Genomic DNA, 54,802 nt, shown 5'->3' with positions numbered 1-54,802 from the left:
CTGGACGGCACGATCGCGGAACGCACTGCCGGACTGCGCGGCACACAGGAACGAATCGAAGGACTCGAACAGAAGCTGACCGCCACCCGGTTCGGGCGTCCGGTGCTGCGCGGGGACCAGCGTGCTGCGGTCGAGGCAGATCGTGAGGAACTGCTTCGTACGTGCGAGGAGACCGGGCGGGAACTGGAGCAGATGAACAAACGGCTCCACGAGGCTGCCGAACTGGCCGGACCCGTCAGCGAACACGAAGCCGTGCTCACCGAAGCGGACATGCCGCAGCAGGAGAAGGCCGCGCTCCTGCGACGTGCCAAGGACAAGGACAACCAGGCAGCCAAGCAACTCCGGACCGAGGCAGCCAAGGCACGCAGCACTGCTCGCGGCGCCGACCACCGAGTGTCCGGCCTCCAGGAGGAGATGACCCTGCGAACTCAACGTGGGCGTCAGCGCGCCGACGTAGAGGAGTCCGCAGCATCGTCCGCCCCGAAGCGCGAGTACCCGTACGCCAACCGAACCGCGATGGACTTCGTACAGCCCAGTCCGGCGCCAGACAACGCACACGACGCACCGCCCGTATAGAAGGTGCCGGAGACTGCTTAGGTCGGCCCTTCCTTTCGGCCACCCACCCAGAATGGTCACATGAAGTGACGGTGCGGGTGCGCAATGTCGTCTCGTTGTGTGGGGGAGTAGCTTGCCAAGGACCTCTGACACGTGGCCGGTCTGCAGTTAGGTGACCTGGTGGCCGCCGGTTCCGTGGGAGGCGTCGAGTACGCCGAACATCCAGCCGAGGGCGATCAGGTGAGGGTCGTGCTCGGCGCTCCAGCGCGCCCGCAGCGCCCGGATCCGCTTCTTCATCGCGTCGTGGGAGAGTCCGCAGTGCTCCGCGATCTCGGCGTACGTGCCGTCCAGGGCGAGCGACCAGAGAATCTTGGTCTCGATGTTGCCGACGCCGCCGGGCGGGGGTGTTGTCGGCTCCGGCCGGGCCAGCTGCTCGGTGACGTAACACGCGTGGACCAGGGCATGACGGTGGCGTACTCCGGCCCGCCGGTTCCCGTGCGACATCTGGACCGCGACGGTGCCCTCGGACAGGCCCAGTTCGGCTGCCGCCTTGGCGGTGCTCATGCACCTGGGCGAGCGTTCCGGCGATCTTGACCTGTGCGGGGGTCGGATGCGAGGTGGTCGTGGCGGGCCGTGCGGGCATGAGCGGGGTCCTTTCGTTTCGGCGACGGCATGGTGGTGCAGGTTGGGCAGACCCCGGCCGAGGGGGGGGAACTCGCCCGGCCGGAGTCTGGTCTTGGTGCGGCGGAGATCAGGCGCGGGTGAACCAGCGGGCCTGATCCGCGTCGGTGACGATGCCGCGGTGGTACTCGAGTTCGAGCTGCGCGAGGTGGGCGTAGTGCTCGACCACGCCCTTCCCGAACGCCTCCTGGGCGACGGGGCTGTGCCGGAACACGGAGCGGGCCTGATCGAGGGTGAGGGGCAGGAGGGCCGCTTCGGTGGCCTCGTAGGCGTTGGAGGTGCAGGGCGCCGGCGGGGTGAGCTGCCGCTCGATGCCATGGATCATCGAAGCGAGTGCCGCGGAGAGAGCGAGGTACGGGTTCGCGTCCGCCCCCGGAACGCGGATCTCCAGGTGCACGCCCGCCCCGTGGCCGGTGACCCGCACGGCGCAGGTGCGGTTGTCCCAACCCCACGTCATGCGAGTGGGGGCGAAGGAGCCGGGCACATACCGCTTATAGGAGTTGACGTTAGGCGCGTACAGCGGGGCGAGCCCCGGCAGCGCCGTCAGCAACCCAGCGATTGCCTGCTCGCCGATCTCGGACAGCCGTCCGGTCGGATCGGTGATCATCGGGTTGCCGCTGCGGGTGAGAGAGACGTGCAGGTGGAGACCGCTGGCCAGCCCGGTCTGGGGTGAGGCCATGAAGGTGGCCGTCATACCGGACCGGCCCGCCAGGGTACGCACGGCGTGCTTGAAGACCAGGTGGCTATCGCACGCGGGCAGCGCGGCACCATAGGGGAAGGTGACCTCCACCTGACCCGGCGAGCCTTCAGTCTTGATCGCCTCCACGGGCATCCCCGCCTTGGACAGCGAGCCCTGGAGGCGCCGGAAGAACCGGTCACTGTCCGGCGTGTGGTCGAGGGCGTAGTCCAGGTTCTCCTCGGATACCGGCACGAGTCCGCCCGAGCCGATGCCGGCGGTCGGGGTGTAGGTGCCGCGGTAGAGCATGAACTCGGTCTCCAGGCCGGCCTGGGCGTGCAGCCCGTGGGCGGCAAGCCGGGTCAGCTGGTGCCGCAGAATCTCGCGCGGCGCAACCTCGATGGGCTCCTCGTCCAGTCCGATCGCGTTGCCGAGGACGAGCGCGGTGCGCGGCATCCACGGCAGGGTGCGCAACGTCGAGGGGTCCGGCACGACCGTCATGTCCTCGTACCCGCTCGCCCAGGACGTGAGCGCGAACCCGTCGGCGGGCGTCATGTCGACGTCCGTGGCCAGGATGTAGGCGCACATCTCCGCACCGCCGTCGAGGACGCGGTCGAGGAAGTGCCGCGCCCCATAGCGTTTGCCCTTGAGGCGGCCCTGTAGGTCCGGCACGGCGAGGAGGACGGTGTCGATCACGCCGGCTCCGACGGCCTTGCGCAGCTCGTCGACGCTGAACGCCCGGGCCGGCCGCTGAGGGGCGGTCGAGGCGGTATCGGCATCACGCTGCGACGGGCCGCCCGGGCGCGGAGTTGCTCCGGTCTGGGTGGACAGTGCGGTCATCAGATGACTTCCTCCTGGATGCGGGCCATGCCCGAGCCTGCGTCAGCCGCCGCGGTCGGCACCTTGTAGTCCCGTCCCGCAACGCGCCACCACACGGTGGCCAAGGCGAGGACGACCAGCAGGGCGATGGGTGCGTAGTTGAACGTGGTCACCGAGACGAGACCGGACTCGGGTCGGGTCTGGGGGAGGCAGAACAGCACGGTCACGAAGACCACCCAGGCCACGGCAATCGCGCCGACGGGCACGCCCCAGCGGCCTAGGTTCCAGGGGCCGGGCTGGAAGCGGTGGCGGTTGCGGATCCGCAGATAGATCGGGATGGCGTACGCGGGGGTGATCCCGATGACGTTGATCGCCGTGACGGCGGCGTACGCGGTCGGGCTGTACAGCGACGGCAGCGCCAGGACCGCCGCCACGCAGACCGACAGCCACACGGCGCGGGTCGGAGTGCCGGTACGGGCATCGACGTGACGCCACAGCCTCGACCCGGGCAGCGCGCCGTCCCGGGAGAAGGCGAACACCATCCGGCTGGCGGCGGCCGTCTCGGCGTTGCCGCAGAACAGCTGCGCGACGATCACCACCAGCAGCAGGGCCTTCGCGCCGGCGACACCGAGGGCGTCGAGGAAGATCTGCGCCGGCGGCACCCCGGTCGCGGTGGCCTGGGTGTCGGCGTAGTCCTGGATGGCGAAGGTCAGCCCGGCCAGCAGCACGAATCCAGCCAGCCACGACCAGCCGATCGCCCGCATGATTCCGCGGGACGCGGAGACTTGCGCGTTGGTGGTCTCCTCCGACAGGTGCGCGGAGGCGTCGTACCCGCTGAAGGTGTACTGGGCGAGCAGCAGTCCGATCAGCACCACGTACAACGAGCTGGACCAGCCGGTGTTGTGGACGAACTCGCCGAAGACGAAGGACGGCGACTGGTGGTGCGACGGCACGATCGCCAGCGCCCCGACGATCACGGCGACCCCGCCCAGGTGCCACCACACACTGATCGAGTTCAGGATGCTGACTAGTCGGACACCGAAGAGGTTGAGGGCGGCATGGAGCGCGAGGATGCAGAAGTAGATCGCCATGATCTTGCCCGGCGTGGGGACGAAGCCGAACTGCAGGTTCAGGAAGGCGCCGGTGAACAGCGCGGCGCCGTAGTCGATGCCGGCGATCGCACCGAGCAGGCCCAGCAGGTTGAGCCAGCCGGTGTACCAGCCCCACTTGCGCCCGCCGAGCTGTTCGGCCTGGTAGTAGAGGGCGCCGGAGGTGGGGTACGCGGAGGTGACCTCAGCGAGGCCGGCTCCCACGAGCATCACCATGGCGCCGACGCCGACCCAGCCCCACATCATCACGGCGGGACCCCCGGTCGCGAGACCGAAGCCGTACAGGGTCATGCAGCCGCTCAGTACGGAGATCACCGAGAAGCTGATGGCGAAGTTGCCGAACGGCCCCATGCGGCGGGCCAGCACCGGCTCGTAGCCCAGTTCCCGAAGGAACGCGTCATCTGACTGGGCCCCCGCCGCGCGGCGAGTCGGGCGTGTTCGTAACACAGGACATCCTCCATGGAATGGGTGGAACAAGTAAGAAAAAGTCAGGTGCATGCCAAGTGCGGCTTTGCTGTGCGCGACGGTCAGCGCACCGGTCCCGCGCGAGGAGCGTGGGTGCGGGCGAAGGACAGGGACTCCCGGCGGGCCCGCAGCAGCAGAACCTCGCCGCCGTCGGGATGGTTCGGGTCCTCATGGACGGACGCCCACGGCTCCCGCGAGGCATAGGTGCCCACGGCTGTGAACACCTCGGCCGCCTCCACGAACCGGTGGCCGGCCCACAAGGCGTACGCCAGGTGGTGCAGGTCGGTCACCGAGCGCGGCGCGGTGTCCGGCTGCTTGAACCAGTGGTGGAACGCCTTGACCGTGTACGTGATCGTCGGCTCCTGCGCCCACTGCCGTCGCCACAGCGGATCGGCACGGTGCTGGAGGGACTGCTGCCGGCACTGCTCAACGAGCGCGTACAGCGGCAACAGCAGCAACGGGGAACCCGACGGCGACCATGAGGCCACCCATCGGCCGAAGTCGAAGACAGCGGCGAGTGAGGCCGCCGGCGGGACGGGGCGGGCCAGTATGAACTGCAGTATTCGGTGGTACGCCTCCCGGTTGTACGGGTCGCGCTGGTTGATCCCGTGCAGCAGTCCCCACGGCCCGCTCGGCAGCATCGGCTCTGCCGATACCTCACGATGCTCCCGCCGCACCTGGCGTCCATCGACCTGTGCGAGGGCGAGCAAGCAGATCCAGGGCACCGGATCCCGCGGCTCCCGGTGCGCCATCATCAGCGAGGCATGCCGTGCAGCCTCCTCCAATGCCGCAGCGCCGGCGTGCTGCTGGTGATGGGCGCGCAGGGCTCGCTCCACCGAGACGCGGGCACGCATCAGCTGGGCGTCGTAACTGTGCGGCTCCTCCGCCAGCCACACGCCCATCACATCGGAGTGGGCAGCGGTGACCGCCAGCACCTGCGTACGCGACGTCCGAAGCCCCCACTGCCCACCAGTTGCCGCCAGCAAGTCGCGCGCCGGCCTCCAGCGGCCGGCTTGCAACTCGACCATGGCCATGCCAAGGGCTTCGTCGGTGCCGGCCGGGTGGTAAACGGGGCGCATCAGTGCGCCTCGCGACCGGGGTCGTCGACGGTCGCAGTCAAGGGCCGGGAAAGCTGAAACCTCGTGCTCTCGATCGCGACACAAGGGTGCGTCATGCATTTCTCGGTCATCGAATGCTTCCTCGGCAGAGAGGGACGTTGGTGCCGGACAGGATCGCTGCGCAGCCGGAGAGGGCCACCGAACTGCCAGTGCTTGGTCTAGAACTTGATCCCACTGATTAGGCGCGCGACGTTCGTCGCGACCTCGGAGATCGCGGGGGCCATCGAAGAGCTGGCCAGGTAGAACCCCAGGAGGACGCACACGACGGCGTGCCCAGCTTTCAGTCCGCCCTTCTTGACGAGGAGGATGACGAGGACCGCGAGCAGCACGACAGCGGAGATGCTGACCGCCACGGATGTGTCCCCCTTCCGAACCGTCGGTGATGTGGCTCGTTCCCGGCCAAGTCCCCCCGCAGCGGAGCCCAAGCCCATTCCCGACGGCATTGCCGACGAACCGGTGCGAGAGGCACACAGGAGCGGCCGCGTTCGGGCTGCGAGTGGTAATCGGCCCTGAACAGAGGCTGATTGAGGCACAAGGCTGACCGGGAAACGCCCGGCGCGCACATTCCGCGGGTGATATCACTGGGGCGATCTCGGTTCCCGGCCGCCTACGCTGGCGGCTGGCGCACTTCGTTTGGGGAGGTACGGGTGGCCCAGCAGGCGCTGCGACAGTGCGACGACTGCGGTTGCCGGCTCAGCCAGTACAACCCAGACGGCCTCTGCTCCGCTTGCGCGCGATCTCGCATCCCGACCGCCCCCGCGTTACCCGGCGTACCGGAGCGGGTATGGCAAGACGTCGATGTCCGGCAGGCCCTTGCAGCCCTGGACTTCGGCAAGGCCAGCCGTTTGATCAGACAACGAGGCTCGCTGCGCCAGGAGGACATGGCCCAGCTCACGGGACTGAGCCAGGCGTTCTTGTCCATGCTGGAGTCGGGCAGCCGCCGCCTCACCAACATCGACAAGATCATCGAATTCGTCGCAGGCATTGGCGCCCCCGCCGAGCTCGTACAGCTCCCGCTCCCACGGTCAGCGGGCAGACCGCTTCAACAGCCCACGGACCAGTCGGCCGGAGATCTCGACCCAACCCTGCCCTGGACCGCGGCCCGTATGGTGGCGGCCTTGGACAATGCGGTTGGAGGCGACGTGATTGACCGCCGGCAGTTCCTCACGGTGAGCGGCATCGTGCTCACCGCCTTCGTCCACCACTGGGGCACCGCGGAGGCAGAGCCCCTTCAACGCGCCGCGGACGGCAGCCAGCTCACCTCAGACTTATTGGACAACCTGCAGGCGACCACCGACCACCTGCGCATCATGGACGCCAGCGCCGGCAGCGGCACCCTCACCGAGCTCGGCGACGCGCACCTCGAACTCCTCAAACGCCTTCTGCAGAAGGCGTCGTACACCGAGGACATCGGCCGCCGCCTGGCCGCCATCGTCGCCGACACCGCCACCCAGACTGGCTGGTTCGCCTTCGACTCCAGGTGCCACGACCACGCCCAGAGCTACCTGCTCGCCGCACTCCGTGCGGCCAAGGCCTCCGGCGACGACCGCCTGGGTGCCGGCGCCCTGTCCTATCTGGCCATCCACGGCTACTCCACCGGACAGCCACGCAACGCAGTTACCGCGGCGCGAGCCGCCCGCGAGCAGATCAGGACCCTGGACACTCCCGCCCTGGAGGCGATGCTGCTGACCAGGCAGGCACGCGGGCACGCCAAGCTCGGCGAACGGCAGGCAGCCCTCATCGCACTTGGCGAGGCAGCCGAACTCTGCGCCCGAGGGCGTTCCGAGTTCGACCCCCACTGGCTGTACTGGATCAATGAAGGCGAGATCCACGGCCAGTCCGGCAGCGCCTATCTCGACCTGGATGATGCGCCCCAGGCCGCCGTCAGCTTCACTGAGGCGCGGAAGGCCCTCAATCCAGCAGACCAGCGCACCAACGCCCTGTTCCTCTCCCGCGCGGCCTCGGCTTACCTCAGGCAGGGCGAGCTCGAAGCAGGCTGCGCCATGGCACACCACGCGCTCGACCTTGCCGAACAGCTCCAATCGGCCCGCCTCAACGAGCACATCGAGGACATGATCGGCGAGCTCGCCCCGGCCCGCCGGAGCCCGTACGCTCGGGAGCTGACGGACCGTGCCGCCCTCGTGACGGGTGCAAGGAGCTGAACGTGACCCAGGACCAGCAGGTCCTCGTGCTGTGGGACATCGACCGCACGCTGCTGTACGTCGGCGACATCGACCGGCAGGTCTATCGCGAGACCTTCGCCGAGGTCGTCGGCCGTCCCGCGGAACACCTGCCGGCCCGCGGCACTGGAGTCACCATGCCGCTGGCGATCCGATCGCTCCTTATCGACAACGGAGTGCCGGAAGGTGAAGTGGTCGGTCTGCTGCCGCGCATGGTGGCTCTCCTGCCGGTCCACCTCGCTGCACATGCTGAGGATCTGTGTGCACAGGGTGTCCTCATGCCAGGAGCCGCAGCCGCGCTGCGTGCAGTGCACGATCACCCCGGCTTGATTCCGACCGCCGTGACCGGGAACCTCAAGCCGAACGCCGTGCTCAAGCTCGCGGCCTTCGACCTCGACGGCCTCCTCGACACCGAGATCGGCGGCTTCGCCTCCGACGACCACCACCGCCCGGCGCTCGTCGCCATCGCGCAGAAGCGCGCCCAGGCCAAGTACGGCATGGTCTTCACCCGCTCGAACACCGTGATCATCGGGGACTCGCTAGAGGATGTCCGAACCGGCCTCGAGGGCGGCGCCCCCGTCATCGGTATCGCATCGGGCAAGACCACAGCCGCCGAACTTACCGAGGCCGGTGCTGACCTCGTACTCGACTCCCTCGCGGACGTGGCACGGGTTCTGGAGGGCATCGCCGCGCTGACGACGACGAGCCGTGCCAATGTCGGCAGCTCTGACGAGCCTCGCCCATATTCGTCATTGTGACGTGAATTTGCCTGAACCTGGCCGTCGTACAGGCCTATTCTGCGATGCTAGAGGCCGATCGAGAGGGGCCGCAGCGATGCAGTGGAAGATCCACGGGGAACGTCCGATCTACGAAAACAAGTGGGTGAACCTGTGGCTCACCGACGTCGAGACGCCGGACGGGAACCGCTGGGAACACCACGTCGTCAAGCTCCGCCACCTGGCCGTGGCCGCTGTGATCAACGACCGCCAAGAGGTCCTGATGATGTGGCGTCACCGCTTCATCACGGACGCGTGGGCCTGGGAGCTGCCCATGGGCCTGGTCGAGGCGGACGAGACCCCCGGCGAGGCTGCCGCCCGCGAAGTCCTCGAAGAGACCGGCTGGCGTCCGGGCCCGATGAAGCCGCTGATCTACGCCGAACCGGCGAACGGCATCACGGACTCCCAGCACCACCTGTTCCGCGCCGACGGCGCCACGTACGACGGGCCGCCGACCGAGAAGAACGAGTCGGACCGGATCGAGTGGATCCCCCTGGCGGGCATCCGGGGCATGATCGACCGCCGCGAGATCGTCAGCAGCGGCTCCCTCGTCGGCCTCCTCTACGTCCTGATGGAAGAAGGGGTCCGCTGACCCTGCGGGGGAAGCATCGCTCGTAGGCGTGCCTCGAAGGCGACTGCGGCCGGCACTTCGCGATAGGGGGCAAGCTGCTCGTAGAACTCGCGAAGGTGCCCGGTCACCCGCTCGGATGACACGGCTGCTGCGGGTACCAGTGCCTCGATCGCCGTGTGGCACGCCTGGTCGAGCTTGCCGCGCTGGAGCTGTGTACGGGCCAACCAGAAGGCGTGGAACGCCCTACCTCGCTGGTTCGCGGGGTCCTCCCGCTCCAGCGCGTCCGCGATCAGCGGTTCGGCAATCGCCGCCTCACCGAGACGGCCGTGCGCGATGCCCGTGTCCACGATGAGCTTCGGCTCGTCGAAGTACGTCACCCATACCGGGTCCGGGTCGTCCGCCTTGATCCGCCCGTACTGACCGTGCGCCTCGGAGATGGCAGTGTGGGTCGCTGTCCGGTCGCCCAGGGCCGCGTGGGCGAAGGCCTCACGCATGGCCAGCATGGCCCGGACTCTCGGCGTCGTGCCGATGGCCGCTCGGGCCTGGTCTTGGGCAGCAGATGCCAGTGCAAGCGCGTCCGCCGGCTTGTCCTGGTAGGTCGCTTGCAGGCTCATGCACGCCAGCACGTTGGCCATGAATGGGTGGTCGTCAATCTCCCTGGCCAGTTGCAGAGCCTCCGAGAAGTACGCGCGAGCCTGCTGGTACTGCCGGGCATCGAAGTACGTCCACCCGGTCAACCGCGCCAGCTCCGCCGCAATGCCGTACAGGCCGTGTTGGATCGGCGTCGGCCGCTGGTCCTTCAGCAGCCCCTCGACGTATCGCAGCTGGCCGACGACAGCAGGCCGGAGCGTCTCGCCCCCGTGCTCGTCGTCACGACGCCAGTAGTCCTCGATCGAAGAACGCAGGGCGTGCAGTGTGGATGGGCTCGGGTCGGTCCCGGCGGCCAGAGCCAGGATGCTGTCCACCTCCACGCCCGGTAAGGCGCTGAGGGGCTTCGACTCAACGGGCAGGTGACTGCCCTCCGGCCGCTCCCGCTCGGTCACGGCCAAGACGGCCGGCGTCTCCCACGTGCGGCGGGCAAGCCCGAGCATGTCCCCCGGGATGCGCAACCCATCGGCAATCCGCTCGATCACTTCCATGTGGAGCAGCTGCCGCTGGCCTGCGATCACCTCACCCACCCGGCTCGGCGTCAGCTCACACTGCCGCGCGATCATCGACGGATAGATACCTGCCCGAGCCTTGACCAGGCGAAAGACCCTCGCGAAGTCGCGCACGCGGCACGCGTCGATCATCTCGGGCTCGGTGAGCAGACTTACTGGTAGTTCCTTCGTACGACGTGTCTCGGGCATCGGGCACGCTCCGGAGGAAGACTACGGATCGCTTCAAGTTCTCAACCGACCGTAATGTTACCCAAGTTGGGTAATCCGCTGGGCCTTTCTGGCTCGTCGTCCTGATCGCGATCCTTCTGGACATGGCGAAGCGACCGAGGACGACCGCCTTGAACGATTCGGCGGGCACTCCTGATACAGAGCGAACGGCCCTCAGGGCAACCCCTGAGCTGGGCATAGAGCCCCGCGTCCTGATGAGCATCCGGGTATCGCGGGACTCGGGCCGGACGTGGTCGCCGAGTACACGGGTCCTGGAAGGCGACTCGTTCGACATCCTCTCCAACCCGGGCCGCTACCCGCCGTGCGAGTGCCCCCGCTGTGGCGGTATCTCGTCGTCGGTCAGTGCCCTTCAGCCGGCATCCATCGCGCCGGGGTTGGCGTAGTGGCCGCCTTCCGACGTTGAAAGCTCCCTTAGAACGGGATTCCCGGGTACGTGGTCGAGCTCCGCGGGGCTGGCGCCAACAGCTCGCCGTGCTCCTCTACGCCGCTGTCGTCATCGTCCTGGTGGTCACCCTGGCCATCGCCGGTGATCCCGGCCGCTGACCGGCAACCCGCTTCCGGCACGCATCCCGCGTTCGCTCGATCCGTGGCCTCACGCCACCTCCGTCTCCCCACCGGCCCGGAATCAACGGAGCTGGTGAGGCAAGCCCCATCGGGGCTGGGCCGGCATCCGTCGGCCCTGGACTTCCAGGAAATGGAGACACACATGGCAGCGCAGAAGGAAGACCTGCTGATCGGCGTGGAAAGCCTGATCAAGGTCCAGGACCGCTTCACCGCTGCGGCGGCGGAGTCCGACTCCACCGGCACCTCCGCGGGCGACGACGGCGAGAACCGTGACGGCCTGAACCTCCCGCAGGAGTAGCACCACCAGCACGCCACAGCACCAACCGGGGGCTCGTCAACCACGGCGGGCCCCCGGCCTCACGCCCATGACTCAGACCGGAGGAACACGTGGACCACCACTTCGTCACCGCGATGGAGAAAGCCCTCGGCTGGGACGGCCCCAGGGAACTCGGAGCCGCCTTCGCCCGGGGAACGATCGAGGACCTCGATCTGCTCGATCGCCTGCTCAACCCCAGGAAGCTGCTGGACCTGGTGATGCGCCGCAGCGTCACCACCCCCCAGTTCCGCATCTTCCAGGACGGGGCCGAACTGCACCCCGGCCGCTACATCCAGCCCTCCGTCACCCGGCGGGGACAGGCCATCCCCATGGCCGACATGAACCGTGTCGGCGCGCTGATGCGCGAGGGCTGCACCATGGTCCTGGATGAGGTCGACTTCTTCGATCCGGCCATGGAGGCCACTTGCCGTGCGCTCCAGTGGTGGGCCCGCGAGCTGGTGCAGGTGAACGCCTACCTGACCACCCAGGACGCCAGTGGCTTCAAGCTCCACTGGGACGACCACGACACCGTGATCGTCCAGCTCGCCGGCCGCAAGAGCTGGGAAGTCCGCGGGACCTCGCGCAAGGTTCCGATGTACCGCGACTCTGCCCCCAACGCCGAGCCCAGCGAGGAAATCGTGTGGCAGGGCGTCATGGAGCCTGGCGACGTGATGCACATCCCGCGCGGCTTCTGGCACCAGGCCACCCGCGACGACCAGGGCGACGGCTACAGCCTGCACGCCACCTTCGGCATCGTGAAGCGCGTCGGCGTGAACTGGCTGGCCTGGCTCGCCGACCAGGCCCGCACGCAGGACCTGTTCCGGTACGACCTGGACCGCTGGAACTCCCCCGGCCAGTGGGAGGGACAGCAGCAGCTCCTGGCCGACGCCGTCGCCGAGATGGCTACGAAGCTGACTCCGCAGGACTTTTTCAATGCTCGCGAGCGGGAACGCCTGGCCGCCCGGCATGTCCCGGCCACCGGCCTGTTCGGCAAGCCCGCGGCCGTCGTGTGCGTCACCGACTTCGAGCCCGTGATCGAACAGCACGGCGACACCGTGGACGTTCTCGCCGCGGGCAAGAAGCTCACCTTCGCCGGCAAGGCGTACCCCGCTCTCGCCCTGCTGCTGAGCGGCCACCCCGTCGACATCGCCGACGCCGCCGAGAAGACCGGCCTGGACGTGGAACAGCTCGCCGACATCCTGCTGAAGGAGGAACTGTGCACGGAGCTGACCCCCGCCTTGTCCTCGGCCTACACCGGTCTCGTCACCACCGCGACATCCTGACGGCCGCACTCGACCTCGGCGTCACCGCCCTGGATACTGCGGCTCCCTACCTCGGCTTCCGCTCGCACACGGTGCTGGCCGAGACGGCGGCCGATCTGCTGCCGAAGTTCACTCTCTCCACGAAGGTGGGCTTCTTCCCGAGCGCTGTAGGTGCGGAGCACTCCCTTGATCCGGTCCGGCTGCGGTTGGCCGTCGAGCGAGCGGCCCGGGAACTCGGCAGGGAACCTGACACCGTGTTCCTCCACAACCCCGAACGGACCCTCGCGGGCCTGTCCATTGCCGATGGCCACACCCTCCTCGGCAATGCCTGCACCGTCCTGGCCGACGCCGCCCGCGACGGTCTGTGCGGCGCCTGGGGTGCGGCCTCCTGGGATACCCGGTCGCTCGGCATGGTCCAGGTGGACGACCTGCCGTCTCCGGACGTCTTGATGGTCCGGGCCGGGTTCCTCGTGGGCATCGACCTACTCGACGCCACCACCGTCCTGCGCACCGCCTGGCAGGCGGGCGAGACCTGGGGCATGAGCCCCTTCGGTGGCGGCCACAGGAAGGTGTGGGAGGACTTCGACCCCCGGCCGTTCTTGCGACCGCGTCACGGGGATCTGTCCCGCATACAGGCGGCGTTCCGGACCGCGTTCCACCTGCCCAGCGCCTCCGCGATGGCAGTCGGCACCGACGACCCCGGGCACCTGGCCCAGTTGGTCCGGGCCCTGAGCGCCGAGGTGGACACCGCCGCCGTCAGCCAGTACCTCCGCGCCCTCCACTCACACCGTCAGCGCTGAAGCTCGGCCACCAGGCGCTCGACTTCCTTCCGGGCCGGTGCCAGCAGCGGATCCTCCTCGTATGCATAGGGTCCGACGATCTTCGACAGGAAGAACAGCGACATCAGCTTGCCGTCCCGGCTCTCCAAGTCCGTCCGCCGCTCCTGGTGGACACGGTCCGCGAGCCCCGGGACGGCAAGCGCGTTTCCCCACAGCGTTGCGGAGTCCAGGCCCCGGGGCGCCATGCCCCAGTCCTCCCAGTCGATGAGGGAGAACTCCGGTCCCATCACGTTGGCCCACGTCAGATCCGCATGAGCCGGCGCCCACCGCTCGATCCGCGTATCGGCCACCCCAGGGAAGACCGCCCCGAGGGTCTGGGTCACCTGCTCCTGCGTGATCGTCACCGTGTCCGGCGTCGCGATCCGCGGCGTCTGCTGTGAGGCAAGCGCGTCCAGCGAAGCGTTCAGCGCCGCCCACCACTCGTCCGGCAGGCCCGGGTCTTCGAGCACCAGGGCGCCCTTGCCGACAGACGGCGATGGAATCAGCTCCAGCTCATCCGCGCGCCACATCACCGGCTCGCCCGGCTCGCGCCACGCCACGCCCTGGTACCACTCGGGCATCGCGACCTCTTGCAGCACGGCTGCGGCCTCGGTCCCGTTCCAGCCCTGCGGGCCGATCCGCTCGAATCCCCGCCGCTCGATACGCACCCACGTCCCCTGCTCCGTACGGCCTGCCAAGGAACGGCGCTTGCGCACCAGGGCCTCCCGAACCAGTCGCACCTGTAGGGCCTCCTCCACGCGCTCCAGCACGTCTTCCACAGGCTGACGGCGCAGGTCCACCTGGGCAGCAACGGGCAGGGATCCAGTCATCACGACCTCCTCGGCGAACGGACGACCGTATCAGGAAGAGCCCCGCCGACACGATCCGTCCGTCAACACGGAGCACCACGACTTCCCCTGTCGTCGGCCGATGCAAAAATGGTGCCCGCCTCGCCCACGCCGTTCGCGGAGGACGAGTCTTCCTTGACCGAGGCAGTGGCCGCGCTCAAGGCGATCAGGATCGGCATCCCTCGGTCGAGGAGACCGACGCGGCCGGGCTCGAGAGCAACGGCCTGCTTCTTGGAACTGGTGAGGAGCAGACCGGTCAGCTCGGCGGTGGTGGACTGCTTAAACCACCACGCGGCGTAGTCCTCACTGGCCACTCGCTCCCACGAAGCGGCATCGTACTCGTGAGCGGAGCCGGGTAGCTGGACGCTGGGGAAGCGAGCGTCGAGCAGACGTAGCTGCGTGGTCTTGCCGTCGGTGTCCGGGCCGTTGAGGCTGAGGAACATGACGACGGTCAGGTGGCGCGGATCTGGGCGTCGAGCACGGCCGTGATGGCCTCGGCGTTGCTGGCCATGAACTTGGCCAGCGCCGGCGGCATCAGGTCGAGCTGCCGGATCGCCTCTGCTGTGAACGGTACGCGCACGACCTCGTAGCCGCCCCGCTCGGGCTTGTCGAACTCGGTGCCCGTACGGGCCGCGATGTCAATCTGCTCCAGGCGCGCGGCGAAGATGTGTTGGACACCCAGGCCGTCCTCCAGCGAGTCGGTGATCAGGTACACGAGCTCAGCCTTGCTCAGTTTGCCTCCGAGCTCCTCGAACACCTCGCGGTGCAGGGCGTCCTCAATGCTCGCGTCCTCGGCCTCGACGCCGCCACCGACGGTTACCCAGTACGCGTCCCGGCCGGGCTTGGTCCGCTTGATGAGAACAAGCTCGTCGCCGTCCAGAAGGATGGCCCTGGCATTTCGCTTGGTAATTGTCATCTCAGGCACCGCTCCCGGCCGTTCACAGTGGTTACTGATCTCGCCGATTGATGCGTCGATAAACGCGCCCGCCAGGCCGCTGTCGACACGTGTCGTCTGGGGTCCCCGTACCGACACCGAGGATTCCCGCCGCCACCGGCCTGGATGCCTGGGCCGCCGCCTGCCTGGCCCGAATACATTGGCCAGGTCACGACGAGGTAGGAAGGGAAGCTCATGACACATCGGATCTGGCGGGACAGGTACCAGTCCATGGATGAGTCGCTGGTCGGCTGGGCGACGAGGGTTGCAAACGCGGAACTCAGCCTTGCACTTCCGAGGCGGTGGGCGCACTCGCAAGGGGTGGCAACTCGAGCGGCCGAGCTTGCGCAGATCTTGGGAAGCGACGGCAGCCTTCTGTTGGCTTCGGCGGTGCTGCATGACGTGGGGTACGCACCCCGGCTGGCGGTGACGGGCTTCCATCCGCTCGACGGGGCACGGTTCCTACGCGATGAGCATGGTGCTGATGGACGGCTCGTGCGGTTGGTAGCGAACCATTCCTTCGCACGGCTGGAAGCCGAAGAACGCGGGCTTCGGGATTGTCTGGATGCTGAGTTCCCGTTGCTTGACGAGCCGCTGTTGGTGGACGCGCTCGTGTATTGCGACATGACGACGACGCCCGACGGGGAGCGGACAACCGCCGAGGAGCGGGTGGCGGAGATCGTCGGCCGCTATGGGGCTGACAGCCTGGTGGGGCGCTTCATCCGTCGGGCGTCGCCGCAGATCCTGGCGGCTGTTGAGCGGGTGGAGGCGGTACTGGCGACTCAGCCGAGGTAGGGGAAGGAACCAGCGAGGTAGTCGCCGATCTGCTGGCGCATGCTGGCGTGGATGTCGTACTGGTCGAGGTCGGCGGGCTGGATGAAGCGGACGCCGTCGGCCTCGTCGTTGATGGTGGGCTCGCCGCCGATCGGGCGGCCGATGTAGGTGTTCTCGTACTGCTGGCGGATCTCGCCGTCGGTGTAGGCGACGATGTGGTGGGGGTTGGTGTAGACCCCGAGGAAGCCGGTGATCTCGGCTTCGATACCGGTCTCCTCCAGGCATTCCCGCACAGCGCACTGGGCCGCGGTCTCGCCAATGTCCTGCGCGCCGCCGGGCAAAGCCCACTGGCCGGTGTCGCGGCGACGCTGTAGCAGGATGGCACCGCTCTCGTCGACAACGAGCAGGTTGCTGGCGGGGATGAGGGTATTTGCCTTGGGTGCGGCGGGGTCGTTGTAGTACTCAGTCCTGCCCATGTGCGGCGGTCCCCTCTTGGTTGGGAGTCCAGAGCCGTGCGGCGGCCCAGACGGCTTCGAAGCTTTCAGCGTAGTTGTCGAACCACCCTGTGCTGTCACCTTTCTTGAGGTGCAGGAGGGGATTGGCGCTGGCGGGCTGGCCCCAGACGTGCGGGTTGACCAGCAGGTTGTCGTCGTAGCGGAACAATGACGTGTAGAGCGTGGTGTCGTGCAGCCGCACTTCGCAGCTGGCCTCGGGAAGTAGCGGGCGGTAGTAGGTCAGGGAGGCGCGGATCTTGGCTGCGAGAGCGTCGCCGATGCCTTCCTCGCGGCCCCGGATGGCGACTGCCTGGCCCCCCGGGTCGCCGAAGCACAGACGAACACGCACGCCATTGGCGGCCCGCTCGGCGAGCATTTTGGCAACGTGCGGATTGGACTGTGCGAAAAAGGTGCCGGAGAAGACGAGCACGCCGATCTCCTTTCGGGCCTCTTGGAGGAGGGCCAGCCACATGTCCCGGGGAACGGAGGCCCGGTTCGGGTACGTGCCGACCAGGTCGCCGCCCCCGGCGGTGTTGGGCGCGCTGGTACGTGGTTGCGGGGCCGGCCAGAGGAAGGACTCCTCCACCCGAAGGTGTTGGGCGGCGCGGAACCGATGACGCGCGTGGGGGACGCGTCCGCCAAGCCAGCGTCCAACGGTCTTGGGATCAACCTCGCAGACTTCGGCGAGCGACTCGGGTGAGACACCACGCTGGGCAAGTACGGAGTGCAGTCGCTCGTTCACAGACGTCATGCAAGCGGAGCGAGGAGCGATCGGGCAAGGACGTTTTGGGACGTTCATACGGGATGAGGCCGGGACGGCTCCCTACGCTTGCGCCATGCAGCTCATCGTCCTGTGGGACATCGACCACACGCTCATCGAGAACGCGGGGGTGAGCAAGGAGATCTACGCCGATGCCTTTTCGGCGCTCGCAGGTCGTCCTGCCACGAGGCCGGCGCCGACGGAAGGCCGGACGGACCGCATGATCATGCGCGAGATGCTCCGGCAGCACGGAGTGGCAGTACCGGGTTGGTCCACTGTCGAGGCTGCCCTGACCAGGGCTGGCGAAGGGCGCGAGGAGGATCTCCGCCGTCGTGGGGCCGCGTTGCCGGGGGTACGAGAGGCACTGACCGCAGTGGCCCAACGTTCCGGCTGGGTGTCGTCGGTTCTGACGGGCAACATCGCGGCCAATGCCCGCGTGAAACTGTCGGCTTTCGATCTTGATCTGCTGCTGGATCTCAGCGTCGGGGCGTACGGCGCTGATGCCGATCAGCGCCCCGACCTTGTGGCCATTGCGCGTGAGCGGGTTCAGCGCCTTCGCGGTGTCCGAGGCGATGTGCCCGTGGTGTTGGTCGGAGATACACCCAGGGACGTCGAAGCGAGCCTCACGACGGGCTCCGGAATCATCGCCGTCGCCTCGGGGATTCACGGCCAGGCGGAGCTGTCTGCCGCCGGCGCGGCCGTCGTGCTACCAGATCTGTCGGACACCACGCATGTACTCGCGCTGCTTGAGGACTTCGCGCGGGAGTGAAAACGTCCCAGGACGTCCTTCGTGGCGTCCGAATACGCGGTGATGAGGTCCCAGAGGCTCAGGAAGTATCAGGGCCTCGACGAGGTGACCGGCCGAAGCAGGCCCGCAGGTAATCGGGGCCCGCCGTGTGGGGGAGCCCCAGAACTCTTGCGCGGTGTGCGGCCCTGCTCTGGGCGGCCCGTCCACGGCCCCACCGCTATGGGAAGAGGATCTGATGAAGCGCGAGTACGGGGCGAAGTTCCTGGACATTGACGTCGCCCACCTCAGGGTAAGGCTGACCAAGCTTGGTGCCGTCCAAGTGCTCCCTCAGACCCTCGTGACCTGCAGGATCTTCGAGCACGATGCTCTCGGCGGCGCCTGGCTCCGCCTGCGGGACGAGCACACCCGGTCCATCCTCACGCTCAAGCACGTCGCTGGCGCCGCCAAGACCAGCACCACCGAGACCGAGGTTGCAGACCTGCACGCCATGGCCGACATCCTTCGCAGACTCGGCCTGCGCGAAGCCCGCTATCAGGAGCACTACCGGGAGCAGTGGCGCCTGGGCGAAGCCGACTACAGCTTCGACACGTGGCCCGATCTTTCCGCATTCCTCAAAATCGAGGCCCCGGACGAGGCATCCGTTCGTCAGGCTGCCGCGCTCGTCGAACTCGACTTCGCAGAGGCCTGCTTCGGCAGCGTGGAGGAGATTTACGAAAGCGAGGCCGGCCGCAGCATCCTCGGCGAGCCCACGCTGCTCTTCTCCAACGCCGTCCGAGTCCAGGCCCCCTGACCCAGAAGACCAGGTGGCGCATCCGAGTCATTCCACAAGCTCTGGTTACTCGGGAGCCGGAGGCGATTCGGATCGACCAGGGCAAAGTCTGCCCAGCATCGAAACGCGATCGGCCTGCCAAGACGCGCCGACGCCGGTGCGCGCATCTACATTCCCCCGGCTTCGAGGACACCATGCATCAGGCATCAATTCAGCGCTGTGAACGATCGCGTAATGAACTCAGCTCGGAATCCGGCTACGTCGTGGTGCTGCTCCACGAAGGATTCTATGGAGCTGTGTCGGGCAGCGGCTTCAGCAACCGGGCCTTCCTGACCGCCCTCGCACAAGATCTGCCGCATGGGCTCCTGGTGGTCGTACCGGTCGTCCTGCCCCCCGCCCGCCCCGGCCGCGACCCGCAGTGGGAGGTCGACGTCGAAAGGATGTTGGCGAAGGCCGGAGCGAGGGTGCTGCCGCTTCAGGGTGAGGCCATGCTCACGTCGCCTGTCGGCTGTGAGGCGTTATCTGCCATGGCCGTGCGCCGAGCCGCGCCTTACCTTCAGGGCCGGTCGCTGCTCGTCGGCTGCGATGTGCCTTTCCTGGCCGTTGGCTCGTACGCTCCGAAGAGCGCGGATGTACTCCTCGTGCCCCGGTCCACGGCCGCAATGGTCCGCCCGGAGGACAGCTCACAGATCGCCTGGGAGCGGCGCGGGCTGACCGCGACCGTCGCCGGTGGCGGCCTCGTGGCGGCTATCTCCGACCATATGAGGGATCACCTGACTGGCACCTACGGGCTGCCCGACGGCGTGGTGCTGGACCTCCCCAACGGGCTTATGCCCGCGGATCAAGCCGTGGTGCACGGCCCCGTGCTACCGCTGCCGGCTGGCGCCACCGACGGATTCGTCTTGGCGATGGGGCGTGCTGTGGAGTCCAAGGGATTCGCGGATCTCCTCCATGCCGTGGGCCTCCTCGGAGACCAGGGCGTTGCGGTCCCGCACCTGGTGCTCGTGGCCGCGAGCACGGGTGAGCGGAATTCGCACCAGGTGCAGTTGCGCGGCCTCATCGACCGACTCGGTATCGAAGCCACGCTGCTCACCCGGTTCGATCCGCGTGTGCGCGGTTGGCTGGGCGACCCCAGCCTGCGGGCGGTGGTGGTGCCCTCAAGGGCTGAGCCGTTCGGCCGGATACCGCTGGAGGCGTTCGCCGCTGGGGCCGGCCCCGTGGTGGCCACCACCGCAGGGGGGTTGGCGCAGACCGTCCTCGACGGCGTCACTGGCTACTCCGCGCCGCCGGCCTCGCCCCAGGCGTTGGCAGTGGCGCTCCATCGTGCTCTGGACGCTTCTCCCGCCGACCGCGCCCGGCTCGCCGAGGCTGGGGCGCGACTCCTGGCCGAGCGCCATGACTACGCCGTTTCGGTCCGTTCCGTCCTCGAACGGTGCGCGCCGTGGGCGTTGTCCGCCCGGGCGGGGGTCAGCCAGTGATCCGGCCGGTCGTAATCGCCTTGAACTCGCCGCACTCGTTCTGGGCGATCGGGCCCGGTCATATGGCCTGGCTCCGGGACGAGTTTCCCGCGCTGGAGTTCCGCACGGCTGCTGATGAGGAGCTACCGACCGCCCTCGCGGCTGCGGAAACCTATTTCGGGTGGCGGTTCGAGGAACGGTGGCTGGCCCTGGCGCCCCACTTGAAGTGGATCGCGACCCCGGCTGCCGGAACCGATCACCTTCCCGCCCGGCAGATCGCAGCCTTCGGCGCCGTGCTGACTCGCTCGTACGGTTTCCACGCCCAGCCGGTGGCCGAGCACGCCATGGGCATGATCCTCGCGTTCTCCCGCGGCCTTCTCACCAGTTCCCGGCTTCAGCGCACTCATCGGTGGTGGAAGGATGACCTGGCCGGTGAGTTCTTCGACCTCGCCGGGGCGACGATGATGATCGTCGGCTGCGGCAGCATCGGCACCCACCTCGCCGGGATGGGACGAGCTTTCGGCATGCAGGTCCTCGGCGTCCGCCGCACCCTGCCCCGCGCGCCCCAGAACGGCATCGAATGGATACCCGCCTCCTACTGGCGGCAGGCCCTGCCCGCCGTGGACGTGGTCGTGAACCTGCTGCCTGCGACACCAGACACGGTCGGCGCCTTCGACGCTTCGACATTCGCTGCGTTCAAGCCCGGCTCGGTGTTCGTGAACCTTGGCCGGGGGGCAACCGTCGACCACGTGGCGCTGCTGGGAGCCCTCGAAACCCGCAGGCTGCGCGGCGCCGGCCTCGACGTCACCGACCCTCGTCCGCTGCCCCGGAGTGACCTGCTCCGCCGCCACCCGCGGGTGCTGCTGACCCCGAAGACCGCCGTGTTCTCCCACGCCTACATGGATAGGGCCGTTCGGTTCTTCGCGGACAACCTGCACAGCTACCTCTCCGGCCACCCGCTGCGCGGCGCGGTCGACGAACCGATCCCCGACCGGATGAAAGGAATCCACTGATGACGCTCGCCACCGAATACAACGACCTCTTGGCCGCGTTCGCGGAGACGGGGCGCAACCACCCCTACTTGGCGTTCACGCTGAACGGAATCTGCGACCGCGACTGCGTGTTCTGCAAGCCGCGCTGCATGCCGGACTACGGACACAAGGACACCGTCCTCTCGGTACCCGAGTACGCGGCCATCGCCCGCACCGCCGGGCAGTGGGGGGTCCGCAAAGCACACTGTTCCGGCGGGGAGCCGACCCTCCGCAAGGACATCCTCGACATCATCCGGGTCCTGGCAGAAGGGCTGGGCGAAGGCGCGCAAATCGGCATGACCAGCCACGGAAACTTCCGCAAGGGACTCTCGGTGGAAGGGTTCGCGGAGGCGGGGCTGACGTACCTGAACGTAAGCCTCCACAGCACCGACCCCGGCCGGTCCGCGGAGATCATGGGTGGCGGTGACCCGGGCATATCGCTCGCCACCATCACGGAGGCGCTGGACCTCGGCCTCAAGGTAAAGATCAACTGCGTGCTGATGCGTTCCTACATCGAGGACGCCTTCGCCGTCGCGTCGCTGGCCCGGAGCCTGCCGGTGGCAGTGAGGCTGATCGAGTTGCAGAACATCGGCCCCGCCAAGGAGATGTTCGAGACCGAGTTCATCCCCGAGGCGGAGGTCCGGGATTTGCTCGGGGACTGGTTCACCGGGGCTGGCGAAGTTTCCCGTACTGACCTCGGTGTCCGCAGCCCCGGCCGATACCTCCAGCCCGACGGTTGGAAAGGCTCCATCGGCTTCATCTCCAACTCCTCGTGCGCTACGTGCTCGGACGCCAACCGCATCAAGGTCACGCCGAGCGGGGTAGCGCGCCCCTGCATCCTCCACAACCAGGACATCCAGCTCCGCGAATACCTTGCCCCCGGCACGCTGGACACGGCGTTCGCCCACCTGTTCAACGCCATGCTCGAACGCAACACCAACCCGGCCTGGGGCGGATATCACTACGTCGACTACGACCTGCGGTGGGACCGCATGGAACGCCCCCAGGGAGCTGCCGTCTTCCTCCCGGTCCTCGCCACCAACAGCGGAGCCGGATGCTCCGTCCGCCGGCTGCCGACCGGGGTCGAGGAGTGAACACCATCTACGAGGCAACCACCGCCCTGTACGCCCGTCACCTTCGCGCTGCTGGGCTGCACCCGGTGATGGTTACGCACAAGTGGCAACAGCCCGATCTCATCGCCCCGCATTCCGACCTGGACCTGCGGCTCGTCCTCGATGCCGCCCCGCCCTCCTGGGGGGACTTCAACACGCGCGTGGCTGCCGCCCACACGGCGGCCGTCGCCGCCGACCCGGCGCACGGCCGCTTGCTGGAACACCCGCCCGGGTACGCGTTCACCACCGCTGAGTTGGACGCCGGCCTGGTCCAGCCCGCCGAGGTCGCAACCTGGTCGCCGGTCCATGGTTCGCAGCAGATCCTCGGACAGTGGATCAAGGCCGCCGACGCCGAACCATGGACGGCCTCCGACGCCCGGTTCTACTGGGCACTCCTGGACGCGCGGGTGGCTGGCCGCTACCGCCTGGCTGCCGACGCCACGGACAACGTGCACCGTGATCTGAGCGGCTACCTGCGGCACTGCGTAGCCTGGCACTACGTCGCCCCATGCTGGTTCGCTGCCGCGTGCCTGGCCACCCACAGCCGCTTGTCGGGCAAGCTCGACGCGCTCACCCGTTGGAGGCCTGGCGACACCAGTCACCATGCTGAACTGTTCGCCTCGCACGCGGGGCCCGTTGGGTCCCGGCCCACCCTTACCCCCCGATTGCTGATGCGGCACGCGCACAGCGCGGTGGAGGCCGCCTTGCACTACACCCCAGCTTCCTTCGGCGAGCCGGGTAGCCGGCCGGGGCTCGGGCTGCGCCGGGAGTGGGCGATGACTGCAGGCATGCTGCGGGTCAAGCCAGCCCGCTGGCGGTACTACCTGGACCCCCCGCCCGGGATCGCCACCGGCTACCTCATCGCCCGCGAGGCCAAGGAACTGACCGCTGCACAAGCCGCGCTGGAACGGCTGGCCAGCCACGGAACGGCCGAGGAGCGGTCAATGGCCGCCCGGGTGGCCGCCGTACTGCCCCCGCCGGGTACACCGACCAGCGCTGGGCTGCTGCGGGACCTGCTGCGGTCCTGGTCGAGGGCCGGTGCGGCCCTCGAAGACTTCCTGACCGGCCCGACCCAGACTATGGAAGGCGCCCCACTATGACGCGCCCGCTCACACCCCCACGGGTGCTGAAGACTGCCAAAGTCAAGATCACCACAAAGTGCAACCGGTCGTGCGACTTCTGCATCTTCGCCGACGGCGCCCACGGCGAGAACATGAGCCTGGAGCTGTTCGCAAGGATCCTGGACCGGCTCGGGACCGTACCGTTCCGGCAACTCCACATCAACGGCGGCGAGCCGACCGTCCACCGAGACTTCCCCGCCCTCTCCCGGCTGGCCCACACCCGCCTGCCGGACACGGTGATGGTGCTGGGCACCAACGCCATTACCCTCGCCCGCAACCAGCGGCTCCTCGACGTGACCCTCGAGGTCTACGACCAGATCCTCATCGGCTGCGACGACGAGCACGGGAACTACGACGAGGTCGCCCACGTCGTGCCGCTGCTCCGGCAGGCGGGCAAGACCGTCGTGATCAACAGCGTGCTCGAGGCCATCTCCTCCAGCCACCTCGACCAAGTCGCCGCCCTGTGCGAGCGGACTGGCGCGATCCACGTCACCAACCACGTCCACCACATCGACGTCGGCCAGCCGGACAACCGGCTCGGCGGGCTGTGCGCCCGCTATCTCGACCAGCACCTCATGGTCGAGATCGACGGCTCCTGCTACCGGTGCTTCAACGCAATGGCCAAGGAGGACAGCGAGTTCACCGTCTGGGACGAGGATTTCGCGACGAAGCTGTTCGCCCCCCGCACCCAGCACTACCGGTTCTGTCTCAAGTGCCACGAGTACACCGACTCCGGGCGCCAGACTGTGCCCGCGACTGCTGGAGGTACCTGATGCCCGTCGCCCTGGGCTTGAACTTCCACCACGACACATCCGCCGCGCTCATCGTCGATGGCCGCCTCTACGCCGCCGAGGAGGAACGCTGGTCCGGCCTCAAGCACCACCGCGAGCACGGGCAGCACAAGGCCGTCCTGACCGCCCCCGCCCGCTCCCTCGCCTGGTGCCTGGAAGCCGCCGGGATCGAGCTTGGTCAGGTGGACGCCGTCTGGGCCGCGGGGATGCGCCCCCACCCGCCCGGCGGGCAGTACCTGGCCACCGAACGTGAAGAACTCGCTGCTCTCCTGCCTCAGCCGCTCGGCGACATGCTCCGGTTGATGTCCCACCACACCGCGCACATGCTCTCCGGCTATCTCATATCAGGACTCGGCCACGCCGCCGGCCTGGTCATCGACGCCGGGGGCTCACCCCTCGGCGTGGACTTCGGGCCCGGCAGGGAGAGAACCACCGGCTATGACCTGCGCCCCGGCCACATCGACCGCGTCCACCAATCCATTCCCAGCCTGTCCGCAGGACCGTTAGGCGTTGAGCGCGTCCACCACTCCCTCGGGCACTTCTACCGCAACATGGCTCACCGAGTGATCCCCCCGGGAGATGAACCCGAGGGCAGCATGATGGCGCTGGCGGCCTATGGCGACCCTGCCCGCTACCGGCAGCTGATCAGCGAGCTGATCCACCTCGGCGACGACGGTGCTGTCCGCATCGCCGCCCCCTATGGTTCCGCGGACAGCTGCACCCCGCTCAAGGCCGGCGGCCGGGCCTGGACGCAGGCTGGCGCCGCCGACGTGCCGCTGGCTGAACGCGCTGACTTCGCGGCGGCCGTCCAGGAGGCGTTCGCCGCCGCCGTGCTCCACACCGCCCGGCACCTGCGCCAGCTGACTCGCGCAACTGACCTGGTGTTCTCGGGAGGGTGTGCCCTCAACTCTCACCTCAATGGCACTCTCGCCCAGGACTCGGGGTTCGACCGGCTGTTCATCGCTCCCGCGCCGCACGACGCGGGGACCGCCGTCGGCGCTGCCCTCTACGGATGGCACCACCACCTCGGGAACGACCCGCTGCCAGCCCCGGTCGACGCGGGATGGGGCCCCGTGCCAGGCGCCCTGTCCCTGCGGGATATCCCCGACGGTTGGCACAACCTCGGTGACCTCGGTGACCACCTCGGGCCTACAGTCGCAGGGCTCCTCGCGGGCGGCAGCATCATCGGATGGGTACAGGGCCCCATGGAGTTCGGCCCCCGGGCACTGGGGCACCGGTCGATCCTCGCCCACCCCGGTCACGCCGGCAGCCGCGACCGCCTCAACACGATCAAGCGGCGCGCTGGGTACCGACCGTTCGCCCCAGCGGTCCTCGACACCCACCTCCGTGATTGGTTCACGGGCGACGCAGACCCGTTCATGAACCGCGTCGCCTGTATCCGGCCTGAGCAGGCTGCACACGTCCCGGCCGTCGTCCACCACGACGGAACCGCGCGCGTCCAGACCGTCGCCGCGGGGCACGCCGGCCTGGGCCGCCTCTTGGAGGAATTCCGGCAGCAGACGGGCCTGCCGATGCTGCTGAACACCAGCTTCAATCTCAAGGGCACGCCGATCCTGCGGACCGCCGCGCAGGCAGCCCAGGGCGCCGCCGGGCTTGGCCTCGACGCGCTCGCTGTCGGCACGACCCTCCTGGCCGCCGATCACGGTCAGCACGCCGCGCCGGCCCGGGGGTGGGCGGCGTGACCGATCTGGAGAGGGCGGCCTGGTCTGCTCTTGACGCTGCCAGCTGGGAGCCGGGCCAGCAGACGACGGCTCGCACCTGCGCAGCAATCGCGGTGACTTTGTACGGGGGGCACACCCGCGACCAGGGCACCCCGTACATCGAACACCCCATGGCAGTGGTGAAGCTCCTCCGCGAAGAGCTCGGCGTTGTCTGCCCCACGGCCCTCATGACCGGGCTTCTTCACGACGTGCTGGAAATCAGCCCCGGTGCCCGCGATCTGATCGGCCGACGGCTCGGGGTGAAGTTCGCCAACCGACTCGCTGACATCACTCCCGACCACAGGCTCGAGCAGCGAGCCAAGGGGCCTGGAGACCGTCAGGCGTGGCGGGAGAAGACCGCAGCCCTGGAGCCGGTGCCGCTGCTGATCAGGCTGGCAGACCGCATCCACAACACCCGCGACCTGGCCAAATCTCCCGACCTGGCGCGCCGCGCCCGGTTCCTGGACGATCTGGCCGCCTTCTACCTCCCGCTCGCCGAGGCACGCCGGGCGGCCAGCCCTCAACTTGCCGCGGCATACCGGGTGCTGCGGCGTGAGTACGACAACCACCAGGAGGAGGGGCACCATGGTGCAGACCGTGTACTGCATGGAACCGACGGGCAGGACCGGCGGCAGGGTCTACCTCCGAATGATCCACAACGTCACAGCTGAACACGTGCGCTGGGGCAAGGTGCCCGACTACAAGCGGGCCGACCGCATCCGGCGCTGGCGCAAAGTCCGGCATCTCCAGCGCCTGGCCCCTGTCATCGCCGCCCTCGACCGGCCCGACGCCTCGTTCGTGTGGGACGACCTGAGCCTGCTGCTGTTCACCCCAGGCATGCGGGCGCGCACCGTGTTCGTCTTCCACCACTACGAGCCTCTTCAGCATGACTCCGCACCGTTGGAAGCCGTCCTGTGGCAGCAGCTGTTCGCCGTACTACCCGAGTGCGCGGCCGTGGTGTGCGTTGCCCCGTACTGGGCGGAGTTCCTTCACCACCGTGGAGTAGAGAACGTTCACGTCATCTACAACGCTTTCGACCTGACTGAGATCGACACCGTACGCGGTCTCGACCGGGTGGCGTGTCGGGCCGAGTTCGGGCTCGCGGCGGACACTATCGCCGTCTACGCGGGCAAGGCTGTCCACTGGAAAGGAACCGAACACGTCGCCGGCCAGCTCGACGGCGCCTCGGGCATGAGGGTCCTCGCCACCGGCAGCAATACGATCGGGTTCGCCGGCAGCCACCATGATCTGCCACGGGACCGGTACCTGAGGCTGCTGCGGGCGTGCGACGTCGGGGTCTTCATGCCCGAGATGCAGGAAGGGTGGAGCCGCTGCGCCGCCGAAGCGGTCCTGCTCGGTATGCCGTGTCTCATCCGGCCTCTCGCTGGCCTTAGCGACCTTGCTGCCCTCAGCAGTCAGCCCGCCCCTGACCTGGACCGGCTGCTGCAGCAGGTCCGAGACAGGGCTGCGGCACCACAGGAAGAGGCCAGGGCCGCGTACGCGGCCCTGGCCCAGTTCGACACCGGCTACTTCGCCGACGCCTGGAGCACAGTCCTCGCCAAGATCAGCTGACCGAAGCGGCTGCTTCTTCCTGGCCCGTCAGACGCGCCGATGCGGCGTCCAGGCGGGCCAGGACCCGGTCACGTCCCAGCACCTCGACGGACTCGAACAACGGCAGGCCGACTGTACGACCGGTGACAGCCACCCGCACCGGCGCTTGAGCCTTGCCCAGCTTCAGCCCCTGCCCAGCCGCGACGTCCTCCAGGCCCGCGTGCAGCGCCGCCGCGGTCCAGTCGTCCAGAGCCGCCCACCGCTCCCGGGCTGCGGCCAGGATGCTCTCCGCGCCCGGCTTCATGGCCTTCGACCAGGACGCCTCATCATGCGGGGGAGTGTCGAGGAACAGCCAATCCACGTAGTTCGTGATCTCCGACAGCACGGTGATGCGGGTCTGGGCGTATGGGGCCACGGCCTGCCAGACTGCCTCATCGAACGAGGCCTCCTGCCACGGTGCCGCCTCACCGGACAGCCAGGGCCGGCAGGCGTCGGCAAACTCCTGCGGGGACAGCGCCCGCATGTAGTCCCCGTTGAACGCCGACAGCTTCTTTACGTCGAAGAACGCGGAGGCCTTGTTGACGTCTTCCAGCCGGAACAGCTTCTCCAGCTCCGTGAACGGGCGGACCTCCACGTTGTCGCTGGGGCCCCAGCCCAGCAGCATCAGGTAGTTCACCATTGCGTCCGGGAGGTAGCCCTCGGCGAGGTAGTCCTCCAGAGCTACCTTGTCGCGGCGCTTCGACAGCTTCTGCCGCTTCTCGTTCACGATCACAGGCAGGTGTGCCCAGACGGGGACCGAGGCCCCGAGCGCGTCCCACAACAGCTGCTGCTTGGGGGTGTTCGACAGGTGCTCCTCGCCTCGGATGACGTGCGTGATGCCCTGCTGGATGTCGTCCACTGCGTTGGCGAGGATGAACACGGGGCTACCGTTACCCCGGGCGATCACGAAGTCCTCCAGCGCCTTATTGGGGAACTCGGTTCGCCCGCGCACGACGTCGTCCACGACGGTCGCGCCGTCGTCGGGGGTACGGAAGCGCAGGGCCCGGCCGTCTGCGTGCTCGAGGCCACGGTCACGACAAAACCCGTCGTAGCCGAGCTGCTGGGAGCCGGTGCGGGCGGTCAGCTCATCACGGGTGCAATCGCAGTAGTACGCCTTGCCCTCGGTGTGGAGCCGGAGAGCCGCGGCCCGCTGTTCCTCGGTGTTGTGGGACTGGAAGTACGGTCCCTCGAAAGTGGGCTCGTCGGTGTTGATGCCAATGGAGGACAGGGCGCTGATGATGCCGTCCACCCACTCGGGCCGGTTGCGGGCTTCGTCGGTGTCCTCGATCCGCAGGACGAACTTGCCTTGCTGCTGTCGGGCGATGACCCAGTTGAAGAGAGCGGAGCGGGCTCCGCCGACGTGGAACATGCCCGTAGGCGAGGGGGCGAATCGGACGCGGATCGAGTTCATCGGGCCAGGGTATCGGCCCCGACGGCACGTCAGCAGCAATGATTTCAGACCGCCGCCCGGGTGATTTACCGCCCGTCTGGGACCTGACGGCGACGTTCCAGGTCACCGCGCGGGTAGAGATCCACATGACCACTTTTGCTTCCGCGGCCCCCTACTACGCCCGCTTCCGGCCGGCCTACCCCGAGGCCGTCTACGCCCACATCCGCAAGTGTTTCCGGCTGGACGGAACTCAACACGTGCTGGACCTGGGGTGCGGGCCGGGGACGCTGGCCATCCCCCTCGCGCAGTACGCGGCGGTCGTCCACGCGGTGGACCCGGAGCCCGCGATGGTCGCTGAAGGCCTGAAGCTTGCCGAAGCTAGGAGCGCCGTCAATATCGCGTGGCAGGTTGCGGACGCATCCCGACTACTCGATCTCGGTCTCCCCAAGATCATGGTGTGCACCATGGGCCGTGCCTTCGGCTGGATGGACCGGTCCCAGGTTCTGGCCGATCTGGACAGGGTGATCACCCCGGACGGCGGCCTTGCCTTCGTCTCCAGCGTCGCCCCGGCGGAGCCGCCACCGTGGCTGAAGGTGATCGAAAAGGTCGGAGCGGATTACCTCGGGCCCGACTACCGGACCCGGTATGGGCCCGCCGCTGGCCCGGCTGAGGGCCCCGACGGCCTACTCGCAGCTTCGGCGTTCTCCCACCTGGAGGCTGCCGTCTTCGAGCAGGCACTGGAGTTCACCCTGGAGGAGCTGGTGGGACTGCAATTCTCCTTCTCGTACACCAGCCCTGACGTTCTAGGTGACCGGCAGGCCGCGTACGAGGCTGACCTGCGTAGCGAACTCGCCCGCTTCGATCCCGCTGGCCGGTTCTACGAGACCCGGCAAACGGTATGCACGATTGCTACCCGTCGCTAGGTTCCTTCACGGCCATCTTGGGCAACCAGCCTCGGTTCCTTCTGGCCACCGCTCTCATACGGCGCGTTGTCCGACGCAGGCACGGCGCGGTCATCCCCATCGGCCAGGCCTGCAGTGGCGGCCGCGCGGGATATCTGGATGACGCCAGCAACTGCTGGGCCCTACTCTCGGCAGGCATGACGAGCATCGACCCCCGTATCACGGGTTTCTACAGCGAGTACGACGAGGCGGCACGACTCCACTCCACAGCGACGGGCCGCCTCGAATTCGAGCGCACCCGGGAGCTGTTACGGCGCTACCTGCCTCCACCGCCGGCCCGCGTGCTGGACGTGGGTGGGGGCCCAGGTGCCCATGCCCAGTGGCTGGCCGAAGACGGCTACGAGGTACACCTGGTGGACCCCGTGCCGAAACACGTCGAGCAGGCACGCGAGCGGGCGCCCGGATGCGTGGCCACGCAAGGGGACGCACGTGACCTGGCCTTCGCGGGACGCACATTCGATGCGGTGCTGCTCCTTGGGCCGCTGTACCACCTGGCGGAGCGCGAGGACCGACTGAAGGCGCTGAGGGAGGCCCGACGGGTTGCGGTGCAGGGTGGTGTGGTGGCAGCTGCAGGGATCTCCCGGTACTCCCTGATGCAGGACTACACCGTCAGTGCAGGCCTGTCCCCGGAGCTGCTGGCCGGTGAGGTCTCTCAGGTGGTACGTACGGGTTCCTACGACGGCAGCAGGGGGTTCACGGTTGTGCACTTCCACACGGCTGCCGAGCTGACGCAGGAGGCCGACGAAGCGGGGCTGAGCGACGTGCGCGTCCACGGGATCGAGGGCCCGGGATGGGGGTACGTCGTCGCGGCCAGCCGATGCGCGGGCCAGGAAGAGGCGGGAGCGCTCGTCGCGGATGCGATAGCGACGGCCCGCCTCGCCGACGAGCACGCCGAGTTCCACGATGCATCGGCGCACATTCTTGTCGTTGGCTCAGTCTGAGCTGTCCCGTTTCTCCGTGGCAGGTGAGCAGGGACAGGCGGTGGTACAAGGCCGACGGGATCTCGTGCTCCGCGTCTGGGGAGGAGTCGGCACTGGCATCGCCGCACAGAGGGGCCCCGACGGCTTAGGTGGCGGCACGCCAGGCGTTGACGAGAGAGCACACAGAGTGGAACCGGCGCTCCGGTTCGGCGGCCGTTGCCTTCTTGATGACGGCCAGCTGGCCGGGGGTGCCACGCCACTGCTCCTCCTCGTCGCCGGCGTCGAGGAGGAGGCGGAGTGCCCTGCCGAGGGTGAACACGGTTGTCCGGATGTCGATGACCGCACCCCGCACGAACTCCTCCGGGGCCATGTAGCGCCTGGATCCGGGCAGCCGGTCCGCCTCCAGGGTGAACGGACCGGGTCGGTACTCGTCCAGGTCACACAGAACCATCTCGTGATCTTCGAAGTCGTAGAGCATGCAGCCGTCATAGAAGTCGACGGCTACGAGACCGGCCTGCTCCACGGCGAGGTGGGCACTCAAGATGGAACGCAGGGCGGCGTGAACCCGGTGAAGTGGCAGCTGCCGGAACCGCGCCATCGGACTGCCGGGGGCAGCCCTTCCCCCGTGGTGGGACCTTGTTGGGTGATAGAGGACGTCGCCCCCCAACCAGGGGTAGACGAGCGCCAGGCCGTCGTCAGTCGTGAAGGAGTGCGACAGGGGCACGATGGCCGGGTGAGCTACGGCTTGGTGGACCAAGACGGCCCGGCGCAGGGATGAGACGCCGTTGGGCGTCGAGGCGCCCTTCACGAACCAGCGCCGCCCCGCCGAGACCAGGCCGTATGAGATGCAGCCGGAGTCCTGCTCGGTGAATCTCCGAAAGATGCTGCCTGTTCGTGTGAGGTAGGGCTCAAGTGCGGATACGTGCGTGATGTCGAGGAGAGGGCGTTTAGCCATAGCTCGCATGGTGCCACTGCTGACCCGAGTGACTGGCCGATTGTGGTCGGCCATTGGGTGCGCGACCGGCCAGGGTCGCGCCAGGTAATGTCGAGGCGGTCCGACACCTCCGGGAGTTGCTCGGCGGCGATGAACGCCCTGACCTCGGCCTCGACGATCTCCTCGACTCCGAATGAAAACAAGTACTTGCTCGACGGCAGGTGGGTGCAGAAGGCCAATGGGAAGCCAGTCTGGGTGGATTCTGTTCTAGATGGCCGGGGGCTCGGGGTCCTCTGGTGCGACGGGGCTCTGTGAAACCGCTACGTCGTTGTACGCCGACCGCCGCGATTCGGTCCTACCGGTGTGAGCATTTTGATCGTCCCTGTCAGGTCGAGCCTCACAACTCTCCCGTCTGGTGACCTTCGTGAACACCTGTTCCGCGCGGTCCAGGGTCAACCGCATCGTGCCGTACGGCCCCACCGCGTACCCGGTGCGGTGACCGTGCAGGTGCAGTTCCTCCACTGCCTGAAGCCCGGCGTCGGCCTCCGGCACGTCGACCGGCGGGATGAGAGCGTGCAGCTCCTCCGCCCACTCCCAGCCAAGATCACGGAGCACAGTTCGGGCTTCCTCCTGCTCCCAGCCGCTTCGCGCCACCAGCCCGTGACGAGGGTCCGCCGAGAAGACCATGTTGGGGTCCGTCATCATCCGGCCATCGCCTCGACTCGTCCCGCAGGTCCCGACTGTTCGGCGGCGTCTGCCTGGGCCGGAGCGGGCCAGGCTGCGAGCTGGAAGCGCGCCGGGCGGTCTTCGTGCCGTCCGACTCGGCATTCGTCGCCGGCCTTGCCCAGGGCCTTGTTCATCCGGGTGAGGAACCGGTCGTACTGCTCATGCCAGATCACGGACGAACCCGCGTCCGCGTACGCGTCGGTTCTGGCGAAGGCCAGGGCCACGATCTCGAACGCCAGGCCCTCGTGCTTCGTCCAGCACGGCGGGATGACGTCCTGCGGCTGCCAGGCATACGTCCAGTTCAGCCAGCGGCACACGGAGTCGAGCCATGCGGGCATCGGCGCAATCAGCTCGGCTGACAGAGCGCCGAGGTCCCACGGGGCGGGGCCATCGACCGCGGAGTCCTCCGCGCTCCGCGCCGCGATGTACTCCAAGATCAGCGCGGGCGGTTCGGGGAAGGGATCGAAGTGAGCGAGTGGATTCGTCATGCGGCAGTCGCCCCGTCACGGCTGGCCCACGCGGCTGCATGGGCTTTCGCCTGGTTCTTCTTCGCGGTGGCCTCGCGCGAACGCTCCGCCTCGTTGGCCGCTCGCAGGTCGCGGACGTGACCTTGGATCTCGGCCCAGGACTCCCAGGTCCACATGCCGTCGAGACGGGTGACGACAGGGGGGAGGTTGTCCGCGAGCACCAAGGCGTCACCTTCGGGCAGAGCCCTGATCTCGTCGCCGCGCAGGACCGGTTCCAGAGCCATGTGCGTGGCGGTTGAGTGGCCCCCGCGGTCTGCTCCGTTCGTGGTCTTCGTGGTGCGCTCCCGTTCGACCTGGCCGCACAGGTCGGACATGTCCTTGAGGAAGACAGGGTCCTTTGCTCCGCCGAAGACCACGACGTAGTTGGTGAACGAGGCCAGCTCGTTCGCTGTGTCTTCGCCGAAGCGGGCGCGGGCCGATGCCCAGCCCTGGAGGCCGTAGATCACGGTGATGCCGCGGCCCCGGCCGTCGGCGACGCGTTGACGAAGAGATGGGATCGGCGCGATGTTCGGCGCCTCGTCCAGAGCGGCCAGGAGGGTCGGGTCGAGCCGCCCCGCAGGGGACGTGATGGCGTGAGCCTCGGCGATGTCTAGCAGGTCCTCGGCTATCGCCGTGGTCAGCGGCGCGACGCTGTTCACCTCCGAGTCTTTGCCGAGCAGATAGATGGTGCCTTCCGCGTTGAGGAACTCGTGGAAGTTCGTAGGGTCCTCTCCGTCTCCTTGCAGAGCACGGATCACCGACTGGTGCATGAGGGGTTCGAGGGCCGCGTCGAGGGTGCTGGCCGTGTTGCCGACGGTACGGCTGTCGCCCGTGGTGGCGGTCCGCAGCATGTCGGCCCAGCCGGGGCCGGCGCCGGGGTGGGCGTTGAGGATGCCGAGGGGTGCAGGGTCGGTCAGCTTGCGGGCCCACTTCAGCACCCAGTCCAGGTTGGCCCCGTCGAGAGCGGCGGCGTGGAAGAACGCGGCGAGGATCTTGGACGCCTGCCCCTTGTAGAAGGCGCTGCCCTCACTGGACTGTGCCGCGGACCCGGGGGTCCGAGAACCGGCGACGAACGCCTTGGCCCTCATCATCGCGACCTCCGTTTCGGACGCGCCGGTGATCGGCGTCCAACGGAACTTCGGGAGAGAGGGAGCGATGTTCTGTGGGTCGAAGACCATGACCGGGCGGCCGTCGCGCCGCCGTGCATCGAGGGTCAATTCGACCAGGTCAGGCTTGGTCGAGGTAGCGAGGACCGGACCGGCCCAGTTGCGGATGGTCGGGGCGAAGAACCGCAGGGTTTTTCCGCTGCCCATGGGGCCGATGACCCGGCATGCCTTGTCGGCGCGGGACCACAGCTCTATGCCCTTCGGACGTTGCGAGGTCCCCAGCGAGTAGCCGAAATCGTGAGGATCGAGGGGGTGGCGCATGACGTGCTCCGGAACGAGGTGGGCGAGTAGGGGGGCGGTTCAGGAACCGGTGGAGCGGTCCTTCGTGAGGCTCACCGCTGATGTACGGGCGGGTTGGTCTTCACCGCGGGTGAGGGAGGGGCGGATCTCGGTGGCCTTCAGGACCGCCTTAGCCGACATCTGGCGCTTGAGCTGGGACTTGGCGGCGAATCCGGCGTCGCGGCGACCACGGTTGGTCAGAATCCAGAGGGTGGCCAGGCCCAGCGCGCACACAGCGGTGACGGCGTACAGGGCCAGGGAGATCCCGGTGGGCATGAGGTCCACTACTCGGCCCTCCGCGCGACCCGGGCCGCGAGGTAGCGCATCCGCCGGCCGCACAGCCGGGACATCGACGCGTCGGGCCCGGCACAGCGCGGTGGAGCTGTGTGGAAGGCACTGTGGAGGTCTTCCGCCGCCCGCCAGATGTGGGTGACGGCCGTACGGACGCGGCCACCGGCGGCAGAGTAATCGCCGTGGTCCAGCACGATGGCCAGTGCCTTCGTGCGCCGGGCGAGATCGAGGGCATCAGCGTGCAGCTGGTCGATTTCCTGTCGCACCGCGTGCTCGTCGGTCGGGAGCGTGGTCTCGTCGGTGGTGATAGTCATGGAGGGGGCGCGCTCCGAATCTGCGTGGAAGGGGTCTGCGGCGGCGAGGTGGCGGTGGCTGCTCATTCGGTGTCCGGGGAGGTGCTGGTCAGGTCAGTCATCGAGCCGGAGGAGAAGCACAGGTGCTGCTCGGCTTCGACCAGGAGATGTTGGACGCCGGGGTAGATGACCTCTCCGACCTTCCACAGCGCGATTCCGCGGCGTAGGCGCATGATGTGCTCGGCAGTCCAGGACGGCAGCCCCAGCCGGGACACTGTGGCTTCTGCCTCGGATTTCTTCTGCGAGTAGATGACGATGGTGTCGGCCATCTTCAGAGCCGCTTGCGTCTCTGGGCTGTCGTCAATGTCCGACAGGTGGTGGACGATGAAAATGCAGCTCAGCCCGTAGCCACGAGCGAACTTCAGGAACTTCTCCAGCAGGCTGGCCAGCTGGGGAGTTCCGAGGATGTGCCATGCCTCCTCGCAGACGAGGATGCGCTTGCGCTGGGTGTAGCGGCGGCAGCCCGCTTCCGGGTTCGGCCCCAGTTCCCAGGCGCCGGAGTTCGCGTCGACCACAACGCGTTCGTGCTGACCCGGCTCCGTCCCGCACTCGCACAGCGGGCGCAGCCATACCTCTTCGAGGAAGACACTGATGACGGCGACGAGGATCGTCATGGCGACGCCGCCGGATGGGACCTTGGTCAGGTCGAAGACGATCATGTCGGCGTCGAGGTCCACGCCGAGGCTGGTCGGTCCGTCCAGCATGCCGGTGAGGTCGCCGGTCGCGTCCTGTTCGCTTCCGCAGAGCCGGTCCAGTACGTAGGAGGCTTCCAGGCCGTCACCGAGGAGTTCGTCCCGCGTCCGCTGCTTGGCCGCGGCGTCGGATTCCTCTGGCGAGCGGAGCGCGGCGGCGACGTCCGCCAGGACGGGCGTGCGGCCGAGGTCGCTCGCCCGCTGGTGGGCCCGGCGGATGCTGATGCGCAATGCTGAGCCGGCGAATTCGTCCAGGGGCCTGCCGAGGCCAAGTTCGACGATCGTCCGAACCAGTTCGATCTGTCGTTTGCCTGCGATGGCGGGGTCCATCGGGTTGATGCACGAGGCACCGCGCCCGCCGCCCGGGGCGAACTTCACCGGGGCCTTGCCGGTCAGCGAGCGGCCGAGCGCGGCCCACTCGCCCTCTTCTCGCTCCTTCTGCTCCTTGGTGTCTAGCACGACCACCTGACGGCCGAGGCGGATCTGTCGTGCGGTGTAGGTCTTGGTGAGCGCCGACTTCCCTCGGCCGGTGTCGCCCATCACGATCATGTTGCCGCCGGGCAGACCGTCGCCGAACGCCGAGAACGGGCAGTAAATGAATGCCTTCCCCGAATACAGCTCCCGGCCGATGATCGCGCCCGCGGTTCCGAGGGTCGGCGGCGCGATGGGCAGGTACAGGGCTTGGCTGGTGGTCGTCGCCGTGTAGAGCGGGCGGCGCACCGTTTCGTACATGGGGGACAGGGGGGCGAGGTCGAGCAGGTCAGTCACTTGATGCCTCCGGCGAGGGGGAGGGTCGTGGCGAAGGCGCGAGCGTGTTCGAGGTCGAGCCATTCGATGCGGAGGTGAGTGTTGCGGGCCCGGGACGCGGTCGTCCGCTTCGTGCGCTCCAGCTCCTCGGCGCTGCGTGCCGAGATGGTGATGTAGCCAACGACGGCGGAGCCGGCCGCCCCTGACGAGGCCAGGGCCATGCCGCGCGAACCGGTGGCGCTCGCGGCGATCTGGTCGCGGGGGTCGATGTTCTTACCGCGCTGACGGTCGCGGTGCATCTCCGCCTGGTTGTTCGTGTCCTCCGCGAGCATCCGTTCCACGGCCTTGTCGTTCGGCTCCAGATGCTGGGTGATCGAGATGGTGCGGATCACGTCGGGCATCCCGATCAGAAGGGGCGACAGGAAGTCGGGCCCCACGGGCGTGGTGGGCCACCCGACGACGGCGGCCGTCGCGTGGAACCAGCTGTCGGTGGAGCCTGCGGCGCGGGTGGCGACGTGGGCCCCGTTACGGACATCGACGTTGCGGGGGAACGCGTGCGCCTGCGGGAGGTCGGTGTCCCAGATGGCGTGGTCAGGGTCGTAGGAGTTCCGGATGAACGCGGTCATCCGCCCCTCGTCCAGGGGCGCGATCACCGAGAGGTCAGCGTCCTCCGCGCGGGACCACAGCTCCTCCAGGTACGCGGACATCGCAGCGGCGACCCCGTCGTCACCGGTACCTCGGGCCGCACCTTCGGCCGCCAGGTCGCGGGTGAACTTCGCATGGATGGTGATGTAGTACCGGTGTTCCTCGGCCGAGGTGGACACAGCGTTGGCCAGCACGTCGTACGACTGCTTCAGCCACTGCGGAGCGTCGGCCGTGGCCGCCGACTCGTCGCGCTGCGCGATGAACCGCTGATGGGCATAGGGGTCGGACTTCATCTGTCGGGCTAGGACTTGAATCCGCTTCACCGGGTGTTCCTCGACGTTGCCGAAGGCGTCGAGGAGTTCGCCCCAGCGCTCCAGGGCAACGATCTGTTCCCCGACCTCCTTGCCACCCAGGCCGGGGGAGGCGATCTCCAGGGTGGCCGTGACGCAGCGGGCCTCCGGCTGGAGGACCACGACGGCCTGCTGCCCGCGGACCGTGACCGGCACCCACGTCATGCCCGTGACGCCCTCGGGTTCCGCCAGGGCAGCGTCCGGCGGGGTGCCGTCGCGTCCCACACCGGCCTCGAAAGCCGGGGAGATCCACACGCCGCCAGAACGGCGGAGAGCCGTGCGGTGGTAGCGGTTGATCCGCCACCAGCGGTAGAGAGTGCGCCGCTGTGAGGTGCCCTTCGGCCGGTACGGGGCGTACACGATGACGAGGGCGAGCAGGATCGGCAGGACGAGGCAGGTCGCGGCGATAGCCGTCACGCCGTTGAAGACGTAGCCGAACAGGATGCCTGCGGCGGCACCGCCACCGAGGACGACCTGTTCGCCGAGGTCACGGCGGCCCACCAACCCCGTGGGGCGGTGCTTTCCGAATTGATACGTACGAGTCGCCATGGGTCAGTCACTGGTCCTTGCTGGGAGTCGGTCGTCCCGGTGCCTGGCCGCCCGACGGCCGCGACGGCGGCGGGGGCGTGACCGAGGGCCCGGAGCCCGAGGTGGTTCCTGATGCAGAAGAGGGGGAGGTAGGCGGCGTCGGAGTGGGCGCCGCCGGGGCGGAGATCTGTGGCGGAGACGGTGGCTGTGCCGTATTCGGGGCTTCACCGGTTCCCGGCGGACGTCCGGACGCTGCGTGGCTGCCCGCAGAGGACCAGTCCGGCGGAGAGCTGACGACCGGGTCGGAGGTCGCGCCCTCGGGACGCGCAGCGGCCGGAGCACCGGATGGACCGGCCTGGTCGTCGCTGCCCTGCTGGCTCTGCGGCTGTTCGGAGCTGCCGCCGCCGTTGGCGACGTCGGCGCCCTGCATGCCGGGTGAGTTCGCGGCCTTGTTCTTCGCCACGTCGACGCCGGCCTTCGCCACGGCCAGCCCTGCGGCGACCGGCCCGGCCACAGCCGTTCCGCCGCCCATCTTGGCCCCAGCCGCCTTGGCACCGGCCGCCTTTGAGCTGCCGCCGACCAAAGAGTCCTGCACGTGCGAGTTGATCGCACGATTCGCATGCTGGCCGGGACCGTCGATCGCGGCGGCCGGGCCCGAGGACTGGGCAGTCTTCCGGTCGTGGTGGAGCTGGGCCATCTCGTCGCCGAAGGCGGGCACCCATTTGTAGAGCGTGGCGCTCGCGAAGACGGCGAGCAGGAGGATCAGCGCACCGACCAGCGTCTTGGAGACCGCGTCGGACATGCTGCCCGAGGTGTCGCTGAGGATCGCGCCACCGAGGCCGAGCAGGGCGAAGAGCACGGGTTTGCTCAGGCCGATCGCGAAGAGGGCACCGAACCACTTCTTGCTCTTGCCCCACAGATCACGGTCGACGAGCCCGGCGTTCACGATGGGGCCGAGCGCGACGGCCACGTAGATCGCCGCGCTGCGGATCAGCAGCTCGATCCACATCAGCAGAGCGCCACACATCATGATCAGGTTGACGACCAGCAGTTGGCCCACGCCCTCTGTGGGGTTCCCTGCCATCACCTTGAGGATGTTCTCCAGGAAGGGCTTGAAGTTGCTTGTCGCGTACGGCTCGAACACTGCCGTGACTTCGTCAATCGCCTTCATCAACAGGGCGATCGCGCCCGGCGTCATCGCGTTGACCACGAACTGGAGGAGCAGAAAGCCGACTGCCTCGGAGACGGCGGTGGTCACCGCGACCCCCCGGACTGCCCGCTTGGCCACGGCGATCAACCACAGGGCCACGGTGAGCAGGCTGGAGGCCGCGAAGATGATCGCATACTGCTTCAGGAAGCCGGCCGCCGTGAGGTCGATCTTCGTCGTGTTCTGGATCAGCTCCAGCATCTTGCGCAGGAACCAGATGTTGGCCTCGGTGAGCTTCTGGAGCAGGAAGCCCAGCGGGTCCTTGACGAAGTCGATCGCAGACTTCGCCTCGCACACCATCGGGATGTAACAAAATGGATTGGCGACCGCGGACGGGACGAAGATGAACCCGATGATCACGTTGACCATGGCCACCGTCCGGAGGCGACACCTCCAGCGGCCCGGGGTGCCCCGCTCGATGGTCAGCAGACCAGGGGCGTCATCACGCAGTCGCAGGCGCATTGCTGGCACCCCCCACGTCAGCGAAGCTGTCGGCCGAGTCGGCCTCCTGCATGGCAGGCGGCGACGGTACGAGTGGTTCGGACGGCGTGACGGCCGTCGTCTTCCAGGTGCCGTCCTCCCAGAGGAGGTCCACGGTCATCCGGAGGAAGGCGATCTGCGGGCGCTGTGTTTCGTCCTTGCCTGCGACTCCGCCCACCGACGCGGTCCACAGCTCGACGCTCGCGGCCTGGTCGGAGTGTGAGATCGCGCGGGTGGCGAGTGCTGCCGTCCGCGTGATCAGTTCGCTGCCGTCGGCTGTCTTGCCGTCGGCACCGACCCCACGGTTCTCCATTACCAGGCGGGCCGTCGAGTCGGTGTCCGAGATGACCGAGTGCAGCACGCTTGGCGCTGCGGTGGCCTTCAGCATCCGGTGTCGCCAGTCCTCATCGGTGAAGAACCTCGGATCGCCGTAGAGCATGGTGGCGCTGACAGCGGCGGCGCGGGTGCCCTGCTCGTTGTGCCCGTACGGCGTGGGGAATCCGTCCTGACCGGCCGCGCCGCTCAGGACGGGGTCTTCTGCAGCGGCCGAGACGTAGCCGGCGAAGTCACTCGTGACGTTGGACGCCTGCCTGGCGTCGATCGGGGAAACAAGTCCGGTCGAGCTCGCACTCTCCTTCAACTTCCAGTCGTTGGACTCCCAGGTGAGCGTGACCGTCACCGACTGGAAGCCCGCCTTCGGCGTCGCGTGCCCGGCTGCGCTGCCGCGAACCGTCGTCGTCCACAGGCGGACCATCGCCCCGTGAGCGTCGAAGCCCAGGACGTGAGCCGAGAGGACACCGGTACGGGAGATGGCCTGCTTGGCGGAAACCTTGGAGTCGTCGCCCCGGAGCGCGCTGACTGCCCCAGCGGCGGCGTGGTCGGCCTTCTCCGTCGCCGTGGCGGCAGTTCCCTGGGCAGCCATGACCGACACGGCGCGGTGTCGAAGTTCCTTGTTCGTGAGGAATCCGGCACTGCCACTGACCGTCGTGTAGTTGGCTGCCGCAGCCTTGGCGCCAGCCTGCGTGTGCGGGTATCCCACGGGGACGCCGTCCACCTCACGCACGCCCCCTTCGCTCACCGGCGGTGCCGAGTGGGCGAGTGCTGATGAGGCGGGGGCGGGGGCGGTCGGGTTGCCCGTGGCCAGGCTGACGATCACCCCGGTCGCGGTGACGACCGCTGCCCCACCGGCGGCAATGCCCCAGAGCTTCGCCGAGGGCTTGCGTGCTCCGCCTGCCTTCGGGGGGGAATCGTTCTTGCGTCGAGATCGCCAGGTCATGGGTCACACACCCATGCCGTACGCGATACCGACGAGGGTGCCGAGCGATGCCACCAGGAAGATGCAGGCCAGGCCGCCGACCATCATGCCCTTGCCGCGTGAGCTGTCCATGGTGCTGTGGCCCTCGCCGAACCAGCCCTTCGACTTACCGACACCGATAAGGAATGCGCCGACGCCGACGGCAAGAATGACGGCGGCAATGACGCTGAGGACCACCTTCGCGGTACCGCCGAGCTTCCCGAAGGGGCCCCAGTCCGGCTTCACGCCGGTCACGACGTCGACCCCGGCCGCGATAGTCGTGTGCATGGCGGGATCGGCAGCGGCAGACAGGAGGTTGTGCATGTTGAAGCCCCTTGGTGCTTTAGGTAGTAAATGAAATGTTTTACGGCGGTTAGCCGACGTGCCGCATTGCGATGATCTGCGGCTTCCAGTAACTGAGCGGCTTGATCCGCACCTGGGCGCCCGTGTGCGGGGCGTCGATGACCTGGCCGTCGCCGATGTACATGCCGACGTGCTCGGGGCCAGCGCTGCCGGGGACGCTGAACAGCAGGTCACCGGGCTGGAGTTGGGACACGCTTGCGACAGCTGTCCCGGCGTGGACCTGGTCGTAGGTCACCCTCGGCAGGTTCACGCCCGCCGCGGCCCAGGCCATCTTGGTCAGCGAGGAGCAGTCGCATCCGCCCGCGCCCTTGTATGGCGAGACGCAGTCGCCGCCCCACTGGTACCAAGTCCCCAGAGCCGTCTTCGCCGCGGAGATCGCGCGGGCGGCCCCCTTGCCGACCGGAAGGTTCGGCTGGACCGAGTCCGCCCATTTCGAGGCCAGTTCGCGGATGGCCTTTACGTAGCCGCGCGTCTCGGGGTATGGCGGGACGCCCCCATACTTGATCACGGCCCCACCGCCCGCGTTGTACGCGGCCAACATGTTGTCCGTGGAGTCCCCCGGAACACCCTTGACCTCTTTGGCCAGAGTGCAGTCGTACTTCGCCTGTGCCGCGATGGCGTCGACCGGGTTCCAGATGTCCTTGATGCCGTCGCCGTCGCCGTCCACGCCGTGCTCAGCCCAGGTCGCTGGCATGAACTGTGCGATACCGAGGGCGCCGACAGGCGACTTGGCGTCGCGGTCGAATTTCGACTCGGTGTAGAGCTGAGCCGCCAGTAGCGAGGCCGTGACTTGTGGGCACTCGCCCGCGTGCTTGTTGATGAGGTCCCGGACCCAGCCGGGAACGGGAGCGTCCGTCGTGATGCCGCCGCCCGGGCCGGCCTCCTGTGCGGAAGCGCTGTCGGCCCCGCCGAAGGTGGTCAGCAGGGCGACACCCGAGACGACCGCAGCCGCGATAAGCCCCAGGCCGGCTTGCGTGCCCTTGTTCATCGCACCCCGTCACGCCCAGGGCAAGGCGGTGACGCGCCAGCCCTTGGAGGTGTGCTCCAGGCGGAGGGCGAGCTGTTCGCTGCTGCGCCGTTCCTGTCCGGACTCCGGGGTCGTCGTGAGGGTGTAGCCCACGCGAACCAGCGCGGAGGACTCCGTCACGGCCGGTGCGCCGTCGGGGACCACAGCAGATGCGATCTTGACTGACTGGCGGGCCTTTTCGGCGCGCAGTGCGGCCCACGCGGCATCCTGGCTCGGCCGCTTCTGGCACAGGATGCCCACCAGCTCACCCGCTGCGAGCTTGGCCGCGCGAGCGCCGGCATCGGCGTACGAGCTGTCCTTGCCGTCGCGTGCGTCGTGCTCGGCATAGGTCGTGGTGAAGGCCCGCGCTGTGCGCTCAATGTCATTCGGCAGGGCGGTGCTTGGTGGTGGTGCGGTGCTGCCCGCACTCGGCGTGGCCGCGGCGGTGATGCCCGCCGAGATGGAGTGCGGTTGCGCGGTCCCGGTCTTGGACTGGCTATCTGTCGAGCTGGAGCAGCCGGTCGACAGGGCAGCCAGGGAACCGACTATCCCTATTGCGGCAGATATTGGTATGAAACGGCTGGATCGAGGCATGCGGGAACCACAACCTTGGTGCAGGAGGTTTCGAGAGATCGGGTGTTGCGGTCCCGTGGAGGCGGGGACCGCAACGCCCCTTCGCGGGAGGAGGGGGGAACTCCTCCCGCGGGCTTTACCGGCGACTGCCGGACAATTCGAGGACTGGACCGGGGCCTGTGCGACCCCTATCCGGAGTTTTTCTATTTACGGGATGGTTCGGCCGAAGGCCGCATCGGCGCTGAATCCCCACGTTCATTCTCAACCCACGCCGTAGCGCATCAGGGCCGAGTTCGGCAGAGCTCTATCTCATATCAAGGCCATCAACCCCTCACTCGATTAAGGGAGATCGTTAAGCGAATCTCCATCGGCCAAGAAATGCCTTGTGGCGTTGGCCGTGCCTGAATCTTTGCAGGGGTTCGCGGACAATTCGAATCAACAAAAAAAGTCGGAACCTAATTCTAGGAATTAGGTTCCGACTTCTGTGATGTGGAGGCTCTTTCGGGCGGCCTGATCCCTATACGGCCGTGCGGCGAAGGTGCTCGATCGCTACGCCGAGCCACTGCGCGGCCGGTCCGGCGAGGAGCAGCGGTGCGCACACGGTGTACGAGAGCACGACTTCGGGTTGCCCTGTCGTGACCCCGGCCAGAAGGGCGTGGTCGAACGGCAACCAGCCAGGCGACCCGCACGGCTTGAGTCGCACTCCGGCAGAGGTCAGGACCACCCGGGCCACGGTGTGATCGCGCCACTGCGGCTCAGCGGCGGCCTCCGCCTCCTGGAGCCGCCGGGCGTCGAGCCGGCGGTTGGGCACCCAGCTTCGGCCGAAGGTCGGATGGTTCTCGAAGTAGCCGGCCGGGCGCGCGTAGACGACCTCGGTTCCGTAGAAGCGAGCCACCGAGCAGGCCACATCCGCGAAGGCAACTTCTCCGTCCGTGAGAGGAAGGCCGTCCGCCTGGACCGGCGCAAGTTCGCCTCCGCTCTGGAGGTGAAGCGCGAGCGTAGATGCTGCCTGCACGGCCTCGGGCCGGGCTGTCTCCTCCGCCCGGTCTCGTTGGCGAAGCCACATGGTCATTCCTTCCTGATCAAGCGGACCGTCCAGGGCCTCTACGGCCAGAGCCGCAGAGGTCCTGAGGCACTCATGCGATGAGATCACCAGAGGGCGCTGGAGGCAGTGGCGGGTGTCCTCCCTGCCCCTTCCTCCTCTTCCTTCAGCCGGGCCAGCAGCACGCCCAAGCGGTCGTTGCTGATCGCCTGGTGTGCGCGGACGGCACCTGCTACTGCGTCACGGCTGATCCGTCCGGCCTTCTCGGAAGCGGACCGTGCGATCGGCAGCAGGTCCGCCAGCCACTCGTCGTCAGCCTCCCGGTCCTGCGGGAACTCGGCATCGTCCGGGACGGGCGGCTGTTCGCCGTCCGCAGGTGCGCGGACCGCCGCTGGAACGGACGGCTCGGCCGCCGCGGAGGGCACCGTCGGCTCCCCGCGGTCCGCGAGGGCTACAGACGGTCCGGCCGCTTCGCACCGGTCCCCGTCCGCGCCATCCGCACCAGCGGACGAATCCGGGTGGGGATCTTCCGCACGCGAGCGACCGGCCCGGTCAGCCATGCGTTTGCACAGGTCAACAGGAGTATCAGGAGAGCTTTCCGCAGCGGACGGACGGACGGCGAGGGCCTGTGTCGCGGCCGCTGCCGTTGTCTCCAGCGGGCGGGGCTCCGACTGTGCCACGAGCCTTTCGAGCCTCGAAACCTCTTGGCGGACCGGTCCGGGACCGTTGTCTGCGCCGTCCGGGACCGACAATTCGGCGGTCCGCGCCATCAGGATGTAGAGGTGTACGGAGCCCGCCAGTGCCAGCGGTGCGAGCGTCGACAGCACGCCGACGACGCTGTCCGTGAGGTGCAGTGCGGACCGTCCGGCCTGCGGACCGTGGTTCAGCGTGATGGCGTGCAGGGCGTTCGCGCAGAGACTCGCTCCGGTGGCCGCGAGGAAGAGAACCCAGGCGTACAGACGGGCGCTGAAGCGCTCGTGGCGAAGGAGCACGATCGCCCGGACGCCGTACGCAATGAATCCGTCGATGAACACGGGGAACAGGTAGCTCAGGGTCTCCCGTGCGTGGATCGCAATGGCGATCTGCCGCAGCGCGTCGTAAGAGAACGCGAAGCCGGCCGCGCCGAGCAGGATGATCGCGGAGCGGTCCCAGGCCGTCATGCCGCGGAGGCTGTAGACACCCTGTGGTTCGCTCGCCGTCGACGTTATGTGCACGTGAGACATCAGCGGTTGCCTCCGTCACGCGGGTCGATGGACTGCCAGGCCGGGGTCTGGGAGAGCAACTGTCCGAGCCGTTCCAGGGACGTCACTTCGTGCACGTGCTGACTCGGGCAGCTCACGCACGACACCCGCAGCAGGATGCGCTCCGTGCCTCCTTGGTCGGTGTAGTACAGCTCCAGGTGCTGGCCCCCGACGGTGTCGAGCGAAGCGAAGGCTTGCAGGTGTTCTTCGAAGGACAGGAGCCCCAGGACCTCCCAGTCGAGGGTGACCGCCTCGTCGCCCAGGAGGCGGCGCGCGTACTTCGACGCCGCCGTGATGGACCTCGGCCCCCAGGTGCGGAAGGCGTTCTCCCGAGCGGCCGTGCGCCGCTCTTCGGCGGTCGTGAGGTGCTTGGCCGCAGCGAACATGATCGGGTGACTCATCGGGGGGCCTTCCAGGAATAGCGGGTGCGGATCGTGTTGCCGTCGCCGGAGTCGTTGGCGAGGCGGAGGAGGACGTCTGCGTGGCACGGCACGTCGAGAGGACATGTGCACATCAGGTCGAGGCCGCGCAGTGCTCGGGCGTACCGGGCGGCATAGCAGCGGCCCACCGGGCCTCGGAGCGTGGCGGCGAAGAGGTCCGCGGCCTCCGCCGCGTCCATCGGAGGGCCGAGCTGAGACGGAGATCGGTCACCCGCCTTGAACGGGTTCGCGTAGCGACTGCGAGGACCGACGTATTCACAGGCTGTGGGCAATGCTGCGGCGTCTTGGGACGCTCCGCGAAGACGGACGGGCATCAGGCTGCCCTCCCGCCACGGCGCCGGTCAGCGCCGATCATCGGGACGAGGCTCGTCACCATCTCGGCCAGGCGACTCGCCACCCGGGCCCCGACGAAGTCGGTCAGGTCCGGCCCGTTCTCATCGCGGGCAGGCAGGTTGGACGTGATGATCGTCGGCAGGCAGTGGTTGTACCGGTAGTTGATGAGCCGATACGTCACCTCCTCGGTCCACTCCGACGTTTTCGCCGTACCGAGGTCATCCAGCAACAGGTACTGGACTTCGCTGAGCCGCCGCAGCTCTCGTTCCGCCGCGCCCATGACCTGTGAGGGGCGCAGGTTGCCGTACATGTCCGCCGAGTTCACGGCGATCAGCTCGAACCGGTCCGGGCCGCCGGCCGCGATCCTCCGCAGGGCTCCGTACCCTTGGTGGGTTTTGCCCGTCCCCGTAAGGCCAGTGAGGAGCAGAGCGCCAGCGGCGGCGTTGTCAGCAAGAGCGCGATCGGCCCAGGCGGTGACCTCCGGCATCGTCGCTTCAGCGTCGCTGAACCGGGGAGGGGTGGCGGTGTGCCAGCGGTTCAGTGCGTACTCGGCCCGAGCGCGGCGGTGCCACTCGCGGTCTCCCGGGTTCTCTTCCGATGACTCGTCGGCGAGATTGTCGGGCACGGCCTGAATTCCTTTCGCGGCGAGTATTCGTTCCATAGCACGCATTGACCTGGCGCTCCCTGCGCGTTCCGGATCTGCCATGATCAAAATCCGTTCTGGTAAGCGCTGGGTTCGGCAGTGTTCTGGAAAGGCACCCAGCCGCCGGAGTGCCGACGCAGGGGAACGACGTTTCCTTGGGATGCCGCTGCGGGGGCATGCGACGGAAGGTCCGCCCAGATACGGAGGAGATAGCGGGCCGACTGCGGCGGGCGGTCGGCGTTCCACCGCCGCGCGACCATTTCGACCAGCCGGTCATGTCCCCAACGGGCCGCGAGAGCTGTTACCCGATCCCACTCCGATTCGGTCAGCCGCCAACCGACGAGCATTCCCGCACTCGTTATGGCTGTTACCAGAGCCTTGGCGCCTTCGGGCACCCTGACCGAGTCCTGGGCGACAGGCCGGTTCTCTCGGCTCGACCCAGGCAAGCTAGCTTGCTTTTTGGTGGTGGTAATACTCCCGTAGGGAGTATTACCACCACGTGCACGCGAGGAAGAAACTTCCGAGTTGCCGTGCGGAGACTTCTCACTTTCAGCCGTCGACTCGGAGTTCAGGGAAGAGATTTCCTGGAACTTTCTTCCCTCTCCTGACGCTTCGGGAGGTGGAGTAGGAAGTTCCTTCTCTGAATCGGTAGAGTGCGTGGCACCCATGTTGAACAGGAGTATCGAGTAGCTGTTGGGGTTCGAGGGCCCTCCTCCGCGCTCATGGCTGAGTTCACCGAGTGTCGCCAGCTCCCCCAGGCACTTCGTTATCGAGCGAGCCGTGAGTCGGGTAAGCGTGGATATCTCGTCCAAGGTCAGCGTGGCCCTGCCCTTATCGTCCGCCTCTCGGGCGAGTGCGAGCATGACGAGACGCGAGCCCCTGCACGACTTGGACTGTGACCAGACCAGTTCTGTCGCAATGTCGCTCATCGGGATTCCCCATCGGATATCGCTATGCGACGGATGCGGGAGAGGCCGAACGAGTGATCTTCTTCCGGGATGTACCCGTTCTGATGTGGCTCCGGAGTGAGGTACAACGTACCGGTGGGGAGATAGAAATCATGGGCGCGGCGCCAGTCGGCAGCGTCACCGAAGTTGCGCCTGATCATGTGTGCAACTCTTTCTTCGGTTCGGCGGTCAATGAGCATGCGGTAAAAGTCCGATTCGAAGAGGTGGGTAACAGACCGGCGCACTGGATAAACTCGCGCGAGGACGGCCGTGGGCGCTATTTCGCTGATTGCTGTACTGAGATGTAGGCACGGCGTAGCGGCGGGGTTGTTCTGGGGCATGGGGCGAACTCCAGGAATCGCAAGGCAGCCCTGCGAGAAGAATCGTTTCTTCGTGGAGGCGTGTCAGGCGGCGTCAGCCCTGTGAACAGGCGGCGGGGCGGCTGGCCGGGACTTCAACTTGTGGCGGTAGCGACGCGCGAGTTTCAGCAGGTACTCGTGCGTGACGCCGAGCCCCCGGGCCACAGCGGCAGGTTCGAGTGACGGGTCTGTCGCGAATCGAGCAATTACCGCGTCTCGTTCGACCTTGCTGAGAGCCGCGGTACATCCCTGAAGAGCACTCTGCACAGCCTCTTCGTTCGCACGCTGCTGCCACGCGGCACGCAGTGCGGACCGCTCCGAGGCAAGGAGACCAGCCCGAATACCGAACTCGTCATCGTCCCTGAGTGATTCGACCAGGCACCGGGCAGCCACAGCCAACGGGCACGATGCGCAGAGATTGCGCGGCCTGTTGAGGGACGTACCCAGCTTGCTTTTCACGGTCTCGGGATCTTCGCGGGGGCCATCCCCGAGGGGAATGAAGATGTCGATGTCCTGGTTCGAGCACCTGGCTTCTTCGGCCCAGTGCTTCCCAGGGGCCTTCCTCGACTCTTCTATAAGAGGAGACCAATTCCCCTGATGTGCAGCCTCGATGAGACTGCGTATGTCAGTGCTCATTTGTGTCTCACGATGTTCACGGCGCCAAGCGCTTTCCAGCGCTCGAACGCAAGAGGAGATCAGAAGCGCTTGCGCGAACGCTTGGAAGGCTGAAGCGACATCAATGCCGACTCGCGTTCCTTTTCAGCTGCCATGCTCGGACTCACGAAATGCATGTCCGAAATCGCGCGAAGGTCTTCCTCCGCGAACTGGACGAATTTCCCGAACTTCCGGTGGGGCAGCGTGGAGATTCGCTCCCGCAGCCACTTTTCCGGGATGTTCAGCCGCTCGGCCGCTTCGCTGTATCCGATGTGGAGACGCTTATCGCCGGGCTCCGACTGCCGGTTGCCCAGCAGAGCGTCTAGTCCGCCGGCCTGAGCCAGCAGATTCACCACGGCGGCGAGCCCCTGCAATTCGGTGGACCCGAGGGCGGCCAGACCTGCGTTCGCCGGTGCGACGGCCGACATCATGCGTCCAGTCCGCGCAGCTGAGCCGTCCGCAGGTCGAAGGCGTGGCCGCCGGAGGCTGCCCATCCGGCCTGCGGGAACGAGCGGATGATCCACCGCGCGATGGTCAGCGCCTTGGCTCGGGGTACGCGCAGGACATGTCCGTGATCGTTCACGGCCGTGAGTCCCAGGTGGGGCCACAGGGTCCGGGGGCCCTGGAGGCGGACCTGTACGACGGCGGCCTCGGGGGGCAGCATGGACGTCAGCTGTGCGGCCAGCCGTTCAGCCGGTCCCGAAGTGATCTCAGGCTTCAGGTTGCAGTCCGCAGTAGGGGACATGCGACACTCCTCTATGTGGTACGCCGCTCCGCAGTGCCGTGCGAAAGGACACGGAGTGGCTGTGCGAGTGATCTTGCGGCCCCGGAAGGGGCAACCGGATCACGAGCTGTCTGGCGTCCGGGAGCTGCGAACTCTCGGGCGCCGATGGCGTTTTGAGGGGCAGGGAAGCGCACAAGTCGTACGCGGCTTCTCCTCTCCACCAGGCGGTCCCCAGGTGGGGTTGGGTAGGTGGGCGAAGGCGGAGGGGTGCGAACGCCCTCGTTTTTCGCTAAACTGAAGCTATCGCGGTTCCCCCAAAAAGTCAACAGTCCGAGGTTTCCTCGGTTCGCCCAAAAAACGAGGTCTGATGCCAGCTCGACGCTTCGATAGAGCCCGTGTGCGCGCGGTACGTCGAGCCGCCGAGATCTCGCAGTCCGACGTGGCCTCTGCCCTCGGTGCTGCGGACTCGACGGTGGCGGGGTGGGAGCTGGGCGCAAGCGTCCCGGACCAGGAGAAGTTGCCAGCCCTAGCCGACGTGCTCAAGAAGCCGTTGGATGAGCTGTTCCCCCGCGACGGTTTGCCCGACCTCACCGACCTGCGGTGCGACGCCGGCCTCTACCGATACGAGATGGCAGCAGTCATCGGTACCAAGAGCGACGGCCCAGTGGCCGGCGCGGAGAACGGCGTCCGGCGCCTTAAGGACAGATACCTCCCTGACCTGGCGAAGGCTTATCGCGTCACCGTGGATGAGGTGAAGCGAGCGCAGGAACGGTCTATGGCCAAGGCCCGGGGCGAAGAGGTGGAGGGCGAGGTTGTCGCCGTCGCCGCGGAGGAGTCGCCCCGAACGCTCGCTGAGAAGATCACCCTCCTCCTGGAGCGCTCGTACCCGGCGGGGGCGGCCCCGGGTGACGAAGAGATCGCGGAGGCCGTAAATGCTTACGCGGGGTCGCACGTCACTACGGCCAAGAAGGTGGAAGCCCTGCGAACGGGCATCGACGAAGCCGAAGCCCCCGCACCTGTCGTCTTGGAAGGTCTCGCCCACTTCTTCGGCGTCACCCGCCTGTACTTCGAACCGGACGACGCTGTGGCCCGGCAGGTCTACGAAGGGCTTCGCCTGATGTCGGCCGCCAAGAGCGGGAAGGTGGGCCGAGTTCGGGCCCGCGGTCTCGGCGCGGAGGGTCTGCCGGCCGACGTCCTCTCGATCCTGAACGATCTCGCGACCGAGTTCGAGAAGAAGGCCGACCCCGACGCCAACGAATAGTTCCCTGTTCCCCTGACTCAGGGAGTCAGGGGAACAGGGAACTGAACAGCGACTTCTACTCGGCCGCTGCTTTCGGCTCGTGGCGCAGGCCGGAGGCGAACACAGCCCGGACGTTCTTCAGGGCGTCGAGGTCCGAGAGCGGGTCTCCGTCGACCAGGAGGAGGTCCGCGCGGTAGCCGGGAGCGATCCGCCCCGTTGTGGAGCCCAGCCCCAGCGCCGTGGCCGCTTCGGACGTCGCCATGTCGATGATCGAAGCGTTCGCCAGGCCCAGGTGGGAGTAGAACGAGAGGGCCGGGACCAAGCCGTCGAAGCCCGCGCGCTGCACTCCCGCATCTGTTCCTGCCACCAGGCGTACGCCCGCGTCGGCCATCCGCCGCACCAGATCGAACATCGCGGCGGCAGGCTCCTCACCGAAGATGCGGGGGAGCATCTGCCAGTGGGGGCTGACCGCCGGGCAGACGGCGATTCCCCGGTCGATGATCTGCTCCACCACGTCCGGCCGGAAGTCGAGGCCACCACTCGTCATCCATGTGCAGTGCTCGATCGTGTCCACACCGGCCTCCACGGCCGCGGTGATGCCGTCGGCACCGTGCGCGTGGGCTGCGACGGGGACACCTGCCTTATGGGCTTCGTCCACCAGGGCGGTCAGTTCCTCTGTGGTGAACTGGGACTGGTGGCTCTTGGGGCCGTCCTTCGTGAGGCCGCCGCCCGTGACCATGGCCTTGATGACCCCGGCCCCCGCTGCGAGGTTGCGGCGGACGAGGTCGCGGATCTCGGCTTCCCCGGAGACTTCGCCGCCAAGGAAGTGGCAGTGCCCACCCACGGTGGTCGCGGGCGTGCCCGCGGATACGATCCTCGGCCCCGGCGTACGACGATCGCTGATCTCCGCAGCCAGGCGAAGCGCCAGCCCACCCCGGTCACCGAGGTCACGGGCCGAGGTGACACCACTGAGCAGGAGCTGCTCCGCGCGACGGCGCATGTCCTCGAACAGGACCTCATCCGACGAGTCCAGGAGCGTGGAAACGGGATCGGGGCCGCCGTCGAAGGCGAGGTGGACGTGCGCGTCGATCAGCCCCGGCAGAACTGTTCCGTCGAATGCGAACTGGGGAACGTCGGAGCCGGCCTGCTCCTCGATCTGTTCGCGCGGCCCGACAGCAGTGATCGAGTCGCCCTCGATGAGAACTGCGCCGTCCTCCAGGTACGTCCCCGAGTCGACAAGCACTCGTCCACCGGTGATCAGCATCTTGTCTCCTTGCTCATTGCGGGTCATGCGGCATCGCGCAGCGCGTCGGACACCGCAATCAGTTGTTTCACATCCGACTGCCGGTCGCTTCCCAGAGCCATGGCGAGGGGGACCGCTCGACGCGGTGCAGGGACGCCCTCCCCGATCCGGGCCGAGGCTCGGCGGAGCCGGGCAGCCAGCTCCGTCGAGTCGATGCCGAGGACCGCACTGTCGTCCTCATCGAGCAGGTAGGGGCTGATGTCCACCAGGCCGTCGCGGCACTCCACGATGCGGCGGTGGTAGCGCCGGTGCACGCCGCGGGCCCGCCAACGATCCAGCGCAGCCGGGGACGCCGGCCTCAGCACGTTCTCGGGATACGCCTCCGCCAGCAGCTCCCACAGCGGGGCAAGCCGACGATGATCACGCCGGTGCCGGAGCCAGAGCCGCAGGGAGGAGATCCGGGCTCGCGCACCGGAGTACGTGATACCCGCAGCGAACAGCAGGATGGACGCCACCAAGAGGAAGGCCACGGCCGCCATAAGAGGATGTGGTACGTCCACGTCGGCCCAGCGAACTGCGACGATGACGGCGCGGATCGCGCAGGCCACAGCCATCGCTCCGAGGGCGACGGCGGTCATCCAGAGCCCGGTGGAGTGCGGGCGCCGAGACATGCGTGCGTAGCGGCGAGTCCACCTATACGCCATGCCAAGGGCATACGTGAGGTAGAGACCGGCTCCGCCGTAGAAGAAGGCGAGCTGCGGAATCGTCATGTCGGCCGTACTGAAGCTGCCTGCGAAGACCTCGTGCGGCACCGACTCCGCAGCCACGGTGATCGCGAGCGCGACGGCCCCGACGACGACGGCTTCCCTGCGTGCTCGTCGGCGCCCCGCCTTTTCGTCAGCGGCGGAGTAGAGGTAGAAGGACATAAGAAAGTAGACCGTCAGAAGCAACAGCACGTTTTGGATCAGCTTCGCCGTCCCGTGGCCGGCGACCGTGTCGACGCCGGACGCGCCGCCAGGCATGGCCACGGGGTACGAGAGCGCAGCACAGAAAAGGCAGAGGGTGACAGAACGCAGCGGTCCGTCATGAGGGGATCGCTTCAGCTGGTAGAGCTTCCAGACGAGAGCTGCGACGAGCCCCAGGAGTAGCAGTTCCACGGGTTACAGCCATCCTCGCCGGTCACCGAGAGCCGACTCCACGCGACGAAGCGACGGGTCGTCCGACAGCGGAGTAGAGCCGTCCAGCACTGACGACCACTCCAGAATGATGGTGGCGACCAGTTCGACGGAGCATTCCTCGCCGTCGTCGTACGAGCAGCGGCGGGCGACACGCTTGATCGTCTCGGGCGCGAAGACCGGCAGCATGGTGGCCCAACCCTCGACGAAGACCGCCGTCTCCTCCTCGGAGTCGAACGTGCAGACTTCTTTCGTCGGCTCGTCTGCGTTCTTCTCTGCGGCCTCTTCGTTCTCCGCGACGAGGATGTGCCCTATCTCGTGGAGCTTGATGTGATCTTGATGCAGGCGGGTTGTCTCCTGCTGGTACAGGATCACGTCGTAGTCGTCGTACTCGACCCACATCCCGGAGGGCCCCGGCTTCGGCAGCGGAGCTTCCCGCAGGTACAGGGGGCGCCCACGCCGTCGGCTGAGCGACTGGCAGAGTTCTTCGACATCAAGCGGGGGAGTCACCCCAAGGTCTTGCAGCTCATGCCGAATCAGACGGTGCAGATCCCTCTCCACGGTCCGGGCCGCGGCTGCACGCCAGCGCCCGAGGCGCCGACGGCTGGCTCCGCCCTGTGCGGGAACCGTCGGCCCCACAGCGTCTCGGCCACTCTTCTCTGACCACACTGAGTAACTCCTCCAACCGGCAGGTGATGGCTCCCCCGAGCCGAGGCGACATCGCGTCCGTGTCGATGACGTCCGGTTTCCCGACGCCGGAAACGATCGCAGTGGGGCATGCCTGGGTGCCCCACCAAGCCCCATGTAGGGGCCCGGACGCCTGGCCTCCAGATCGCCTCGGACGGCACAGATGTCACGTACGCGAACACGCAATGAGGCAAACGGCGAGCTGCCGCAGTCGAGCCTCGGGAACCTCTTTGGACAGTACGTGACGCTTCAGACAAGACATGGCTTGAAAAGCATGATCAATTCGTGTAACCGGCAAGTAAATCTAACCCGCCAAAGCAATGCAAATTCGGACATCTCCGCGCTGGAGTGTGCTCCTGAGCTGCCCCTTTGCGTTCTGGCGTGAACGCTTCAAGCTCTTGGCTTCGATGTCGAGTCCGTTATTAATCTGAGATATTTAGGCTTGAACGACGCACGACAAACAGCCCGGAATCGTACGAATCGCCTGTTCGGGTCGCGTGTGGTCGCGGTCACCTTGGGGCAGTTCGGGCAACTAGAGCCATTACGCTCTCCTCATGTCGAACGCGATATCTAGCCAAGCTGATGACTACCTTGAGTTTTGGAATGAGTACCATCTGTGCACACTGACGACGCTGCGGCCTGACGGCCGCCCGCACGTTGTGCCTGTCGGCGTGACTGTTGACGCTGCCGCCGGAGTCGCCCGAGTTATCACCCGCAAATCCAGTCGGAAAGTCGCCAATATCCTTGCGGGCGGTAGTGCGGCCCGGGTCGCGGTGTGCCAAGTCGACGGGGGCCGGTGGGCCACGCTCGAAGGCGTCGCGGAGGTCCGCACCGACGCAGCGGTGGTCGAAGATGCGGTTGCCCGCTACGGGCAGCGTTACGGGCGTACGCCGGCGCCGGACCCTGAGCGCGTCGTACTTCTGGTCTCGATTGAACGGGCGATGGGCCAGACGTTCCGCGCTCGACCTCAGACGACCCAGGCCGCGGCGTAGCGTCAGCAGGAGCCCCAGCCACAGCGCGCCGAGTCCGACACAGCCTGGCTCTTTAACACCGTCAACGTGTGGACGCCCGAGCCCACAGGTGCGGCGCTACGCAAGGTAACTGCTCGCAGTGGGCGAACTGAGGTTCCCCCGCTGTGCGGGAGCGGTTGACTAGCTGATCAGGGCGGGTCGACGGGGTTTCAGGTTCGCTTGTTCGGTCGTCGCCTGGTCGGC

The 54,802-nt window shown here is 67.6% G+C and carries 59 protein-coding genes (1 of these 59 cut by a window edge); 22 read left to right on the top strand and 37 right to left on the bottom strand.

Features of this window, described 5'->3' with window-relative positions:
• Window positions 1–576, top strand: the 3' end of a protein-coding gene (gene mobF, locus ACIQZO_RS23460) for a MobF family relaxase (RefSeq protein WP_403629173.1). Its footprint begins 3,855 nt before the window's first position; the window shows 576 of its 4,431 coding nt (coding positions 3,856–4,431); its start codon lies off the left edge, out of view; the stop codon is at window positions 574–576.
• Between the two features lie 147 nt (window positions 577–723).
• On the opposite strand, the gene ACIQZO_RS23455 is transcribed toward mobF, so the two are convergent.
• From ACIQZO_RS23455 to ACIQZO_RS23435, 5 genes are all read right to left on the bottom strand, one after another.
• The gene (locus ACIQZO_RS23455; RefSeq protein WP_403629171.1) at window positions 724–1,119 is read right to left on the bottom strand and encodes a hypothetical protein; all 396 of its coding nucleotides are present in this window, start codon (window positions 1,117–1,119) and stop codon (window positions 724–726) included.
• A gap of 187 nt (window positions 1,120–1,306) precedes the next feature.
• Window positions 1,307–2,752, bottom strand: a complete 1,446-nt coding sequence (locus ACIQZO_RS23450) for a glutamine synthetase family protein (protein WP_403629169.1) — start codon at window positions 2,750–2,752, stop codon at window positions 1,307–1,309.
• A complete protein-coding gene (locus ACIQZO_RS23445; protein WP_403629165.1) occupies window positions 2,752–4,338 on the bottom strand; it encodes an amino acid permease in 1,587 nt (528 codons plus the stop codon). The genes ACIQZO_RS23450 and ACIQZO_RS23445 overlap by 1 nt, the downstream gene beginning before the upstream one ends.
• Window positions 4,339–4,367: 29 nt before the next feature.
• Window positions 4,368–5,384 (bottom strand): hypothetical protein, encoded by a 1,017-nt coding sequence (locus ACIQZO_RS23440; protein ID WP_403629164.1) that lies wholly within the window; start codon window positions 5,382–5,384, stop codon window positions 4,368–4,370.
• Between the two features lie 197 nt (window positions 5,385–5,581).
• Complete coding sequence (locus ACIQZO_RS23435) at window positions 5,582–5,776, bottom strand: hypothetical protein (protein WP_403629162.1); 195 nt, start codon at window positions 5,774–5,776, stop codon at window positions 5,582–5,584.
• A 294-nt stretch (window positions 5,777–6,070) separates the two neighbouring features.
• On the opposite strand from ACIQZO_RS23435, the gene ACIQZO_RS23430 reads away from it, so the two are divergent.
• The 3 genes from ACIQZO_RS23430 (at window position 6,071) to ACIQZO_RS23420 (ending at window position 8,971) form a co-directional block, all read left to right on the top strand.
• On the top strand, window positions 6,071–7,585 hold the full coding sequence (locus ACIQZO_RS23430) for a helix-turn-helix domain-containing protein (protein WP_403629159.1): 1,515 nt from the start codon (window positions 6,071–6,073) through the stop codon (window positions 7,583–7,585).
• A 2-nt stretch (window positions 7,586–7,587) separates the two neighbouring features.
• The gene (locus tag ACIQZO_RS23425; RefSeq protein ID WP_403629156.1) at window positions 7,588–8,361 is read left to right on the top strand and encodes an HAD family hydrolase; all 774 of its coding nucleotides are present in this window, start codon (window positions 7,588–7,590) and stop codon (window positions 8,359–8,361) included.
• A gap of 76 nt (window positions 8,362–8,437) precedes the next feature.
• Window positions 8,438–8,971, top strand: a complete 534-nt coding sequence (locus ACIQZO_RS23420; RefSeq protein ID WP_403629153.1) for an NUDIX hydrolase — start codon at window positions 8,438–8,440, stop codon at window positions 8,969–8,971.
• Here the strand turns inward: ACIQZO_RS23420 and ACIQZO_RS23415 are convergent.
• A complete protein-coding gene (locus tag ACIQZO_RS23415) occupies window positions 8,941–10,299 on the bottom strand; it encodes a helix-turn-helix domain-containing protein (RefSeq protein ID WP_403629150.1) in 1,359 nt (452 codons plus the stop codon). The genes ACIQZO_RS23420 and ACIQZO_RS23415 overlap by 31 nt on opposite strands.
• A 745-nt stretch (window positions 10,300–11,044) precedes the next feature.
• On the opposite strand from ACIQZO_RS23415, the gene ACIQZO_RS23410 reads away from it, so the two are divergent.
• From ACIQZO_RS23410 to ACIQZO_RS23400, 3 genes are all read left to right on the top strand, one after another.
• Window positions 11,045–11,200, top strand: a complete 156-nt coding sequence (locus ACIQZO_RS23410; RefSeq protein ID WP_157853303.1) for a hypothetical protein — start codon at window positions 11,045–11,047, stop codon at window positions 11,198–11,200.
• Window positions 11,201–11,289: 89 nt separating this feature from the next.
• Window positions 11,290–12,501, top strand: coding sequence for a JmjC domain-containing protein (locus ACIQZO_RS23405; RefSeq protein WP_403629148.1), 1,212 nt, complete (start codon window positions 11,290–11,292; stop codon window positions 12,499–12,501).
• Window positions 12,435–13,280, top strand: a complete 846-nt coding sequence (locus ACIQZO_RS23400; protein WP_403629145.1) for an aldo/keto reductase — start codon at window positions 12,435–12,437, stop codon at window positions 13,278–13,280. Before ACIQZO_RS23405 ends, ACIQZO_RS23400 begins: the two co-directional genes overlap by 67 nt.
• Here the strand turns inward: ACIQZO_RS23400 and ACIQZO_RS23395 are convergent.
• From ACIQZO_RS23395 to ACIQZO_RS23385, 3 genes are all read right to left on the bottom strand, one after another.
• Complete coding sequence (locus ACIQZO_RS23395; protein ID WP_403629142.1) at window positions 13,271–14,128, bottom strand: hypothetical protein; 858 nt, start codon at window positions 14,126–14,128, stop codon at window positions 13,271–13,273. The two genes, ACIQZO_RS23400 and ACIQZO_RS23395, sit on opposite strands and share 10 nt — an antisense overlap.
• A 62-nt stretch (window positions 14,129–14,190) precedes the next feature.
• A complete protein-coding gene (locus tag ACIQZO_RS23390) occupies window positions 14,191–14,589 on the bottom strand; it encodes a hypothetical protein (protein ID WP_403629140.1) in 399 nt (132 codons plus the stop codon).
• 8 nt (window positions 14,590–14,597) lie between these two features.
• Window positions 14,598–15,062 (bottom strand): NUDIX domain-containing protein, encoded by a 465-nt coding sequence (locus tag ACIQZO_RS23385; RefSeq protein WP_403629137.1) that lies wholly within the window; start codon window positions 15,060–15,062, stop codon window positions 14,598–14,600.
• 249 nt (window positions 15,063–15,311) lie between these two features.
• On the opposite strand from ACIQZO_RS23385, the gene ACIQZO_RS23380 reads away from it, so the two are divergent.
• A complete protein-coding gene (locus ACIQZO_RS23380; RefSeq protein ID WP_403629134.1) occupies window positions 15,312–15,875 on the top strand; it encodes an HD domain-containing protein in 564 nt (187 codons plus the stop codon).
• On the opposite strand, the gene ACIQZO_RS23375 is transcribed toward ACIQZO_RS23380, so the two are convergent.
• Both ACIQZO_RS23375 and ACIQZO_RS23370 read right to left on the bottom strand, forming a co-directional pair.
• Window positions 15,863–16,330: an NUDIX hydrolase gene (locus tag ACIQZO_RS23375; protein WP_403629132.1), complete on the bottom strand. Its 468-nt coding sequence runs from the start codon at window positions 16,328–16,330 to the stop codon at window positions 15,863–15,865. The genes ACIQZO_RS23380 and ACIQZO_RS23375 overlap by 13 nt on opposite strands.
• Window positions 16,317–17,090, bottom strand: a complete 774-nt coding sequence (locus ACIQZO_RS23370; RefSeq protein ID WP_403629129.1) for an XRE family transcriptional regulator — start codon at window positions 17,088–17,090, stop codon at window positions 16,317–16,319. Before ACIQZO_RS23370 ends, ACIQZO_RS23375 begins: the two co-directional genes overlap by 14 nt.
• A 94-nt stretch (window positions 17,091–17,184) precedes the next feature.
• Here ACIQZO_RS23370 and ACIQZO_RS23365 point away from each other — a divergent pair, with 94 nt between their 5' ends.
• The 10 genes from ACIQZO_RS23365 to ACIQZO_RS23320 all read left to right on the top strand — a co-directional run bounded on the left by ACIQZO_RS23365 (window position 17,185) and on the right by ACIQZO_RS23320 (window position 27,430).
• Window positions 17,185–17,877 (top strand): HAD family hydrolase, encoded by a 693-nt coding sequence (locus ACIQZO_RS23365; protein ID WP_266876160.1) that lies wholly within the window; start codon window positions 17,185–17,187, stop codon window positions 17,875–17,877.
• A gap of 214 nt (window positions 17,878–18,091) precedes the next feature.
• A complete protein-coding gene (locus ACIQZO_RS23360) occupies window positions 18,092–18,646 on the top strand; it encodes a CYTH domain-containing protein (RefSeq protein WP_403629126.1) in 555 nt (184 codons plus the stop codon).
• Between the two features lie 173 nt (window positions 18,647–18,819).
• Entirely contained in the window at window positions 18,820–20,103 is a 1,284-nt protein-coding gene (locus ACIQZO_RS23355; protein WP_403629123.1) for a glycosyltransferase family 4 protein, read from the top strand.
• 20 nt (window positions 20,104–20,123) lie between these two features.
• Window positions 20,124–21,095: a D-2-hydroxyacid dehydrogenase gene (locus ACIQZO_RS23350; protein WP_403629120.1), complete on the top strand. Its 972-nt coding sequence runs from the start codon at window positions 20,124–20,126 to the stop codon at window positions 21,093–21,095.
• The gene (locus ACIQZO_RS23345) at window positions 21,095–22,207 is read left to right on the top strand and encodes a radical SAM protein (protein ID WP_403629118.1); all 1,113 of its coding nucleotides are present in this window, start codon (window positions 21,095–21,097) and stop codon (window positions 22,205–22,207) included. The genes ACIQZO_RS23350 and ACIQZO_RS23345 overlap by 1 nt, the downstream gene beginning before the upstream one ends.
• Window positions 22,204–23,325 carry a hypothetical protein gene (locus ACIQZO_RS23340; protein WP_403629117.1) on the top strand — a complete coding sequence of 374 codons (1,122 nt, stop codon included), beginning with the start codon at window positions 22,204–22,206 and terminating at the stop codon, window positions 23,323–23,325. The genes ACIQZO_RS23345 and ACIQZO_RS23340 overlap by 4 nt, the downstream gene beginning before the upstream one ends.
• Complete coding sequence (locus ACIQZO_RS23335; RefSeq protein WP_403629115.1) at window positions 23,322–24,119, top strand: radical SAM protein; 798 nt, start codon at window positions 23,322–23,324, stop codon at window positions 24,117–24,119. Before ACIQZO_RS23340 ends, ACIQZO_RS23335 begins: the two co-directional genes overlap by 4 nt.
• Window positions 24,119–25,840, top strand: a complete 1,722-nt coding sequence (locus tag ACIQZO_RS23330) for a carbamoyltransferase C-terminal domain-containing protein (RefSeq protein WP_403629114.1) — start codon at window positions 24,119–24,121, stop codon at window positions 25,838–25,840. The genes ACIQZO_RS23335 and ACIQZO_RS23330 overlap by 1 nt, the downstream gene beginning before the upstream one ends.
• Entirely contained in the window at window positions 25,837–26,529 is a 693-nt protein-coding gene (locus ACIQZO_RS23325; RefSeq protein ID WP_403629111.1) for an HD domain-containing protein, read from the top strand. Before ACIQZO_RS23330 ends, ACIQZO_RS23325 begins: the two co-directional genes overlap by 4 nt.
• Entirely contained in the window at window positions 26,444–27,430 is a 987-nt protein-coding gene (locus tag ACIQZO_RS23320) for a glycosyltransferase (RefSeq protein ID WP_403629109.1), read from the top strand. Before ACIQZO_RS23325 ends, ACIQZO_RS23320 begins: the two co-directional genes overlap by 86 nt.
• On the opposite strand, the gene gltX is transcribed toward ACIQZO_RS23320, so the two are convergent.
• A complete protein-coding gene (gene gltX / locus ACIQZO_RS23315) occupies window positions 27,423–28,817 on the bottom strand; it encodes a glutamate--tRNA ligase (protein ID WP_403629469.1) in 1,395 nt (464 codons plus the stop codon). The two genes, ACIQZO_RS23320 and gltX, sit on opposite strands and share 8 nt — an antisense overlap.
• An 80-nt stretch (window positions 28,818–28,897) precedes the next feature.
• Between gltX and ACIQZO_RS23310 the strand changes: the two genes are divergently transcribed.
• The gene (locus tag ACIQZO_RS23310) at window positions 28,898–29,761 is read left to right on the top strand and encodes a class I SAM-dependent methyltransferase (RefSeq protein WP_403629106.1); all 864 of its coding nucleotides are present in this window, start codon (window positions 28,898–28,900) and stop codon (window positions 29,759–29,761) included.
• Window positions 29,762–29,937: 176 nt separating this feature from the next.
• Window positions 29,938–30,741 (top strand): class I SAM-dependent methyltransferase, encoded by an 804-nt coding sequence (locus tag ACIQZO_RS23305; RefSeq protein WP_403629104.1) that lies wholly within the window; start codon window positions 29,938–29,940, stop codon window positions 30,739–30,741.
• 124 nt (window positions 30,742–30,865) lie between these two features.
• On the opposite strand, the gene ACIQZO_RS23300 is transcribed toward ACIQZO_RS23305, so the two are convergent.
• From ACIQZO_RS23300 to ACIQZO_RS23195, 22 genes are all read right to left on the bottom strand, one after another.
• Complete coding sequence (locus tag ACIQZO_RS23300; RefSeq protein ID WP_403629102.1) at window positions 30,866–31,261, bottom strand: hypothetical protein; 396 nt, start codon at window positions 31,259–31,261, stop codon at window positions 30,866–30,868.
• A 660-nt stretch (window positions 31,262–31,921) separates the two neighbouring features.
• Window positions 31,922–32,359 carry a hypothetical protein gene (locus ACIQZO_RS23295; RefSeq protein ID WP_403629099.1) on the bottom strand — a complete coding sequence of 146 codons (438 nt, stop codon included), beginning with the start codon at window positions 32,357–32,359 and terminating at the stop codon, window positions 31,922–31,924.
• A complete protein-coding gene (locus ACIQZO_RS23290; protein ID WP_403629097.1) occupies window positions 32,356–32,868 on the bottom strand; it encodes a hypothetical protein in 513 nt (170 codons plus the stop codon). Before ACIQZO_RS23290 ends, ACIQZO_RS23295 begins: the two co-directional genes overlap by 4 nt.
• Window positions 32,865–34,313, bottom strand: coding sequence for a type IV secretory system conjugative DNA transfer family protein (locus ACIQZO_RS23285; RefSeq protein WP_403629096.1), 1,449 nt, complete (start codon window positions 34,311–34,313; stop codon window positions 32,865–32,867). The genes ACIQZO_RS23290 and ACIQZO_RS23285 overlap by 4 nt, the downstream gene beginning before the upstream one ends.
• A 39-nt stretch (window positions 34,314–34,352) precedes the next feature.
• Window positions 34,353–34,616, bottom strand: coding sequence for a hypothetical protein (locus ACIQZO_RS23280; RefSeq protein WP_403629095.1), 264 nt, complete (start codon window positions 34,614–34,616; stop codon window positions 34,353–34,355).
• Complete coding sequence (locus ACIQZO_RS23275) at window positions 34,616–34,936, bottom strand: DUF6238 family protein (RefSeq protein ID WP_403629093.1); 321 nt, start codon at window positions 34,934–34,936, stop codon at window positions 34,616–34,618. Before ACIQZO_RS23275 ends, ACIQZO_RS23280 begins: the two co-directional genes overlap by 1 nt.
• Before the next feature lie 62 nt (window positions 34,937–34,998).
• Window positions 34,999–36,435: an ATP/GTP-binding protein gene (locus ACIQZO_RS23270; protein ID WP_403629090.1), complete on the bottom strand. Its 1,437-nt coding sequence runs from the start codon at window positions 36,433–36,435 to the stop codon at window positions 34,999–35,001.
• Entirely contained in the window at window positions 36,432–37,958 is a 1,527-nt protein-coding gene (locus tag ACIQZO_RS23265) for an SCO6880 family protein (protein WP_403629087.1), read from the bottom strand. Before ACIQZO_RS23265 ends, ACIQZO_RS23270 begins: the two co-directional genes overlap by 4 nt.
• 7 nt (window positions 37,959–37,965) lie before the next feature.
• Window positions 37,966–39,606: a hypothetical protein gene (locus ACIQZO_RS23260; protein WP_403629085.1), complete on the bottom strand. Its 1,641-nt coding sequence runs from the start codon at window positions 39,604–39,606 to the stop codon at window positions 37,966–37,968.
• The gene (locus ACIQZO_RS23255; protein ID WP_403629083.1) at window positions 39,587–40,900 is read right to left on the bottom strand and encodes a hypothetical protein; all 1,314 of its coding nucleotides are present in this window, start codon (window positions 40,898–40,900) and stop codon (window positions 39,587–39,589) included. The genes ACIQZO_RS23260 and ACIQZO_RS23255 overlap by 20 nt, the downstream gene beginning before the upstream one ends.
• A 3-nt stretch (window positions 40,901–40,903) precedes the next feature.
• Window positions 40,904–41,242, bottom strand: coding sequence for a hypothetical protein (locus tag ACIQZO_RS23250; RefSeq protein ID WP_030711191.1), 339 nt, complete (start codon window positions 41,240–41,242; stop codon window positions 40,904–40,906).
• A 49-nt stretch (window positions 41,243–41,291) separates the two neighbouring features.
• Complete coding sequence (locus ACIQZO_RS23245) at window positions 41,292–42,269, bottom strand: NlpC/P60 family protein (RefSeq protein WP_403629080.1); 978 nt, start codon at window positions 42,267–42,269, stop codon at window positions 41,292–41,294.
• A 9-nt stretch (window positions 42,270–42,278) separates the two neighbouring features.
• Window positions 42,279–42,881, bottom strand: coding sequence for a hypothetical protein (locus ACIQZO_RS23240; protein ID WP_403629078.1), 603 nt, complete (start codon window positions 42,879–42,881; stop codon window positions 42,279–42,281).
• 496 nt (window positions 42,882–43,377) lie between these two features.
• The gene (locus ACIQZO_RS23235; RefSeq protein ID WP_403629076.1) at window positions 43,378–43,755 is read right to left on the bottom strand and encodes a hypothetical protein; all 378 of its coding nucleotides are present in this window, start codon (window positions 43,753–43,755) and stop codon (window positions 43,378–43,380) included.
• A gap of 254 nt (window positions 43,756–44,009) precedes the next feature.
• Window positions 44,010–45,062, bottom strand: coding sequence for a DUF2637 domain-containing protein (locus ACIQZO_RS23230; protein WP_403629073.1), 1,053 nt, complete (start codon window positions 45,060–45,062; stop codon window positions 44,010–44,012).
• 62 nt (window positions 45,063–45,124) lie between these two features.
• Window positions 45,125–45,544 carry a DUF6195 family protein gene (locus ACIQZO_RS23225; RefSeq protein WP_403629070.1) on the bottom strand — a complete coding sequence of 140 codons (420 nt, stop codon included), beginning with the start codon at window positions 45,542–45,544 and terminating at the stop codon, window positions 45,125–45,127.
• Entirely contained in the window at window positions 45,541–45,897 is a 357-nt protein-coding gene (locus tag ACIQZO_RS23220) for a DUF4326 domain-containing protein (protein WP_403629068.1), read from the bottom strand. Before ACIQZO_RS23220 ends, ACIQZO_RS23225 begins: the two co-directional genes overlap by 4 nt.
• A complete protein-coding gene (locus tag ACIQZO_RS23215) occupies window positions 45,897–46,577 on the bottom strand; it encodes an ATP-binding protein (RefSeq protein ID WP_403629466.1) in 681 nt (226 codons plus the stop codon). Before ACIQZO_RS23215 ends, ACIQZO_RS23220 begins: the two co-directional genes overlap by 1 nt.
• Before the next feature lie 47 nt (window positions 46,578–46,624).
• Window positions 46,625–47,488 carry a hypothetical protein gene (locus ACIQZO_RS23210; protein ID WP_403629065.1) on the bottom strand — a complete coding sequence of 288 codons (864 nt, stop codon included), beginning with the start codon at window positions 47,486–47,488 and terminating at the stop codon, window positions 46,625–46,627.
• 422 nt (window positions 47,489–47,910) lie between these two features.
• Entirely contained in the window at window positions 47,911–48,501 is a 591-nt protein-coding gene (locus ACIQZO_RS23205; protein WP_403629063.1) for a WhiB family transcriptional regulator, read from the bottom strand.
• 59 nt (window positions 48,502–48,560) lie between these two features.
• Entirely contained in the window at window positions 48,561–48,950 is a 390-nt protein-coding gene (locus ACIQZO_RS23200) for a hypothetical protein (protein WP_403629060.1), read from the bottom strand.
• Window positions 48,947–49,264, bottom strand: coding sequence for a hypothetical protein (locus ACIQZO_RS23195; protein ID WP_030711210.1), 318 nt, complete (start codon window positions 49,262–49,264; stop codon window positions 48,947–48,949). Before ACIQZO_RS23195 ends, ACIQZO_RS23200 begins: the two co-directional genes overlap by 4 nt.
• Window positions 49,265–49,640: 376 nt before the next feature.
• Here ACIQZO_RS23195 and ACIQZO_RS23190 point away from each other — a divergent pair, with 376 nt between their 5' ends.
• On the top strand, window positions 49,641–50,504 hold the full coding sequence (locus tag ACIQZO_RS23190; protein ID WP_403629057.1) for a helix-turn-helix transcriptional regulator: 864 nt from the start codon (window positions 49,641–49,643) through the stop codon (window positions 50,502–50,504).
• A gap of 55 nt (window positions 50,505–50,559) precedes the next feature.
• Here ACIQZO_RS23190 and ACIQZO_RS23185 read toward each other — a convergent pair whose 3' ends face one another.
• The 3 genes from ACIQZO_RS23185 to ACIQZO_RS23175 are packed head-to-tail and all read right to left on the bottom strand — an operon-like array spanning window position 50,560 to window position 53,411.
• Window positions 50,560–51,747 (bottom strand): amidohydrolase family protein, encoded by a 1,188-nt coding sequence (locus tag ACIQZO_RS23185; protein ID WP_030711213.1) that lies wholly within the window; start codon window positions 51,745–51,747, stop codon window positions 50,560–50,562.
• A gap of 23 nt (window positions 51,748–51,770) precedes the next feature.
• Window positions 51,771–52,883, bottom strand: coding sequence for an MAB_1171c family putative transporter (locus tag ACIQZO_RS23180; protein WP_403629055.1), 1,113 nt, complete (start codon window positions 52,881–52,883; stop codon window positions 51,771–51,773).
• A gap of 3 nt (window positions 52,884–52,886) precedes the next feature.
• Entirely contained in the window at window positions 52,887–53,411 is a 525-nt protein-coding gene (locus tag ACIQZO_RS23175; protein ID WP_403629053.1) for a hypothetical protein, read from the bottom strand.
• Window positions 53,412–54,142: 731 nt separating this feature from the next.
• On the opposite strand from ACIQZO_RS23175, the gene ACIQZO_RS23170 reads away from it, so the two are divergent.
• Window positions 54,143–54,580, top strand: coding sequence for a pyridoxamine 5'-phosphate oxidase family protein (locus ACIQZO_RS23170; RefSeq protein WP_403629050.1), 438 nt, complete (start codon window positions 54,143–54,145; stop codon window positions 54,578–54,580).
• Window positions 54,581–54,802 lie beyond the last annotated feature (222 nt).

This window comes from Streptomyces sp. NPDC097617 (assembly GCF_044761485.1).
Classification (GTDB): Bacteria; Actinomycetota; Actinomycetes; order Streptomycetales; family Streptomycetaceae; genus Streptomyces.
The sequence above is the reverse complement of the archived record's forward strand: the minus strand, read 5'-3'. Positions and strand labels throughout refer to the sequence as shown.

What these genes read in the sequence shown, in the direction of transcription:
- ACIQZO_RS23455 (WP_403629171.1), bottom strand. Translation starts at nt 1,119, where the DNA reads ATGAGCACCGCCAAGGCGGCAGCCGAACTGGGCCTGTCCGAGGGCACC.
- ACIQZO_RS23450 (WP_403629169.1), bottom strand. Translation starts at nt 2,752, where the DNA reads ATGACCGCACTGTCCACCCAGACCGGAGCAACTCCGCGCCCGGGCGGC.
- ACIQZO_RS23445 (WP_403629165.1), bottom strand. Translation starts at nt 4,338, where the DNA reads ATGCACCTGACTTTTTCTTACTTGTTCCACCCATTCCATGGAGGATGT.
- ACIQZO_RS23440 (WP_403629164.1), bottom strand. Translation starts at nt 5,384, where the DNA reads ATGCGCCCCGTTTACCACCCGGCCGGCACCGACGAAGCCCTTGGCATG.
- ACIQZO_RS23420 (WP_403629153.1), top strand. Translation starts at nt 8,438, where the DNA reads ATGCAGTGGAAGATCCACGGGGAACGTCCGATCTACGAAAACAAGTGG.
- ACIQZO_RS23415 (WP_403629150.1), bottom strand. Translation starts at nt 10,299, where the DNA reads ATGCCCGAGACACGTCGTACGAAGGAACTACCAGTAAGTCTGCTCACC.
- ACIQZO_RS23410 (WP_157853303.1), top strand. Translation starts at nt 11,045, where the DNA reads ATGGCAGCGCAGAAGGAAGACCTGCTGATCGGCGTGGAAAGCCTGATC.
- ACIQZO_RS23395 (WP_403629142.1), bottom strand. Translation starts at nt 14,128, where the DNA reads ATGACTGGATCCCTGCCCGTTGCTGCCCAGGTGGACCTGCGCCGTCAG.
- ACIQZO_RS23390 (WP_403629140.1), bottom strand. Translation starts at nt 14,589, where the DNA reads ATGTTCCTCAGCCTCAACGGCCCGGACACCGACGGCAAGACCACGCAG.
- ACIQZO_RS23385 (WP_403629137.1), bottom strand. Translation starts at nt 15,062, where the DNA reads ATGACAATTACCAAGCGAAATGCCAGGGCCATCCTTCTGGACGGCGAC.
- ACIQZO_RS23380 (WP_403629134.1), top strand. Translation starts at nt 15,312, where the DNA reads ATGGATGAGTCGCTGGTCGGCTGGGCGACGAGGGTTGCAAACGCGGAA.
- ACIQZO_RS23375 (WP_403629132.1), bottom strand. Translation starts at nt 16,330, where the DNA reads ATGGGCAGGACTGAGTACTACAACGACCCCGCCGCACCCAAGGCAAAT.
- ACIQZO_RS23365 (WP_266876160.1), top strand. Translation starts at nt 17,185, where the DNA reads ATGCAGCTCATCGTCCTGTGGGACATCGACCACACGCTCATCGAGAAC.
- ACIQZO_RS23360 (WP_403629126.1), top strand. Translation starts at nt 18,092, where the DNA reads ATGAAGCGCGAGTACGGGGCGAAGTTCCTGGACATTGACGTCGCCCAC.
- ACIQZO_RS23355 (WP_403629123.1), top strand. Translation starts at nt 18,820, where the DNA reads ATGCATCAGGCATCAATTCAGCGCTGTGAACGATCGCGTAATGAACTC.
- ACIQZO_RS23345 (WP_403629118.1), top strand. Translation starts at nt 21,095, where the DNA reads ATGACGCTCGCCACCGAATACAACGACCTCTTGGCCGCGTTCGCGGAG.
- ACIQZO_RS23335 (WP_403629115.1), top strand. Translation starts at nt 23,322, where the DNA reads ATGACGCGCCCGCTCACACCCCCACGGGTGCTGAAGACTGCCAAAGTC.
- ACIQZO_RS23330 (WP_403629114.1), top strand. Translation starts at nt 24,119, where the DNA reads ATGCCCGTCGCCCTGGGCTTGAACTTCCACCACGACACATCCGCCGCG.
- ACIQZO_RS23320 (WP_403629109.1), top strand. Translation starts at nt 26,444, where the DNA reads ATGGTGCAGACCGTGTACTGCATGGAACCGACGGGCAGGACCGGCGGC.
- gltX (WP_403629469.1), bottom strand. Translation starts at nt 28,817, where the DNA reads ATGTTCCACGTCGGCGGAGCCCGCTCCGCTCTCTTCAACTGGGTCATC.
- ACIQZO_RS23310 (WP_403629106.1), top strand. Translation starts at nt 28,898, where the DNA reads ATGATTTCAGACCGCCGCCCGGGTGATTTACCGCCCGTCTGGGACCTG.
- ACIQZO_RS23305 (WP_403629104.1), top strand. Translation starts at nt 29,938, where the DNA reads ATGACGAGCATCGACCCCCGTATCACGGGTTTCTACAGCGAGTACGAC.
- ACIQZO_RS23295 (WP_403629099.1), bottom strand. Translation starts at nt 32,359, where the DNA reads ATGATGACGGACCCCAACATGGTCTTCTCGGCGGACCCTCGTCACGGG.
- ACIQZO_RS23290 (WP_403629097.1), bottom strand. Translation starts at nt 32,868, where the DNA reads ATGACGAATCCACTCGCTCACTTCGATCCCTTCCCCGAACCGCCCGCG.
- ACIQZO_RS23285 (WP_403629096.1), bottom strand. Translation starts at nt 34,313, where the DNA reads ATGCGCCACCCCCTCGATCCTCACGATTTCGGCTACTCGCTGGGGACC.
- ACIQZO_RS23275 (WP_403629093.1), bottom strand. Translation starts at nt 34,936, where the DNA reads ATGACTATCACCACCGACGAGACCACGCTCCCGACCGACGAGCACGCG.
- ACIQZO_RS23265 (WP_403629087.1), bottom strand. Translation starts at nt 37,958, where the DNA reads ATGGCGACTCGTACGTATCAATTCGGAAAGCACCGCCCCACGGGGTTG.
- ACIQZO_RS23260 (WP_403629085.1), bottom strand. Translation starts at nt 39,606, where the DNA reads ATGCGCCTGCGACTGCGTGATGACGCCCCTGGTCTGCTGACCATCGAG.
- ACIQZO_RS23255 (WP_403629083.1), bottom strand. Translation starts at nt 40,900, where the DNA reads ATGACCTGGCGATCTCGACGCAAGAACGATTCCCCCCCGAAGGCAGGC.
- ACIQZO_RS23250 (WP_030711191.1), bottom strand. Translation starts at nt 41,242, where the DNA reads ATGCACAACCTCCTGTCTGCCGCTGCCGATCCCGCCATGCACACGACT.
- ACIQZO_RS23245 (WP_403629080.1), bottom strand. Translation starts at nt 42,269, where the DNA reads ATGAACAAGGGCACGCAAGCCGGCCTGGGGCTTATCGCGGCTGCGGTC.
- ACIQZO_RS23240 (WP_403629078.1), bottom strand. Translation starts at nt 42,881, where the DNA reads ATGCCTCGATCCAGCCGTTTCATACCAATATCTGCCGCAATAGGGATA.
- ACIQZO_RS23230 (WP_403629073.1), bottom strand. Translation starts at nt 45,062, where the DNA reads ATGACGGCCTGGGACCGCTCCGCGATCATCCTGCTCGGCGCGGCCGGC.
- ACIQZO_RS23225 (WP_403629070.1), bottom strand. Translation starts at nt 45,544, where the DNA reads ATGAGTCACCCGATCATGTTCGCTGCGGCCAAGCACCTCACGACCGCC.
- ACIQZO_RS23220 (WP_403629068.1), bottom strand. Translation starts at nt 45,897, where the DNA reads ATGCCCGTCCGTCTTCGCGGAGCGTCCCAAGACGCCGCAGCATTGCCC.
- ACIQZO_RS23215 (WP_403629466.1), bottom strand. Translation starts at nt 46,577, where the DNA reads ATGGAACGAATACTCGCCGCGAAAGGAATTCAGGCCGTGCCCGACAAT.
- ACIQZO_RS23210 (WP_403629065.1), bottom strand. Translation starts at nt 47,488, where the DNA reads ATGAGCGACATTGCGACAGAACTGGTCTGGTCACAGTCCAAGTCGTGC.
- ACIQZO_RS23205 (WP_403629063.1), bottom strand. Translation starts at nt 48,501, where the DNA reads ATGAGCACTGACATACGCAGTCTCATCGAGGCTGCACATCAGGGGAAT.
- ACIQZO_RS23200 (WP_403629060.1), bottom strand. Translation starts at nt 48,950, where the DNA reads ATGATGTCGGCCGTCGCACCGGCGAACGCAGGTCTGGCCGCCCTCGGG.
- ACIQZO_RS23195 (WP_030711210.1), bottom strand. Translation starts at nt 49,264, where the DNA reads ATGTCCCCTACTGCGGACTGCAACCTGAAGCCTGAGATCACTTCGGGA.
- ACIQZO_RS23185 (WP_030711213.1), bottom strand. Translation starts at nt 51,747, where the DNA reads ATGCTGATCACCGGTGGACGAGTGCTTGTCGACTCGGGGACGTACCTG.
- ACIQZO_RS23170 (WP_403629050.1), top strand. Translation starts at nt 54,143, where the DNA reads ATGTCGAACGCGATATCTAGCCAAGCTGATGACTACCTTGAGTTTTGG.